The organism is Phycisphaeraceae bacterium, from assembly GCA_019636795.1.
Classification (GTDB): Bacteria; Planctomycetota; Phycisphaerae; order Phycisphaerales; family UBA1924; genus JAHBWW01.
In genome coordinates this window covers 288,358-344,082 of sequence record JAHBWW010000005.1, presented here as the reverse complement: position 1 = coordinate 344,082, position 55,725 = coordinate 288,358, and the positions used below count along the sequence as shown (strand labels likewise).

The window sequence follows — 55,725 nt, the reverse complement described above, 5'->3', positions numbered from 1 at the left end:
TCACACCATCGTATCAGGCGATCCACCTGCAACACTCAGCCTGTTGACGCTCATGCACTCCGTGTCAGGTTCTGATACGCTATCGGTTACATCGTTCGGTGCTGCCAGGAACTGCTCATGCTCACTCGATGCTTTGCCCTTGCCGTGCTCGTCTTGCTCGCTGCCGCCCCTGCACCCAGCCAGTATTCATGGGAATGGCACCCCGTACCCGCAGTGTGGGATGGTCCGCGGGCGTCGTACGACGGGTTCGCGTGGTATCGCACCGTCATCGAAGTTCCCGCCAACCTGCGCGGGCCATGGAAACTCCACCTCGGACGCATCGACGACACCGACGAGGCCTTCATCAATGGCGTCCTCATCGGTGCCTCAGGCTCAATGCCCCCGGATTCCCGCACCGCCTGGCAGGCCGACCGAATCTACCCCATCGACGAGGCACTCATCACCCCCGGACAAACACATCTCCTGGCAGTTCGCGTCCATGATTCAGGCGGCGCCGGAGGCATCTACAGCGGCTACCTCGAGCTTCACGGCTCCAACGGCTCAGTTCCACTCAACTCTCTCTGGCAGATCCACTTCGGCGACACCCCCGCCGCTGCAACCTGGCCACCCGGCGATCGCAACGCATTCATCGCCATGCACCGCGACGCCCAGCCTCAACCATGGACCGACCACCCGCTCGAATCTGGCCCACGAACGCTCTGGTACGAATCGCCCGCGCCAACTTGGTCGTACGCTCTTCCCATAGGCAACGGCCGCCTCGGTGCCATGGTCTTCGGCGGCATCGAAGAAGAACGCATCCAACTCAACCTCGATTCCCTCTGGGCCGGGCCACCCTATCCCGTCGTTCCCGAAGACGCCGGACTTCACATCGCCGAAGCCCGCACGCTGTTCTTCGCAGGCAGGCCCGCTGAAGGCGAAAAAATCATTGCCGAGCGAGTCCTCCCAGCACGCATCGCTCCACGCTCGCACCAGACGCTCGGTGATCTGACCATTCGCACGCCCTCCATCGGTTATCCACAGCGGTATCGAAGACAACTCGACCTCACCACCGCGATCGCCTCGACCGGCGTGCGCACCGATCGGGGGCTGATCGTCCGCCGTGTGTTTGCCAGCGCGCCCGACAACGTCATCGTCATCGAGATCACCGCCGAACAGCCAACTCGCTTCGAATTCGAACTCTCACGCCCCGCCAACGCTGTCGTCGAACCCATCGAACGCGGCATGCGCATGCACGGCCAGGCACAGCACAACGGATCGCACCTCGGCACACGCTTCGAAGCACGCACGCACATCGTCACCGACGGCCACACTTCCCACGATGGCGCGACCCTTGTCGCACGCGATGCAACGCACGTCTCGATCCTCCTCGCAGCCGAAACCGATTACAACTTTGACAACCCATCGTCCCCCCTCACGCACGACCTTGCAGCGTCACTCAGCGCTGCCCTTGCTGCCGCGGCATCCCGCTCCACCGCTGAACGCGTCGCCCGGCACGTCAGCGAACACCGCTCATGGTTCGACCGCGTGCACCTCGAACTTGGTTCTTCGCAATGGTCCGGCCCAACCGATCAGCGTCTTGCACGCGTCCAATCCGGCGCCAGCGACCCCGATCTTGTCGAACTCTACTTCGACTACGCGCGATACCTGCTCATCGCCTCTTCACGCCCGGGCTCGCTCCCCGCCAATCTCCAGGGCCTCTGGAACGAACACCTCGAAGCACCATGGAACGCCGACTATCACACCAACATCAATCTCCAGATGAACTACTGGATCGCTGATGTTGCCAACCTCAGCGAACTCAATGGCCCCCTCTTCGACTTCTGCGACCGTCTCATTCCTGCTGGACGCACGTTCGCACGCAGACTCGGGTGCAGCGGTGCCGCATTCGGACACGAAACCGATCCGTGGTTCTGGGCAGCATTTTCCGGACAACCTGTGTGGGGCATGTGGGTCACCGCAGGCGGATGGATGGCATCGCACTACATGGAGCACCACCGCTTCACACAGAACCACGAGTTCCTCATCGAACGCGCAATTCCTTACATGCGCGAAGTATCCCTCTTCTACCTCGACTGGCTTGTCGAAGATCCGGCAACCGGGCTCCTCGTCTCCGGCCCGACGACCTCCCCTGAAAACTCGTACCGCTTCGAAGGCTCTGTCCTCAGCCTGTCAATGGGCCCCACAATGGATCAGCAGATCATTCGAGAACTCTTCGAGAACACCCTCGAAGCCCACATGCTGGTCGGAGTCGAAGACGCCCTCACCACGCGCATCGCCGAGGCCTTGGACAAACTCGCGCCGACAACCATCGCGTCCGACGGACGCATCATGGAATGGCAACATCCATTCGAGGAAGCCGAACCGGGTCATCGGCATATGTCACATCTCTATGGCCTGCATCCCTCGAACCAGATCACGCCGCGCCACACCCCCCACCTCGCAGCCGCAGCCCGTCGCTCGCTCGAAGCTCGCCTTCAACACGGCGGCGGACACACCGGCTGGAGCCGAGCATGGATGATCAACTTCTGGGCCCGACTCAGCGACGGGGAGAAATCCTACGAAAACATCCAACTCCTGCTCGCCAAAAGCACCATGCCCAACCTGCTCGACGACCACCCACCGTTCCAGATCGATGGCAACTTCGGCGGAGGTGCAGGCATTGCGGAGATGCTGCTCCAGAGTCACGAGGGCATGATCGTCCTCCTGCCTGCACTACCCAAAGCCTGGCCCGATGGTTCCGCGCGCGGGCTCGTCGCGCGCGGCGGATTCGAGGTGTCGATGGAGTGGTCGCATGGGCGGGTGAGGCAAGCGGTGATTCACGCGCGTGCCGGCGGGACGCTGCGGTTGCTTGGTGTGGGCGATGGCGAAGTGTTCCACGTGGAACATGTGGACGCGGCGTTGCGCAAGGACGCTGCTGTGCGCGCGCGGGGGGAGGCTGTCGGGACCGTGCGCGCGCATGAGGTGTTTGAGCGCGACATGCACGCGGGCGAGATGTTCCTGATTCGATTTCGATAGGATTGGTGCTCTACCTGGAGATGAATGATGAAATGGTGTGTGATTGCGGTGGCTTGTTTGACCTGGAGTTGCTGTCGCGGGGATGTTGTGCTGCCGAGTGTGGTGAGCGATGGGATGGTGCTTCAGCGTGAGAGTGAGGTGCGGCTGTGGGGCTGGGCGACGCGCGGGGAGGATGTGAGTGTGCAGGGCTCGTGGATGGCTTCGCCGGTGCGGGCCAAGCCCGATGGTCGCGGACGATGGCAGGTCTCGGTTGCGACAGGCGAAGCCGGCGGGCCTTACACGGTGACTGTTGCGGGTGAGACGACTGTGACGGTGCGTGATGTGTATATCGGCGAGGTGTGGGTGTGCAGCGGGCAATCGAACATGGAGTGGACGCTGGCGATGACTGGGGATGCGGAGTCGATTGCGAGCGCGAACGATGACAGGCTGCGCGTGTTCACGGTTGGCAAGCAGATGTCGCTGCACTCGCGCTTCGACGCGACGGGAGCGTGGCGGGCTGCGACGCCTGGGCACGCGCCGGGGATGAGCGCCGCGGCGTATCACTTCGGGACGAAATTGCGAGCCGAACTCGGCGTGCCGATCGGGTTGATAGTGACGGCGTGGGGTGGCACGCGGATCGAAGCGTGGATGCCGGCTTCGAGTCTTGGGGCGTTTGTTGAGTATGAGTCAGAGTTATCCATTCTTGGCGTTGCGAGCGGCGATCCGAGCGGGCGTGTGGAGATGACGGCTGCGATAGAGCGGCGCTGGTGGGAATCGCTCGATGATGCCGGCGTGCGAGGCTGGACGGGGGCCGATTTTGACGCCAGCGCGTGGGGGACGATGGAGTTGCCGGCGTCGATGGGGCCTGATGGTCTTGATACGTTTGACGGCGTGGTGTATTTTCGGCGCGAGGTCGAGGTGCCTGCGTCGATGGCTGGAGACGCGCTTGAGTTGCATCTTGGGCCGATTGATGATTATGACGATGTGTGGCTCAATGGTGTGCATGTGGGCGCGACGCATGCGGAGAACCAATGGAGCGTGCCTCGGGTGTATGCGGTGCCGGTGGGTGTGGTGGACGCGGGGCGCAATGTGGTGGCGGTGCGCGTGCTTGATACCGCGGGTACGGGGGGGATCAATGGGAAGCCGGAGCAGATGATGCTTGTCGGGGGCGGCGAGCGCGTCTGGCTCGCGGGCGAGTGGCGGGTGCGGCGTGGAAAGGCTGTGAGCGAGATTCGGCTTGGCAGTCGCGGGGCGCTCGAGGTCAATGCGAATACAGCGACGGTGCTGTACAGCGGTATGATCGAGCCGATCGCGGACATGAGCGTGCGCGGCATGCTGTGGTATCAGGGCGAGTCGAACCGGCATAATGCGCACCGGTATGCGGATCTGATGGAAGCGATGATCGGCGCGTGGCGTGCGCGATTCGGGGGCGGCGAGTTGCCGTTCTATTACGTGCAGATTGCGCCGTTCAACTATGGCGGCGACACGGGGCAGACGGGCATGCTGCGCGAGGCGCAGCGGCTGGCGATGCGCGTGCCGAACACGGGGATGGTGGTGACGACGGATATCGGCGATGTGCGCGATATTCACCCGAAGAACAAGAAGGCTGTGGGCGAGCGGCTGGCGCGGTGGGCGCTGGCCAGGACATACGGGCATGATGTGGTGTACAGCGGGCCTCTGGTGGCGGGCGCGGTGCGCGAGGGCTCGAAGGTTCGAGTGACGTTTGACCATGCTGCGGGACTGATCGCGCGTGGCGGCGCGGTGCGGCACGTGCAGGTTGCGGGCGCTGATGGTGTGTTTCATGCGGCGGAGGCGACGATCGAGGGCGAGACGCTGGTGGTGTGGAGCGAGCGGGCGGGCGAGCCGCGGCGGGTGCGGCTGGGGTGGGGCGCGACGGATGAACTGAACCTGTTCAATGAGGCGGGGTTGCCGGCGTCGCCGTTTGAGGTTGAAGTACAATGAAGCAAACGCAGGTCACGAGAGTCAATGAGGTGATGCGATGCTGACGTGCAAGAACATATCTCTCGGAGTGACATTGGGCTTACTGATGATCCTTGGAGGTTGCGGCAGTCGGTATGAGGTTCGCGATCTCTCGGATGTGAGCCCGGGGGTGCTGCGTGCTGCAGCATTGGACGCGCTCCACGTTGAGTGGAGTGCCTTTGCGGTCAACTCGATTTGCGGCGAGTATCTGGTCCTCGGTGCCCACCCAGTGGGCAATCCAGATCAATGCGAGTTCGTGGTGTATGACCTCAAGGATGATGCGGTGATCTCGCGGACGCCAGTGGACTGTCCGGCAGAGTTCATGGACTGTCTGTCCCGAAGCATCTGTGTGGCTCGAATCGAGTCGGACGGCTCACCGACGGTCAGGGTTGTCAAGGCGGAGCACGGCCGCTTTTGGTTCCAGGCTGGACCCGCGGCCCAATTCAGGCGGTTGGCCTCTACCAAGCGATCTCAACCAGATTGGAGCATCGCGTGTGTTTCTGATTTAGAACGACGGCTTCCTTCCACCTTCAAATATCTCGAAAACAAGGCACTCCCCATTGGTCCATTGGAAAGCGACCAGGTTGTAATCAGCGACATTCCCGTGGCCTTAGGCTTTGATGCAGATCGACAATACCGGTTCATGGTGCCTTGGATTCGAATTGACGATCCACATCAGGATTCTGGTTTTTCACGACTTTCGATTTCTGGATGGCAAGTCGTAGGAGAGCCAGTTGTAGATTTAGAGCTGACTCGTGCGGATGCCCATCGTGTGTCACATGCTTATCCAAGCCAACGAATCGCCCGTTACGTTCGACCAATGTATGGAAAATTCGCGACGCTCAGTTTCAAAAAATACACAAAGGTGGAAATTTTAGACATACAGCGCGGGAAAGCGGTTTACTTTTATGAGCTTCGAGGGCGGCAAGGCTTTAACCTATCGAAGGTGCATAGATCTTTCTTTCTGGGACACTCGCCTCAGGGCAATCTTGCGTTCTACGCGCTAAAATCGCTCTCTGACGAGTCCCAAGTGAAGATGGATTCCGATGCGGGTTGGTCATTCGGACTCATGGCGGTACGACTTTCTCCACCTTGGACGATGTCTGTTGTGGTACTCCCAGCGATGGCGCAACGAATTTTCTGGACGCCGGATGGACAAATGTACATCGTGTTGACCCAGCCCTTTTTCAATAACGGAACGCGCACCGGAGGGCTGGCGACTCCGCCGATTTATCCATTAGATGCCTGGTTTATGGAGTGAGCGAGGCTCCGCTGCGCATGTACAGGTTGCGGGCGTTGATGGCGTGTTTCACGCGGCGGAGGCGACGATCGAGGGCGAGACGCTGGTGGTGTGGAGCGAGCGGGCGAGCGAGCCGCGGCGGGTGCGGCTGGGGTGGGGCGCGACGGATGAACTGAACCTGTTCAATGAGGCGGAGTTGCCGGCGTCGCCGTTTGAGGTTGAGGTGGAGTGAGGCGTGCGCGTGTGATGAGGGTGATGGTGAATCGCGACCCGGAGGTGTGCACCTGACGGTGCAAACCTCCGGCGTCCTAAAGGCAGGACATGAGAATGTGCGGTGTCCTGAAGGTAGCAGATTCGTGCGTGCGGTGTCCTGATGGCAGGAGATGCGTGCGTGCGGCTCGAAATCAAAGTCAGATGTTAGAAGTCGAAGATCTTGTCGAGGACGCGGGTGAGGAAGCCTTTCTTGGATGATTCTCGCAATTCGCCGGTGTTCTGGAGGTTCATGCTGAGGCTGGCGATCTGGCTTGAGAGGATGGTGTTGCGGTTGGTGATGTCTTCCTGCCGGGCGACGCCTGAGAGGACGAGGGTCTGGACTTCGGAGTCCTTGGTGATGGTTTTCGTGGCCTGAAGGACGAGGGTGCCGTTGGGTTTGATCTCGATGATTTCGGCGGTGATCTTGGCGCTGAAGCGGTCGGAGCGGGCGTATTCGCCGTCGCCTTCGAACTTGCGTTTGAAATCGGTGCCGAGGAGTTTGGTGTTGGCGGTGTCTCCCTGACGGAGGCGCATTTCGAGCAGCTCCCAGGGGTCGAGGATAGCGTTGAGGGTGAGGTTGGCGCTGGATTTCTTCTCGGTGTCGAGGGATTGGCTGCTTTTCTGCTGGCTTGTTTCATCGACGATGATGGTGATCAGGTCGTGCTTCATGAAGGTGCGAGGCTCGGGTGGCGTGACGAAGAGCATGCTGGCCTGGGCCATTTCGGTGGTGGCGGCTTCGCGCGCGGCGAGGGCGGGGCCTTCGTCGAGAGCCTTGACGAAGAGGCTTTGTGCGGCGGCGGGCGAGGTAAGCAGTGCGACGGTCATGATGGTGTTGCGTGTGAGCATGGTTCAATGGTCCTCGACGGGGTCGATGTGTTCGTGCAGAGTGCGGCCGGTGATGAGCACAGCGCGGCCTTTGCCGTTCATGCGAGCATAAAAGGTCTTTCCGCCGGAGATGGGGCGGAGGAGGACGCGCTCGCCGTCGCGGGCGGTGCCGAGCGAGCGGGCGGCCTGGCGGACGACGATGGATCCTGTGATGCAGCGAACCATGACCTCGTCGCCGATGCGGACGACGATGGGCGGCTCGACATCGCGGCGGTCGATGGGCTGGCCGGGGCGAAGATTGGTGCGGGTTTCGTGCTCGACGATCGCGGCGGGGTCGGCGGGGTCGGCTGATGGCGGGAGGAAGCGTTCTTCGGTTGTGAACTGTGCGGGGCCGATGATGGTGCGGCGAGCGATGGGCTCGGTGGCGATGGCGACGGTGCGGCGGATCTCGACGCCGACGCGGATCGAGGCCTGGTGGAGGATGCGGTCGCGGTCGTAGAGCGTGATGGCGATGGGCATGGTGCTGCCGGTGCCCATGGGGATGACTTCGACGATGCGGCCGGTGGTGGGCGTGAGCAGCGTGGCGCTGTCGCGATCGGCAAATTCGAGTCGCAGGTCGTCGGGCGAGACGCCGAAGTGCTCGGCGAGGCGGGCTTCGATATGGCTTCGGAGAGTCGGGCCGATGCTGGCAGCCTCGCCGAGCGCGAGGTGTTCATCGGCGGGTGCGTTGTGGCTGCCCGACGACGCGGCGATGGCTGGTTCGATGATCCGGACGCGGCAGAGCGAGCCTCGGATGAGCAGTTGTGCCTTCGGGACGGGCACGAGGCGGGCCAGATCATCGGCGTTGATGTCGAGCCAGTGGTTGCGGGCGTGGTCGGCGGCGGCGTCGGGGTCGTGGATGACGATCGCGGCCAGTTCGGCGGCGCGCGGGCTGGCGATGACGGCGATGTCGCCGAGCGTGAGGGGCGCGCCGTGGGCGATGCGGGCCGTCGAGCGGAGCGTAATCTCGGTGTGGCTGGCGCCGGCGGGCGCGACGGCGAGCGCGAAGAGCAGAGCGGCGAAGATGGCGAGGGTCGGTCGCGTCATGCTGCGTTACCGGCGAAGCTGGGCGATGGTCTGGAGGGCCTGATCGGCGGCGCGGATCGACTGGCTGTTCATTTCGTAGGCCCGCTGGGTGCGGATGAGTTCGATCAGTTCGCGCGCCGGATCGACGTTGGAGGCTTCGAGCATGCCCTGGCGGACGCGGCCCGTGCTGTTTTCGCCGGGGACGCCGACGACGGGGTTGCCGCTGGCAGCCGATTCGACCCAGAGATTCTCGCCGACCTGTCGGAGGCCTGCGGGATTGATGAATGAGGCCAGTTCGATCTGTCCGGCGACCTGTGGCTCGGTTTCGCCCGCGACGATGTACCAGACCTGGCCGTCGGTGGAGACGTCGACCTTGACGGCTTCCTGCGGGATGTTGATGTTGGGTTCGAGGCGTCGGCCCTGATCGTTGGCGAGCACGATGTCGCCGTCGGAGTTGAGGACGAAGTTGCCGGCGCGCGTGTAGGCGGTGCCGCCACCGAGTTCGGGCTCGACCTGGACCTGGAAGAAGCCTCGGCCCTCGATCATGAGATCGAGTTCCTGCCCGGTGCTGATGGGCGCCCCTTGGCTGAACTCCTGCTGGGTGCCGGAGACTTTGACGCCCAGGCCCACGTAGAGGCCGGTGGGACGCTCGTCGCCGTTGGGGTTTTCGACGCCGGGCTGGGCGCGTTCGATGTAGAGCAGATCCTGAAAGTTGGCGCGGCTGGCCTTGTAGCCTTCGGTGTTGACGTTGGCCAGGTTGTTGGCGATGACGTCGAGTTTGGTGTTCAGGGCGTTGAGGCCGCTGGCGGCGGATTGAAGGGCGATGATGGCCATGCGAATGTTTCTCCGGGTGCTGGCTCAGCCCATGCGGGCGAAGGTGTTGATGGCGCGTTCGACCATGCGGTCCTGATACGAGATGGTGCCGATGTTGGCGCCGACTGCGCTGCTGGCGCTCTGGACGGCGAGCAGGGCGCGAACCTGATCGACGGCCGAGCCTTCGACCGCGCGCTGGGTGATGCGGCCGGTGGCGGGGCGCAGGTTGCCTGCGGCGGCGGCGTCGAGGGCGAAGAGGGTGTCGCCGATGGGCCGCAGGGCGCGGCGGTCGGGAAGATCGACGAAGCGCAACTGGGCGACGATATTGCCGTCCTGACGGATGAAGCCGCGGTTGTCGATCTCGACGGGCGTGTTTTCGATCAGGCGAATGGGGCGTCCGGCGGTATCGATGATGGGGTTGCCGCTTGAGGCGAGCACGAGGCGGCCGCGATCGTCGAGCGTCATGCGGCCGTCGCGCGTCAGGGCGATCGAGTCGGCGTTGGCGTCGCTGCTGGTGCGCGCGACGAGAAAGCCTTCGCCCTCGATGGCCAGATCGAGTTCGTTGCCGGTGGTGTCGATGGTGCCCTGACGGAAACTGACGCGGCTGGGCGCGAGCAGGAGCCCGCCGCCGAGTCGTTCGAGAAGTGCGTTGGAGGGTAGGAAGTGCAGGCCGTCTTCGCGTCGTGCGTGGTCACGCTGCATGGTGGCGGCTTCGACGGGTTTGTAGCCGACGGTATCGATGTTGGCCAGGTTGTTGGCCATGGCGTCGAGGCGGGCCAGGCTGGTCAGGACGCCGGAACTGGCGATGTCGATGCCGTAGTACATGGTGGACTCCTCCGCGCGGTGTGGGCCTCCGTGCCCGCAGCGGATGCATCTCAAACGGCGTGCCAGACGGCTGCGGGGGTTGGCGGGGCTGCACGCGCAAGGCTTGCGCGAGTTGCGGCAGGCTCTGCCGATGCTGGGCTGGGCGATGAGGCCCCGCCGGGTTGCGATTACAATTTGTCCGGCTGGACAGAGCACATGCGTTATACTGCCGGAGGCCGATGCGTCGCTTGTGTGCCGGGAGAAGTTATGGAGACGGGAAAGCCTGCTGCCGGTCTGAAATCAGGGTACATCGTCGCCATTGTGGTGCTGTTGGTTGTCTTGCTGATTCCCTGGGGGCTTGGTGCTGTGGTTGCACAGTGGACGGGCGTCTCGGCGAACGATGGCGGCAAGCTGGTCTCTGCAAATATTGCCGCTGTTGTCGGCCCTCTCGCAGCGGTGTATGTCATCACGACAATGCGGCGTGCCGGACCGACGCTTCTGGTGCTTGGTCGGAACTCGCGGTGATGATAATGTTTGTGCCCGCGGGAGTTCTGCTCCCCATATCTATATGGTCACGCACGGTGAGCATCGTCGCTCTGCCCCCGCCGATCATGGTTTTTCTCATCTTTGGCCTGATGTGCCTGGGAGTGATGATGGTGGCCTTGGGGTACTCTCAAACTCGATTCACCGAGTCCGGCGTGGTGCATAACTTGGCGTTCATCCGGTGGGAGCATATTCAGTCGTGGGAGTGGAAGAACGATTGGATCCTGTTGCTGACCCTGTGGCGAAACAGGTGGTTTGCCAACACCTGGAAGATTCGCGTGCCGACCGGGAAGCGTCAAGCGGTTGAGAACATGCTGCGAGCACGGGCCGCGGCGGGTTCGTAGCGCGGCGTGGCCAGGCGCGGGCCGCCCGGCTTCGCGGCGCGGTGGGGAGTCGAAGGAAGCGAAGCAGAAAGAGTTCCGTGCGCGAGCGCACCTGCGAAGAAGAGAACCGGGTGCCACGACTCGCGACCGATTGAGGTCGCGCAGTCGTGCGGAATGTTGAGGGCGTGCCGGAATGTCGAGGGCCCTGCGTCGCGCGGGAACCTGTGTGCCAAACGGGCATCGCTGCGCGGGGAGAAGAGGGAGGAAGAGGAGAAGACGGAGGGCCGCGAGCGATGGCACCCGTGTCCATGGGAGTTGGGTATCAGGACGCGGGAGTTGAAACAGTGACAGAACGTGTGAGTTTCACAGCGCGATCGGGTCGATGCCGACCGGTCCTGATCGCTCACCCTCATACCAGCGAGCGCTCGACCATGCCCAGTCGGTCTGATGATCGACCAGGCCGCGTCGCACGGGATTTTCGTGGATGTAGCGGAGTTTTTCGCGCACATCGTCGCTGCTGCGCATCACGCGATCATGCCCCCCGCCGGGCTGCCAGAACTGCACACGTCCGCTCGCGGCCGTGATCGAAGGCAGCACGGTATCGGCGCGAGCACGCAACAGCGCGAGCGCGGTGCGTGCCGAATCACGCTTAATCTGCCACAGCCCACGGACGAGGCTCGCTTGCAACGGCGGAGGCATGAGCAGCAGATGGACATGCTCGGGCATTACCACCCACCCGACAAGCAGACACGCGCCGCTGCGTCGGGCGCGTTCCAATGTCGTCGCAAACACATCACGCACAGCAGGATCAGCAAAGAGAGCGAGCCGATGCCGCGTCGAAAACGTGCATAGTCGCATTCGATTTGGCAGTTCGATGCGACGGAATCGCTTGAATGAAGCGGGCTCTGACTCGTACATGGCGCAGTTCCGAGATCGCACCAGTTTAGCCTCGGGCGGTGCGTCGCGCGGGAACCTGTGTGCGATCCGGCATCGCTGCGCGGGGAGAAGGAGGGAGGAAGAGAAGAAAAAGTAGGGCCGCGAGCGATGGCACCCGCGTGTGTGCTGGTTGCCGCCGCGCTGGCTCGCGCTTCAGCCGATACGGTAGGGTGTCGGGGCGAGGGATGCATCGACGCGCGTGCGCCAGTCGTCGTAGCCGCTGCGGCCCATGAGGCCGAAGGTCGCCTTCTTGCCGGTTTCGACCGCGGGCTGGTTGTAGGCATCGACGCCGAGCATCAGGCCCGCGTAGGCTGTGGCGATCTGCCAGAGACTGATCAGTTCGCCGATGTGATGGGCGTCGATGACGGGCATGTGGATCGTGAAGTTGGGGCGCTGGCTCTCGACCAGCGCGTACTCGGTCGCGCGTTTCTCGGCGTTGAGCAGCGTGGTCATCGAGGCGCCTTCGAGATAGGAAAGAGCCTCGACGTTGAGGCCCTCGGGGATCGTGATGTCGCTCGCAAACTCCCCGACTTCGATGAACCCGATGACCTTGTCGTTGGGGCCTTCGCGGTAAAGCTGAATCTGGCTGTGCTGATCGGTCGCGCCCAGAGCGCGAATGGGCGTGAAGCCCGCGTAGACGCGCTCGCCGCTGGCGTCGAACTCCTTGCCGAGGCTCTCGGCCCAGAGCTGGCAGTACCAGTCGGCGATCGACACCAGGCCGGTCGCGTACGGCATCATGACGTGGTTGGTCTTGCCCTTGCGGCTGGCCAGTTCGACCAGCAGCGTGGCGAGCATGGCGGCGGGATTGCGCGAGAGATCGGGCAGGGTGCAGCGCTGGTCCATCGCGGCGGCACCCGCGAGCAAGGCGCGGATGTCGATGCCGCACATCGCGGCGCTGAACAGGCCGACCGGCGAGAGGACGCTGAAGCGCCCGCCCACGCCGTCGGGCACGGGAAGGGTCGCGTAGCCCTCGTCATCGCAGATGCGGCGCATGGTGCCGCGCTCTGGGTCAGTAATGGCGACGATGTGATCGCGGGCGCGCGGGCCGAGCGCGGTCGTGAGCGCGTCGCGGACGCACATGAACTGCGCGGCGGTCTCGGCGGTTTCGCCGGACTTGCTGATGACGTTATAGAGCGTCGATTCGGGCGGGCACAGCCGCAAGACGGCGGCAAAGACCGTCGGATCGACGTTGTCGATGACGAAGAGGCGCGGGCCGGGGCGGGCATCGGGGGCAAGCAGGTTCCAGAAGGGTTGATTCAGCGCGTTCTGGAGCGCGATGTTGCCCAGCGCCGAGCCGCCGATGCCCAGGACAACAAGATTGTCAAAGCGGCCGGTGCGCTCGCGGACCAGCGCATCGACGGCGGCGATGTGCTCGGTGCGCATCGGGTCGAAGGGAAGGTTCCGCCAGCGTTCCCAGCCCGTGCCGCGCGAGGCGGCGAGGCGGGCGGTCAGGCTCGCGGCGGCGGCGGCCAGGTCGGAGTTTGGTTCGAGGCGGGCCGGATCGAGGCCGTGATTGCCGACGCGGTCGAATAGACAGTTGGCGTAGTCGAGGGTGAGCATGGACTGAGGATAGGGCTGCATGTCAGCGCGGATCGAACCGTGGCTACGATCGGCTGGCGCGCGATCGCGCGAAGAGGCCGCTATGTCGCATGCCTCGATGCATCGGCCGGAGTCTGATGTCGAGATCGCGGTGAGGCAGCCTGTCAAGGAGCGAGAGCGATGAAAGCAAAAGCGTTTGGAGCGCAGTCGGCAGCGTCGGAACTGGCCGGGATGACGATCGATCGGCGCGAGCCGCTGGCGCGCGATGTCGAGATCGACATTCTGTACTGCGGCGTGTGTCATTCGGATCTGCACTTTGCCCGCAATGAGTGGGGCATGACGGTGTATCCGGTGGTGCCGGGCCACGAGATCCTCGGGCGCGTGACGCGCGTGGGGACTGAGGTGAGCAAGTTTCGCGTGGGCGACCTTGCGGCGGTCGGATGTCTGGTGGATTCGTGCCGAACGTGTTCGAGTTGCCAGCGCGGGCTCGAGCAGTTCTGCCTCGGCGGGCCGGTGTTTTCATACAACGGCCCCGACAAGCACTCGGGCGGGATGACGTATGGCGGATACTCGGAGAGAATCGTCGCCGATGAAGCGTTCACGCTCAAGGTGCCGGCGGGGCTGGACCCGGCGCGGGCGGCGCCGCTGCTGTGCGCGGGGATCACGACCTATTCGCCGCTGCGCCAGTGGGGAGCGGGCAAAGGCAAGAAGGTCGGCATCGTCGGACTGGGCGGGCTTGGGCATATGGGCATCAAGTTTGCTCATGCGTTTGGCGCGCACACGGTGCTGTTTACGACTTCGGAAGGGAAAGTGGCCGATGGCAGGAAACTCGGGGCCGACGAAGTCGTGATCTCGAAGGATGCCGATGCGATGGGCCGGCATGCGGGCAGTTTTGACATGATTCTCGATACGGTTTCGGCCGATCATGACGTCAATGCGTACCTGGCGCTACTGAAACTGGATGCGACGCTGGTGATGGTCGGCGCGCCGCCAAACCCGCAGGCGGTGAGTGTGTTCAGCCTGCTGATGCCGCGTCGGCAACTGGCGGGTTCGCTCATCGGCGGCATCGGCCAGACGCAGGAGATGCTGGATTTCTGCGGGCGAGAGGGCATCGTCTGCGACATCGAGATGATTCGGATGGATCAGATCAACGTTGCGTATGAACGCATGCTGCGGAGCGATGTGAAGTATCGGTTTGTGATCGATATGGCGTCGCTCAAGGGCTGAGAGCGAGCACTGGGAGTCTTTGAGTTTGCGATGACCTGACGCTTGTCCAAGGTTTGCTGGTCAACAGCATCGAGGCCTTGGGTGGCCAGTTATAAAGAAATAGGCGCAACAGGACTCGAACCTGTGACCTCTGCCATGTGACGGCAGCGCTCTAGCCAACTGAGCTATGCGCCCTGATCCTGGGGTGAGCGTAGCGCGCTGAACGGGTGTGTGTCCAGCGGAACAGGCGGAGATTGAGGAGCGAAGTGCCTGGGCGGGTGCGAGGCAAGAAAAACCGTCGGGCAAGACCCGGCGGCGTGTGAAGAACTCGTGAGGCAGATGGGTGAAGATGAGGCTGAGATGCTTCAGTTTCCGCCGCCGTCGCCTTGGCGATTGCCGCCCTGGCGATCACCGCGTGGACGGTCGCCGCCGCGGCCGCCGGCGTTTTGGTTCTGACCTCGATTCATGAACTCGATGTTGGGTCGGCCGCCTTCTCCGCCGCCGCCGGGGCCCATCATTCCGCCGCCGAAGAGCATGCCCATGGCACCGGGGCCTGGCATCATGCCTGCGGGTGCGGATTGGAGCCGCTGCATCATGTCAACGTATTCTGCGGATTGCCCGGTCTGGACGCGCTGCTGGAACTCGGCGAGATCGATCTCGTCGATGAAGCCGTCGTTATTGATGTCGGCTTTGCGGTCCTGATTGTAGAAAGCGTCGAGGAACGAAGGCATATCGGCGGCTGTGACGAACCCGTCGCCATTGGCGTCAAACTGGCTGACGAAGCGGAAGTCGGACATGACGTCGCGCATGTTTTCACGGAGTTTGGCCATTGCATCGGGCGTGAATCGGCCGTTCTCGTCGGTTTCGTAGCGTGCCATCATGTCGGCTCGCATCTGCTCACCCCACTCACGGTGTGCCTGCCTCGCTGCGCGAGATTCGGCCTCACTCAGGACACCATCGCCATCGGCATCGAATGCGGCGAGCAGTGCTGCCTGACGATCGGCTTCGAGCGCCCGCATGCGCTCGCGACCTTCTTCACGCTCGGCTTCGGCCAGTGCGCGTTCTTCATCACTCAGGACGCCGTCGCCGTCCTTGTCGTAGCGGTCGAGCAGCCAGCGATCACGCATGGCTTCACGTTCGGCGCGCATGGCTTCGCGCATCTCGCGGCGTTCATCTTCGTCGAGTTCGCCGTCGCCGTTCTTATCGAAACGTTCGAGCATCTGGGCGCGCATCTGCTCGGGGTCGAAGTTGGCCTGGCCGCCCCATTGTCCGCCCTCGCGCTGGAAGCCTCGGGCGTCGATGCCGCGGTCGCCGCGACGGGCTTCGGGCTGGTCGGGCGTTTCGTTGATGGTCATGGCCGGGGGCAATGAGTCATCGACAATGAGCAGAGGCTTGCGTGCGGACGACTCGATCGGCTGGGCCAGCTCGGCCTCGGGAGCGGTTGCACCCATGCGAGCCATCATGACGGCACCACCAGCAAGTAGAGAAAGCCCAGCAACGGTTCCGACGACGATTTTTGCACTCACGGGTGAATCTCCAATGGTCCGAGGTCTCCGGGTTGCCCACGAGGCTGCGGGCCTGAGCGGCACAACGAGGAATCAAAGGCGGGATTGCACGTGCCCCGGTTGCTGTTCGTTTGTTTCGGCGAAATCGATGCGGGCCGATGAAGTTCTCATACGAACAGAATACGAAATGGCGAGGGGGAGACTTGAACTCCCGACCTGAGGGTTATGAATCCTCCGCTCTAGCCAGCTGAGCTACCTCGCCTTGAGGTGGCGTGATGGTACGCCGGGAAGGCGTTTGGGGTCGAGTTGCAGCCTCGATTCAGTCAAGGGAATCAAGGCGCGGGTTCAGTCGAGGAACGCATTTCTTCGGCCTGGCTGACGCGGCGTTCTTCGCCTGATGGCCCCAGGGGCGGTCGGGCTGAGGAATACTGGTTGCGTGCGGACGCGGGGTCATCTTTGCGGACCTCGTCATCCACATCTTTGAGCCCCTTCTTGAACTCGACGAGCCCCTTGCCGAGGCTTCGCCCGACTTCCGGGAGGCGTCGGCCGAAGAGCAGGAGAAGCACAACGCCGATGATGAGATACTCCATCGGGCCGATGGACTGAAAGAGGCCGAAGGTCAATCCGTGGATCATGATGCTCACTCCGCGAGGTCTGGCTACGCGGTATTCAAGCGGACCCAGCGGGCGGTGTCAATGCGCGGGCGGGTTTGTCGGTGAGTCGGAGGGGGACGTCAGGTGTTCACGGAAGGCCCGCTCGGCGGCCTCGACTACGTTGGAAAGCAGGACTGTGACGGTCATTGGACCGACGCCGCCGGGGACGGGGCTGATGAAGCCTGCGACTGGAGCGACGCGGTCGAAATCGACATCGCCGACAGTTTTTCGGCGACCATCGGGCGTGATGATGCGATTGACGCCGACATCGACGACAATGGCCCCTGGGCGGACCATATCGTGGGTAATGAGGGCAGGAACACCGGCTGCGGCGACAAGCACATCGGCCGAACGGGTGATATCGGCAAGCCCCTGGGTCCATTTGTTGCAACTGATGACGGTGGCCTCGCGGCGCATGAGCAGGACGGCGATTGGTTTGCCGACATGGTTTGAAGCGCCCACGACCACGGCGCGGCGGCCTTGAAGGTCGATGCCTGTAGATTCGATGAGTCGAAGTGCTGAGAGGGCTGTGCAGGGTGCCCAGAGGGATCGGCCGTACACGACGTTGCCGATGTTCGCGGGGTTGACGCCTTCAACGTCCTTCTCGGGTGCGATGGCCTGCTGAATGTCGTAGGGGTCGATGCCTTCGGGGACGGGGAGGTGCATCATGATGGCGTGCACCTGAGAATCAATGCTCAAGGCCGAGATTTTACGCTTGATGTCGTGCAGGGTCGAGGCTTGAGGAAGCAGATGGAGTTCGTAATCGATACCAAGCTGCTGGCATGTGCGGGCTTGGTTGTCGGCATAAATGCGAGCGCCGTTGTCGCCGGATTCGACGAGCACAGCGTCGAGGCGTACGGACTTGCCGCGTTCGAGCAGTTTCTGGACTCGCGCAGCGAGGTCGCGGTGTGCCTGCTCGGCGAGAGTCTTTCCGTCAATGATGGTCGCGGGCATGCGGTCGATGATATCCCTCCCCGGGAGGGTGGTGGCGCAGTACGATGATGCCGAGGTGCGGCGATGCGAGATGCGACAGAGCGAATCGAGGTGCTGCGTGAGCGGCTCAATCAGGCAAACCGGGCGTACTACGTTGACGCCAGGCCGATCATGTCGGATCGCGAGTATGACGAACTGCTTGAAGAACTGGCGAAGTTGGAATCGGCGCACCCGGAACTGGCCGATGATGACAGCCCAACACAACGCGTAGGCGGCGAACCAATCGCAGGATTCGTGCAGCGGGCGCACACCCTGCCGATGCGATCGATCGACAACTCGTATGACTCTGGCGAAATCGCGGCGTGGACGGCGAGGGTTGAGCGGCTGCTGGACGGGTCGCTGTTTTCGAAGCCTGTGTATGTGTGCGATGCGAAGATCGATGGCGTGGCCATTTCGCTGCGCTATGAGCAGGGATCGCTGGTGTATGCGCTGACGCGCGGCGATGGCGTTCAGGGTGATGATGTGACCCACGCGGCGCGAACAATCCGGGCGATTCCGCTCCGACTCGAGGGCGCTGGCATTGATGTGCCCGACGTACTGGAAATTCGTGGCGAGGTGTATTTGCCGATCAAGGAGTTTGAGCGGATCAACGCCGAACGTGAGGCCAAGGATCTTGAACCATTTGCCAACCCTCGCAACGCGTGCGCCGGAACGATCAAGCAACTCGACCCGGTGGCGATCGCGGGGAGGCGACTCGGATTCCGGGCTCATGGGCGAGGGATGATATCGGATGATGACTTTGCTCGGTCGCACTCGGAACTGCTGGCAAAGTTTGCTGTGCTGGGTGTGCCGACCAACTCGATTTGGGCGCAATGCGGCACGGCTGAGGAGATCGCAAGTGCCATAGAGCGCTTTAATCCGCACCGGCACGAGATGGAGTTCGAGACCGATGGGATGGTGGTGCGTGTGGATGCGTTCGCGCAGCAGGAGCAGCTTGGAACGACCAGCAAGAGCCCCCGGTGGGTGATTGCGTACAAGTATCCAGCCGAGCGTAAGACGACCGTGCTGGTGCGTGTCGAGCATCAGGTGGGAAAGAGCGGGAAGATCACGCCTCGGGCGGTGATGGAGCCGGTGCCACTGGCGGGAACAGTGGTGCGGCACGCGACGCTGCACAACTATGGGATCGTGCGGCAGAAAGATCTTCATATCGGCGACACGATCGAGGTTGAAAAGGCTGGCGAAATTATTCCGTATGTGGTGTCGGTGATTGGAGAGAAGAGGCCCAAAGGTGCGCAAAAGGTGTCTGCGCCATCGAGTTGCCCGGCGTGCGGCGGACCGATCGAGATCGAGCCGATTGAAGCAGATGAAGAACAAGGCGGGAACCCACTGCTCGAAACATCGCGGCGCTGCCTGAACCCGGAATGCCCGGCACAAGTGCGCGAACGACTGATCTGGTTTGCAGCGCGCGGGCAAATGGACATCGAAGGACTGGGCGAGCAGACGATCGATCAGATTCGCGCTGGTGGCGTGCCGCTGGATCACTTTGCCGACATTTTCCGACTCAAGGAGCATGAAACGAAACTTCTCGAACTGGAACGGATGGGAGAGAAGAAGCTGGAGAATCTGCTCGCGGGAATCGAAGATGCCAAGGGGCGTGGCATGGCGCGTGTGCTCGCAGGCATGGGGATTCGGCATGTGGGTACTACGACGGCAAAGGCGCTGGCGCGTGCGTTCGCGAGCGTGGATGACCTGCTTGCGGCTCCAATATGGAAGTTGATGCCCATGGCTGTCAACCGCATGAGCAAGGTTCGACGCGCAGCACTGACCGGAAGCGAGGCCGAACTTGAAGAGGTGTACGAGACTGGGCTTGGCGAGGATACCGCACAGGCGGTGCATGCTTTCCTGCACTCGAAGGTTGGTCAGCAGACCTTTGCCGATCTGAAGAGGGTCGGTGTCGTGCTCGAGTCGCTGGACCATGGACCGAGTGCTCAGCGCGGAAGCATGACCGGTGTCTTCGCGGGCAAGACGATCGTGCTCACTGGAACGCTAGAACATTTTGAACGCGCAACGCTGAAGGATCTGCTCGAAACACTCGGGGCCAAGGTAAGCGGTTCGGTTTCGAAAAAGACGGATCTTGTGATCGCGGGTGAGGCTGCGGGCTCGAAGCTGGCGACGGCCCGGGCATTGGGAGTTGCGGTGTGGGATGAGTCGCAGTTGCTCGATGCGCTGCGCCAAGAATCGCCGACGAAGGAATTGCCCGATGCAGAACGTTGAATACAAGTGCGAGTTGCGCGACACGGCGCTGGCAACGGCGATCCTGCGCAGGCTGGGGGCGGCACACATAGCACGCATCGAGCAGCGCGATACATACTTTCGCGTAGCGGACTGCCGCCTGAAGAGGCGCGAAGCCAAGGTGAACGGCCGCCCCGAGCCAGTTGAGTACATTCGATACGAGAGGGCGGATATCGCGCAATCGCGGATCAGTCGATATGCGATTCTGTCCGAGACCGACGCTCTGGCCCGATATGGAACGTCAGTTCTTCCCGTGATGGCTGTGGTCGAAAAGATCAGGGAATTGTGGATGTTCGACTCGGTGCGCGTACACCTGGACGAAGTGGTTGGCCTCGGTTCGTTCCTGGAGTTCGAAGCGATTGTCACGCCTCGGCAGAACGTGGCGCGTTGTCATGCGCGAGTTGCAGAGCTGAAGCAGGCACTCTTGCCAGCGATCGGAGAAGGAATCAGTCGAAGTTACTCGGATATGGTCGGAGGCGAAGGCGCTGGCGGGGAATCGGCTGTAGATCGGGCGACATCCTGAGTACGCTTGGCGCGGTCTTTGGCGTAATCATCGCGGATGGTGCGCTTCCAGAGGGTGGAGCCTGAGGTATACGCAACACGAGCCACGAGGTGCGAAGCAACCGGCGCGGTGAGAAAGAAGAAGAAGACAACCATGACGGCTTCGATGGCGGTAAACGTACGTCCGAAGTGGATTGCGGCAGCGGCAGCGGTACAGGCGACGCCGAGTGTTCCGGCCTTGGTCGCCGACTGCATGCGGGTGAAGACATCGGGCATGCGGAGGAGTCCGACGGATGCCAACACGGAAAATAAGGCTCCGAGCATGACCAGACAGACCACGATGATCTCGCGCGCGGTCATCGCTGTCCCTTTCGATCGAGATAGACGGCGAACGCAGCCGTGCCGAGAAAAAGGACCAAAGCGGCAATGAGCGCGACGCTGATGGCGGCCGGCTGCTGCGCGACCATGGCGTAAACGCAAATGATGGCGACAACGAGAAACCCGATGAGATCGAGCGCGACAACGCGATCGGGAAGCGAGGGCCCAATGATGAGCCTCCATGTTGCGGCCATGATGGCAATGCCCATGATCGCGCCAAAGAGCAGAAAGATCCAGTGTTGAGGATCGCCGGCAGCGGGAATCATCGCAGAGCCTCCATGATGCGCCGCTCAAAGCCGGACTTGACTTCGTTGATCGCTCGCTTCTCGTCCTCGACATGCATGAAGTGGATGTACATGATGCGGTGATCCGGCGAGAGGTCGAGTGTCAGTGTGCCAGGCGTGAGCGTCACGAGAATGGCTAGAAGGGTGATCTCGATATCGCTGAGTTCTTCAAGCGGAACCGCCAGCACCGCAGGATGCAGGCGGTCGAGTCGCGATACGGTGTAGTACGCCACGCGAATGTTGGCAATCACAAGTTCCATGGCAAGAAAAGCGAGCAAGGCGGTGATGCCCCAGAATCGACGGGCGTACGCGCGCCCACTTCGCGAGCACATCGCAAGCCCCGCCAACCCAGCGACAAACCCAACCAGAAGGTTCGCCAGTGAGAAGGGCCCGATGAGCACCGCCCAGACGATGGCAAGCAGAATGTTCGCTGCGAGCATCATGGCGCGGCCTCCGAGAGCGAGCGGGCGCCATCGAGCACAGCATTGATGTACGCATCTGGAGACAGGAGCTGTTCGGCAGCCTGCACTGCGAGAGCCGAGAAGGGCTCTGCGAAGATGCCGATGACTGTCGTGCAGATACACAGGGCAATGATCGGCACGATGAGGCAGAACTGACGGGAGCGCGGGCAGGAGCTGGGGTCGAGGCGATCCACAGGGTCTGGCTCGCCCCAGAACGCGCTGATCCAGATCTTGGTCATCGAGTACAACGTGAGGATGCTGACGCAAAGCGAGACAATCACGATCATGTATGACTGAGCCTCTAGTCCGCTACGGACGAGAATGAGTTTGGCCCAGAATCCCGAGAGGACTGGAATCCCTGCGAGAGAGAGTGCAGAGATCATGAACAGTGATGCAAGGAACGGTCGCGATGCGAGCAGGCCATTGACGCGTGCGAGTTCGGTGGTGCCTCGCTGCTCATAGATTGCGCCTGCAATGAGAAAGAGATTGGTCTTGACGAGAATGTGGTGCAGAATGTAGAAGACAGATCCTGCGAGAGCGAGCACTGCAACGGCGCGCGCCGAAGCCTCGTCGGCATTGTCGACAGCAGCGAGCGCTGTGATCGCAATACCCAGACCCATCAGCATGTACCCGATCTGGCTGACAATGTGGAAGGAGAGGATGCGACGCATATCACTCTGGACGACCGCGCCAAGAACACCAGTGACCATCGTGAACCCCGCGATGATGAGCGTGACCTGCCCAACGACCTCCCATTCTTGATCAAAGAGCAATGTGACGGCGCGAATGAGGGCATAGACGCCGACCTTGGTCAGCAGGCCCGCAAAGAGTGCAGAGACAACGGGTGGCGGCGTGTGATACGAAGCGGGAAGCCAGAAGAAAAACGGAAACGCAGCTGCCTTGATCGCGAACGCGATAAGCAGCAATGCCGAGAGCGCGGTCGGAAGAGCCGGATCGGGATGCGCATCGAGTTTGACCGCCAGGTCGGCCATATTCAGCGTGCCGATCGTGCCATAGATAAGCCCGACCGCGATCAGGAAAAGCAGGGACGAAACAAGATTGAGTGTGACATATTTGATTGCGCCTTCGAGTTGTCCGCGTTGGCCCCCAAGTGTGAGGAGCACGAATGACGAAAGGAGCATGAGTTCAAACCAGACGTAAAGATTGAAAATATCCGCTGTCAGAAAGGCCCCGTTGACTGCCGCGATGAGGCAGAGCGAGAGCGGATACATCCCGTTGCCGGCGCGGAGGCGGTCGATTGCGCCAACCGAGAACACAACAACGCAAAGCCCGACGATCGAGCAGAGCGTCACCATGATGGCCGAAAGAATGTCGGCTGCGAACGAGATGCCAAATGGCGCGACCCATGAGCCGAAGTGCACCACTTGAATCTGGCCGGTACGGGCCACATCGAGCATGGCCACGCTCACAGCAAGAGTGATAGTGCTTGACACGATCGCGATGAACGCCTGCGGGCGCGCCTTGCTCCACAGCATGAGGCACATCGCGGCAGCGGCCATCGGAATGATGACGGGAAGTGCAATCATTGGATGAAGCGATCCGTAGAAGTCATGGCGTCGAGGTCATCGGTCCCAACCTCGTCAAAAGTACGACGGATCAGGACGATGGTAAATGACACTACACCGAAACTGATCACAATGGCTGTCAAGATGAGCGCGCTGGGAAGAGGGTCGGCAAATGGAGGATCAGGTGACTGCGCGCCGACTTCAACAAGCGCCGGTCGGCGCCAACCGGGGACGGCTGCGATGTAGATCAACAGGTTCGCAGCGTGGCTGAGAAGGACCAAACCGATGACGAGTTTCATGAAACTGCGCCGCAGAAGCATGTAAGCTCCTGTGCCAGCCAGCAGGCCGCAGCAAATGGCCATGAGGGTGTTCATCCTTGCCGCTCCTCCAACGTGAACACCATGAGAAGTGTGATGCCAACAACCACGAGGTAAACCCCGATGTCGAAGAAAAGCGGGGTTCCGATCTTCAGCGGGTCGGCGAATCCCGGCGGAATGACAGTGACCCACTGTGCTGTCAGGTAAGGCTGCCCGTTCAGGAATGCTACGGCACCACTGAGAACTGCAATCAGCAGCCCCACAGCCGCGATGGTGCGAGGATGCAGCGCGACGAGTCGACGTGCATCCTGAAGTCCGATGGCAAGCGTGTGGAGCGCGAAACCGGCTGCTGCGAGCAATCCGCCGATGAACCCGCCCCCAGGCTCGTTGTGTCCGCGCAACAGAACGACGACCGACAGGACGAGCATGATCGGCAGCAGCATTCGAGCAGCGACCTGAAAAATGGTGGAGTTCATGCCTTCTCCATAAGCGCTCGCGACGGTCGAATCGTCAGAAGCGTGAAGACCCCCACAGCGGCGATAGCCAGTACGAAAATCTCACCCAGCGTGTCCATCGCCCGAAAATCAACAAGAATGACATTGACGATATTTCGGCCATATGCGCTCGGGACAGAATGCTCGGCATGAAACGCCGAGACTGTCTGTTCAGGAGTTTGAGAAACCGCCAGCAGGGCGTATGAGAAAACAAGCATTCCGACGAGTGTTGCGACAATTGCATCCCACGAGCGTGAGATTCTGCTGGTATAGCGTCCGAGTCTTGGCAGATGGCGAATGACGAGGACGAAGATGATGACAATCAGGGTTTCGACCGCAAACTGCGTGGCGGCGACGTCAGGGGCCCCATGCAGGACGAAAAACAGCGCCAGAGCGAATCCGATTGCGCCGAGAATCGAGATGACGCCCAGTCGGGCCTGCACAAAGGTTGCTCCGAGCGCCGCGGCTGCGATGACAACGAGAAGGATCCAGTCCATGAACTCCGCAATGGTGAAGAGGTTTGGAAAAGTCGCGCCTCGCTGAGTACGAATCATTGAAATGCCGCAAACCGTAACGACTGCGAGCAGCGTAACGCGCGTGTAGGATCGCAGGCTGCCGTTCTGAAGTGTTGCCGTTGACAAGCGTGCCAGCCGCAGCACCACTCCAATGCAGCGCTCCCATATGACTTCGGGACCAATAGCATCAAGCCGCGCAAGCGGGGCAAGCATGGCGCGATACTGATTTCGAATGGCGAACAGCGTGCCGCCCGCAACGAGCGCGAGCACACTCAATCCAGCTGCAAGGTTGACTGGCCAGACCAGTTGCCAGAATCGCAATTCGATTGCCGTCTGATACATGGTGCCGCCAATGGCCGAAGCTACACCACGGCTGAAGACTTCAATCGTCGCCATCGGCAAAATCCCAAACACCAGCCCGCCGAGCGCGAGCATTGCAGGCCCCGCCCACTCACGCCACGAGACTTCGTGCGTATGTGGCGGCTCATTGCCAAAACGACGTGCGAATGGCTTGATCCCAACCTGAATCGCGGCAAAGACAGTGAGGACTGCAGCAATTACGACAGCACCGGCCAGCAACGCCGGCACGAAACTAGAGTCGATTGCCGCTTTAATCAGCAGTTCCTTGGCTGCAAACCCGAGAAACGGCAGCATACCTGCCATCGAGAGGGCGCCAAGAAATGCGCTGCATGCAGTAATGGGCATGCGCGAGCGCAGGCTGTGCAAACCCTCTGTGTCGTACGAGTTCGCCGCATGTGCGACACTGCCAGCGATCAGGAAGAGACATGCCTTGTAGAGTGCGTGCGCGATGAGGTACGCTCCAACTGCTTTCGTCGCACCGAGCCCGATCAGCATCGTGAGCGTGCCAAGCGAACTCACGGTCGAATAGGCAAGGATCTTCTTGAACTCGACAAATCGGGTTGCCATGATCGCGGCGAAGAGCATGGTCGCTCCGCCGAAGGCTACTAGTACTTCTTCCCAGAATGGCGCGCCCGCAAGAGTTGGAGAGAGGCGAGCCATGAGATAGACCCCAGCCTTGACCATCGTCGAGGAATGGAGCAGTGCACTGACGGGCGATGGGGCCTCCATCGCGTTCGGAAGCCAGAAATGGAAGGGGAAAATTGCGCTCTTGGTGAAACACCCAATGAGGATCAGCACCGTCGCGGGCACGATCAATGGCGAAGCGAGCACCTTCGCCCCGTCGAGAGTGCTGATACGAAAGTGCGGCAGATTCAGCTCGCCACCTGCGATCGCCAACAGAACCACACCCGCGAGCAACGAAAGCCCACCGACACTGGTCACGAGGAGTGACTGCCAGGCACAGGCACGCGCACGCTCGCGCTTGAAGTCAAAGCCAATCAGCAGAAATGAGGTGATGCTCGTCAGTTCCCAGAAGATGAACAGTGTGACCAGATCATCAGCAAGGACCAGCCCGAGCATTGCCGCCATGAACGAGATCAACGTGGCATAGAAGCGTGCGATACCCGCTGAGTCTGAAAGATAACTTGAGGTGTAGAGGACCACGATCGCGCCGATGAAGCAGATCAAAAGCGCAAACACCAGCGACAATCCGTCGAGCCGCATTGCGAGTTCAACGCCGAGGGATGGAACCCACTCAAACGCCTGAATAAGTGCCTGGCCATTCAGAACACCCGTAGCCTTCGAAGCAAACCAGGCGCCGATTCCACCAATCGCAATGGCGATTCCGAGCCCGAACTCAGCAGCAAAACGCTTCGGGCACAGCGCACCGACTGCAGCAAGCGCGACAAGAGCAAGGACCGCCAGAATCATCGGATCACTCGCCCCGCCGTCAGTGCGTGAGAATCAGCCCTGTCCACAGAAAGAATGGTCATGCATGCCAGAATTTGCATGAACCAGCGTAGACACCAATGACGTGTTCGTCACCCAACGGAAGTACGAAATCGACCGCGCCGAGCCCCACGTCAAAATCGCCACCCTGGTGCAAATTGCCGAGCCAAAATCACGGATTCTTCGCAGAATCTTCAGGCGTAGCGGGCGGCAGGGGCTGCACCCATCGCGGAGTCGAGCCGAGCGACGGGGCCTGGAGTGCCAGCAACGCCATGGCCGTGCCGTATGCAGCCGATCGCTCAAAAACCCGGTCATTCCACGAGCCATCATCTGCACGCGTCTTCATCAATAGGTCCGTGACTCGGCGTCGATACTCGGCTCGCTCGCGTTGCGGCAGGAGTTCAATCGCCTGTGCCGCAGCAAGGTGTGCGTAGTAGAAGTAGTACGGCGCGACGCCATACGGTGGCTCGTGCGTGCCAGACTTGGCGCGGCGGGCTTCGAGATGATCCCAGTGCACGATAAACGCATCGAGCGCACCGCGAATGTTTGCCTGCGACGATCGGCCAGCGAGAAAGAGCGTTGACTCGGCAATCAGCATGCGCCCAGTCGCACCAGGAACCCCTCCAGCCCGGCGCTCGGTCGCATCACCGGAATACACGAGTTCTCCCGAAGCAGCACGCCCGCGTTCTAGACTCGCCAGCGCCCGTTCAACCACGCCTGAGTCAACGTCGTAGTTCAAACTCGCTGCGAGAAACAACGCCTGCAGCGTGGGTCCGGTCATGAATGGTGATGCGGGACTCACCGCATTTCTCCCCTGTCCGCGCGCATAGTTCCACCCGCCAGCCTGAGGGATTTCGGTGCTCTGGATCGCACTCAGGTAGAAGTGTGTTGCAGCCTTGGCAACATCGCGACGGTCGTCGGGAATCAGGCTTCGCTTCTCGAGTTCGAGCAGCAGCAGGAGCGCATACGTATAGCCCCAACCGCGAACATCGTACCCGCCGTCATATTCGGGATTCATGAGGGCGTGAGATGTCGAAGCTGCGATGAAATCGATGCCGCGCCCCACCGCTTGCAGCCGCGCGTCGTCATCTGCGAACCCCGGCGAGAGCGCAAGCGCAAGACACGCGATGGCCGTCCCACCAACCTTGTATCCGACAGGAATCTGACGCCCAACGCGATAGACACCTTCGTATGGCCATTGGCCGCTGGTTTCATTTTCTTCAAGGCCAACGATGACATCCAGACCCATGCGCACAACCTCGTCATGCGTAATCGCTGTCTGAGCGATTGAACCCTGTGCATCCTCCTGCGCTCTCGCATTTGACCCCCAAACACCAAGTGCGAGCCCCGCGACCAAAACGACAGTCCAGGATTTAGTCATCAATAGTACCTTCCTTCAGCGAAATTACCACGCGGACTCTGGTACCCATCGGCGGAACAGAATACGGATCGGCGATCCAGACTGAGCCGACTGTCGAGTCGGGGCTGAGTGTGGTGCTCCATGCGATCGTCTCCGAGCCGAAGCAGACAAAACTGATGATCGCTCCTTCGGCGTCAGCAGCATATCGCGTTGCGGACCTCGGCGCAAGAGTGTTCATCTCCCATGAACCCGCGAAAGTCCATGATCCGACTGTATTGGCAAGCGGCACATCGTCCAACGCCCTGAGCACCCACTGCGCAGGATCGACCGCCACCACCACGCCCGCACCATCCTCGTACTCGATCCGCAACGCGATGTCGGCACCTGTCGCTGGATATGGCACAAGTTGTTCAGATTCAAAACTCCATCCACCAGGCGAACCAGGCTCCAGACCGATCATGAGCATCGCCGCGTGAACATGCGATGGCAGGACCTCGGCCAATACGAGAGATTCGTGCTCCTTCGAGTCTGGAGCACAGACCACCGCTTCAACAATCACCGGACTCCAGAGCGAGCCATCTTCCGGATCACGGGCCTGGATCGGCACAACGCCCTCAAACACAACAACACCAGCGGCCCTATCCACAAATACCCCCGGAAGAATCTCAACCATTCCGATCTTGAGAGTCGCTTCGGAAATTCTGTTCTTCGCACACGCAGGCAACACCGTCGCCACCAGCGCGATCAAGGGCAGATACAAGAGTTGCTCGCTCTGACGCATTATGCCAAACCGGGGATGTCGAGTTCGACAAAGATGTGCGGCACGCTCGCAAGCCGCGCCTCGACTTCGCACGCCAGAAGTTCGGAATCACGCTTGGCAAATTCCTCCGCCTCCATCGCAGGCCGCAACATCGGACCCTCGGCATACATCGAACCCATGGACAGCGATGCAATGGTGGCCGCGGCGTCTGCATCGATTGCAACGTCGTCGATCCACAGATATCCACCCTTAATGGCGACACTTCGGCACGCCCCGACGTAATTCGGGACTCGGGGCCTCCTAGGCTGCCACAACCCGACACCAGCCGCGAGCGACGCTTGCACCAGTGACGCAAATCGCTGCGCAATCACGCGAGGCGAATCGTCCTTGCGATATCCCTCAACAATCGACGGCAGTGTCGCAGCCACACGGTGCAGAATATCTACCGCCCGATCTTCTCCGTTCCCGCCTACTCGAATCACGGCAGGAATCGTCAGATTGAGTTCCCAGAAGGCCTTGGCCAATCCATACGCGCTCCAGAACTGTTCCTGACTCGCAACCCCGGAGCCCGAACCAAAATACCCGCACAACCCGGGCTGACTCAGGATCACCCGAGCTGCGCGATACACCTTGCTCGCCGAAGGGTTGCCCGAAGTGTCAGTAAAATTTGCGATCGTGAATCCCTCAGCCACAATCGCATCCATGCTCATCATCGATCCGCCGCCGCCAGCCCCATGAAACCCTACGAGGCCCTTGCTCGACGGTGCCGACACCGTGTTGAGCTGCGCAAAGTAGAACGTGCCCCGATGGTCGCTTTCCTCGATTTTGTAAGCGATGCGCTCAAGCTCCGTAGGCGGGTGATCAAGTTCGCGTGCAATGTCGATGCCGAGATCTGGATGGCGAAAGACCGCATAGTCATCGATCGTCAGGCGACAATCAGCCGCCATGACCTTCCCATCAGTTGTGATGACCAGCGGGTTGATTTCCACCGAGCGGGCTTCGTGTGATCGTGCAACTTCGAACACCCGACGCAGAGATTCTGCAATCGCAGTCTGAGACTGCACATCGAGCGACGAACCGGCAAGAAACGCATCGATCTCATCCACTCGCGGCCCGCCGGTGACATCACACCCGATCCGATGAACCTGCGACGCACGCTCCTCAATCCCCGAACCCCCGATCTCCGAAACGAGCAGAACAGGCTCGCGCGCTCGATCATCAAGCGAGAACGACACGAAGAGTTCATTGCGAATGTCAATCCGCTCTTCAACGAGCACACACTCGACAGGAAAACTGCCGACCATCATGCCGAGCATCGCTGCAGCGTGCTGTTCCGCCTCACCGGGAGTCGCAGCAAACTTCACCCCGCCGATGGCCTTGCGCCCTGTTGTCCATGCCTGGATCTTGAGCACAACCGGCCCCCCGAGCGAGGCAGCGATCGTGCGCGCCTGCTCAGGCGTTGACGCCACGCCACCACGCGGGATCAGAAAATCGTGATCAGCGAGAAGTTTCTTGCCTTGGTATTCGTGCAATCGCGCCATGCCATGCATCCCTCGGCCCGGCCAATAAGGCACAAAGGCCAGTGAGGGCGATCATAGCGCAAGCCTCAGGAGCTCAAGGCCGCGAGCGATTGATGTTGATCGTCGCCCGTCGCCCGTCCGCATGCTCGATCACAATGCCTTGCGTCGTGATCTCTACAAGTTTCCAGCCTGTCCCGCCGAGGCGATCCCCAACCTTGCGGGGCTGGCCTTCTATGACCGCGATGGGTTGCCGCCCAGCAACCACGGCTGAAACGACAAGAGCCGGAATCGGCTCTACCGTGGGCTCGGCCTGCTCTGGACTCTGATCCGCCGGCAGATCCGCCATGCCACTGAAGTCGGGGCTCTGCCGCAGAAACGGATCTGGAGCCGACGCAAGATCAATCTCAGCTACACGCACGCTCACAGCCCGTTGCGTCGCTGTCACTGGCCTCGATTCGATGCGTGTAACACTCGGCACAGGCTCGATCATTGGTGTCGATGCCGACGCCGTCGCCGGACCCGACGACTGGGTCCACACCTGAAACCCGACCAGTGCCAGCCCCGGCCCGACCAGCGCGATGGCGCATTGAAGCGTCTCCAGGCGATTGGTAATCATCATGGCAACTCCTTCATTGCAGCGAAGAGGCCTGAGACTCCGACATGCTCCGTTACAAGATGTGCATGCACAACGCTGCCGTCACTCATCGTCGATGCCGGGTTCATCCGCACTGAAGTGACCCGAGTCAGACCCATGCTCGTCTGTGTCAGTTCAATAAAGGCCAGAATCCTGTCATACGCCCCTCGCAACTCGACGACGTAACCACTATGCAGCAATCGAGCCTGACCATCATCCGTGCGTACTCCTGTGCGGCTCGGCTCGATGCGGTCAATGCTCACGCCCGCGATCAATGCCAGTTCGTCGAACATCTTGTACACCGCTGTCGAATCGCCCGATATTGCCCACAATGATTCGTACTCCTGAGCGATGGCCTTGAACTCGTTCATCAGAAGAACCGGGTCGACCTCGGCCCGCGCAATCTCCTCGAGCCCCTGGGCAACAAGCACCTGCTGGCTTTCGAGTTCTTTTGCCTTTCGGCCAAGCTCCTGCATCATGGGCGCAACCATGACCGACCACAGCGCAACGCATCCAAACGCACCCGCGACCGTGAGCATGATCGGTCGCCTCACCAGTTGCACAATCATTGCAAAACCTCCGCGTGCAGACGCGTGAAATCAACAGATTCAAGAACGATGCGCAACCTGAACTGGTGCGACTCGTGACCATCGACTTCCATCAGGCGGCGAGAAACGACCTCGACATTCCTGACCAGCGCCGAAGCAGTCAGCACGCGGATGAACTCATTCAGATCCGCTCCCTCATTGCCCGCATCGGCAACCCCCGATACGACGATGACAGGGGTGCGGTCCTCGATCATCCCGCGCAACTCAATCAGCCCGACACGCGCCTCACCTGCAAGCGCTACTTCAGTGAGACAAGCCTGCCAGTCAGGCTGATTTCCCCTGTACTGATCGATGATGCCGCGAGCCTTCACGATGTCCAGTTTCGTTGTCGCTGCCTCGGACGACATGACCGCAAACAGCTCGCACCGGTCAAGATCGGCTTCACCAGCAACGAGAGCAGTGTCGATTGCACTCATCTGCATTCCCGTCCATGCTATCTGCCCGCCCAGCAACGCCACGCCAAGTCCGGCCCCAATGAGCGAACACTTGCGAACTCGCGTCACGGTCTGTTCATGAAGGGTCATGAGTGAAGTGAGTCGAAGACTCGTCGCAGCCTTGCTCGAAAGCCACGCACTGGCCAGTGCATCAGCCGACGAACCCTCAATCGTCTCGACTTCAACATTGAGCGCATCGGCAATGATCGCTGAAAGACCAGGAATCTCGCACCCTGCACCCGCCATTTTGAGCACAACTCCACTCGTGCTCACGTGTCTTCCACTGAGTCTGAATGATTGCCGAAGTTCCACATACAGCCTCTGAAGCACCGGTTGAAGCAGTGGCAGCACGCTCCGCATGTCCAACTCGCCATAGTTGGCCGACTCATTTGCCGAGTGTGGCAAGCCATGTTGCATGAGCAGTTCGTACGCGCGGTCAGGCGTGATGCCAGCGGCCCGGCCAGCCTCGGATGACTGCGATCCTTTGACCAGTGATTCGACGATGTGCTGTACGCCAACCTCAAACGTCCGCAGCACCTGCATCCTGCCTTCACGCACCGAAACCACCACCGTACGATGGCGGTCGATAGCGAATAGCCGTGCATCTTCACCTCGCGACAGATGTCTTGCCGCATCGTCGGCGAGTTTCGAAAGCAACGCGCCGCTGGCTGGTACGATTCCGATCACTCGCAACGACACACGCTCTGCCCACTCGGTGAGCCGCTGCACGACCGACTCTTCGCTCGCGACAACGATCAATTGCGAACGGCGCACACCAGCCGAGTCACTGACTTCGCCCAGCGCACGCACTGCAATGCACGGCGAATCCGCAGCGACCTGGACGCGATCCGAGATTGCCAGCCTCGCTGCATGAACCGCCTCCGACCCGCGCGCCGGTACTTCCATCATTTCCGCTGTCGATTGCGGACTCTCGAACAGAATCACCGCCCGATCGCCCGGTTCCGCACGCACGCGCGCCATCGCTCGCTCAAGCGGCTCATGCAACGTGCGCAGCCCCTGCTCCCAATGCCCAGCCCAATCGACGGGTGACAGATGCTCCGACGATGTGCGCACAATCGCGCCCCCACGCACCACGCTGACGGTCAATCGACCGGGCTCCAGACTGATTAGTATTTTCGCTTTTGCGAATGCTCCTGGCATGGGTACAAACCCCTCCTGTCCATGATCTCAATCGTCCATTTACCCAACGCACTTTGCATTGCGAGTGAATACCGTTACTCAACAATCAATGCGACTCTCCGCCGGGCACGCCCCGACACGCCTTCGATCACCACGAGTTCCCCATCACCCACCTCTGGCGACTCCACAAACAACACCGTCTGGCTTCCAAACGAAACCTGCGACCCCGAGTCAGGCACATGACCGGCAACGTCGAGTCGCATCCACATCATCGCGCCAGAGTCCGCAGCCGCAGCCGCTCTCAGCGCTTCAAGCCTCAGCGACTGAATATCCGACTCACGCGAGCCCGATCGCACTGCCCCGATCATGGCCAGATGCACAATTGCGAGCATGACGATGACTGCCGCAAGTGCCATCCCTCGTCGCGATTTCCTGCTCCGGGCTTGTGCGCTCATGTGCCATACCTCGCACGAGCAAACGCGACCGAACGCACCTCCAGCCCCCCCGCTTTGAGCCTGACTTCAAATCGTTGAGCCTCCATCGGGTCTGCACCTGCATCAGTCCCATCGCTCCGAATGCTGCGCAGTTCGAACTCTTGCACACCGCGACAGATCGGTGCCGTGGCACCATCTTCAAAGCGCACGAGCAGAGTGTCACCACTGAGTTCAATCCCACGGCCGTCAGCAAATCGAACTGAATCCGAAGTCATACTCGCAATGTCAAGCGTCGCGACCGTTGGGCCAAGCGGAGCCTCGCGCAGTAAGCGCACAATGCGATCCATCGCGTAGCACGTTTCATCAACCACGCGAGACGCAGTCGCAGCCGCCGCGTACGAATCTGTCGAAGCGTTGATCACCGGCAGCGTGATCGCAGCGATCACCGAGAGAACCACCGTCGTGGCGACTGCTTCGACCAAGGTGAATGCCGATCGCACGCGGGTCATGGGTTGGGCTCCGCGAGCATCATGCTCAGAGGAATTGTCAGTTCACTCCCTCGCGCGGTTGGAACCTTTATCCGCACTGTCACCAACCGAAATAGATTCTCCGACGGGTTGGGCGAGACGGTGCTGTCCTGTCCGACAAGGCCGGAGATATCAACCGTTGCAGAAATCCTGCGACTCTCGTAAGGCGTCGTAACCCACTCGAGTCGCGACAAGAGTCCGGTGATTGGATCAGTGATATAGGTAGGCTCTGCGATCGCTTCGAGCCCATGCACACTGACATCGGCGAGGATTTGCTCCATGATCGCGCCTGAATACGACGTAGCCAGGCCGATCATCACGCGGTCCGCGCGCTCGCTCGATGCCGCTTCGAGCATCCTGACCGAAGGCGGAACCGCAAGTGCCACCATCACCGTGATGATCGCTGCCTCGATGAGGCTGAAACCGCGTCGCTGGAGTCGTGCATTTTGTTTCATTGCACAAGCCCCGTCATTCGATCGACCACGATCGATCCGCCATCCTTGATCTGAATCGAAAAGTCAAACGTCGCCGGCCCAAGATACGAGCCATTCGCCGCACGCCGCTCAAGCGAACCTTCGCTGGCAAACCAGACCGTACCCGATGTCGTAGAACCATCGGGAAGCACCACTTCAGCAATCGCAACGCCCGGAAAAAGATGCGACAGCACACACACAGGCTCCGGCGAACCCATTGCGTCAATCATCGGCAGCACACTCCCGCCCGGCGGCAGGCGCATCGGCTGCATCGAACCCGCATCAAGATCGATCTTCACTCCAACCGGATCACCCGAAGCCATCGCGTGCGATCGCGCAGACCGAAGCGTCAGCCCAATTTCCGCTAGCGCCCCTGCACGCCGCGTCTTGTCCATCTGCTCCAGTGCTGGCAGCACACTGGCTGCAAGGATCGCCAGCAGAACAGTGACCACTGTCACTTCGACAAGCGTAAAGCCTCGAATGTTGACGGGTGCAGGCTTCATCACAGTTCATTCGCGCCGGCCGATGCGCCGCCGCTTCCTGTTGTTGTGGTCTTGTCTTCGCAATTCGCGTAGAAGATCGCGACTGGTGGCGTGGCCGAGTTGTCAACGTAGTAATTCCAACCCGCGTTGAGCGGATTGATCACAGTGCGTGCCAGCGCGTGATTGCGCCTGACCGGCTGAATCCCGCCGACGCCGGTAAACGGATTGGCTCCTACCGGAGTGTGCAGAACTTCGCCATCCGCCAGGAGCTGCTCCAACGTCGGGAACGGGTCGCTGCCTTCGATGACCGCGCGAGTGCGATAGGCTGCGATCGAAGCGCGAACCCCGCCCAGCGTCGCCTCGAGCGAAGCGGTCTTCGCGTCCGATGTGGCCGACGCGAACTTCGGGATAACCACAGCAGCCAGAACTCCGATGATGATCACGACAATCATCACTTCAAGAAGTGAAAACGCACGCTTGAACATTGGCATGGCGATACTCATTGACTTGCTCCAATCAACTGCCACATTGGTAAAAACACCGCGAGGGCAACCGTCAGCACGATCACCGCCAGAAGGACCGTCATGATCGGTTCGATGACGGTGCTGATCCCCGCCGTCAGATGCGTGCCCTCACGCTCGAAGTGCTTCGAGATGATGTTCGACGACCGTCCGACTTCCTTCGATTCCTTGCTTGCCGCCAGCAGCCGCTGTGCAAAGGGTGGCAAGACAATTGACGATGTCACAACATCAGTCAGCGACCCTCCGCCGCGCAGCCTTGCGGTCAATGACCGACTCTCGAGCATCAGGCGGTGCGACCCCGACGCTTTGGCACTCACTTCAATCGCCTCGATCAGATCAATCCCCGCTCCGCATGCGATCGAGAGCACCCGGCAGAAGCGCGCGGTCGCGACCGCAGTCAGCAATCGCCCGAGATAAGGCACTTTCGAAAGAGCAGTCTCTATCCATAAGCGACCGCTCGACGACGCCCAACACTGCGCAATGCCGATGATCCCAGTGACTACAGCGCCAAGGTACACCCACCACCACGAACGCACTGACTCGCCCAGTCCCTGCACGATGCGGGTCGCAAGCGGCAGCGACACACCCGAAGACGCATACGTCGCAGCAAAACGAGGCACCACAAACCCAAGGATCACGAAGAGGGCTGCAGAGACCACAAGCAGCACAATCGCGGGATACGTCGCCGCTCGGCGCAATTGCTGGCGCGTCGCAACCTCGGCATCGAGCATCTCGGCCAGGTGCGCCGTCACCTCGCTCAGCATGCCGGAACTCTCCGCAGCCTGCATCGTCGCCACATACACCTCGCCGAGAACAAGCGCATGCTTCTCGATCGCCTCGCTGATCTTCGCGCCCGATTCGATGCGAAAGGCAATATCCGACATCAAAGCAGCCAGCGCCGGATTGCGCTCGTTCTGCGCCATCATCGTGAATCCCTGCGCCAGTGGCATGCGAGCATCGACAAGCACGCTCAGCTCGCGCGTCATCGCCGCAACTTCCGACCGCGAGATGCCGCGCCTGAACGCCGCGTCCCACTTCCACGCCGCCGCCGACGTGACCTTCAAAGGCGTCAGGCCCGATGCTGCAACTTTGCGGCATGCCTCCTGATCATCAATCGCGCTGAGCACACCGCGCACGCGCTTGCCAGCTGCATCCGCCGCGAGATAGTTGTACCTCAGCCCGCTCATGCTGCGATCCCCGGCCTGATGACAACCTCGATCGTCGCCATCAGCTTCTCGACCTCATCGATCGTTGTCTGCCCCATCATCGCTTTGGCAAGTCCATCCTGAAGCAGTGTCTTCATCCCGCTACGAATCGCTTCCTGCTGCAGGTCGACCTGCGTCGCGCCTTCCTCGACCATCCTGCGCAGATCGCTCGTCATCGAGAACAACTCATGAACGCCGAGCCGACCTCTGTACCCGGTGTTCATGCACCGCGTGCAGCCGATACCTCGGCGAAATGACGCTGACGGGTCTGTCACACCGAGCATGCGCAACCGATCTTCCGATGGCCTGTCCACCTCCGAGCAGTCCTGGCACACGCAGCGCACAAGCCGTTGCGCCAGCACACCCTGAATCGAACTGTTGATCGCGTAGACCGGAATCGCAAAGTCACGCATGCGCGCAACCGCCCCCACCGCATCATTCGTGTGCAGCGTCGAAAGCACCAGATGCCCCGTCATGGCGGCCTGCACCGCGATACGTGCAGTTTCCTCGTCACGAATCTCGCCCACAAGAATCACGTCAGGATCCTGCCGCAACATCGACCGCAGGGCGCTTGCAAACGTCAGACCGATCTCGGCATTGACCTGCACCTGACGCAACAGCGGCACGCGAATCTCGACCGGATCCTCGATCGTCATGATGTTGCGATCGGGCGAGTTGATCGCTGACAGTGCTGTGTACAACGTCGTGGTCTTGCCAGAACCTGTCGGGCCAGTAACCAGCACCATGCCGTGCGGACGATGGATGATCGCACTGAAGCGTGCACACACCTCCGGTGCCATGCCGAGTTCTTCGATGCGTGTGATCGACGCCGTAGGACGCAGCAATCGGCACACAACATTTTCGCCGTAGATCGTCGGAATGAGACTCAGACGAACATCAACAACATCCCCACCCTGCGCGAATCGGAACTTCCCGTCCTGAGGCCTGCGCGACTGTGTGAGATCAAGTTTTCCCATCACCTTGAGTCGCTGCACGATGCCCTGGTGCGCCGAAAGCGAGATGGTCTCACGCGTCCGCAGCACACCATCAACACGTACCCGAACGTGCAGCTCCCGCTCGTCAGGATTGAGATGCAGGTCGCTTGCTCCCGCCTCGATCGCCGCAGATATTAATTGATTGACTGCGACAACGTTTGGCTCGTCAGCCGTCGATGCCATGCCCGAAGGCGACTGCCGATCCTGTTCATTTGATTCATCCGAACTGCGCGAGAGTGAATACGCCCGCGTAATGAGCTTGCTCAACTCGGTCGAGTCACAGATCGCCGGGTCCACATCGCACCGCAGTTGCTGGCGAATCTGGTCGATCGCGCTTAAGTCCATCGGGTCATTGAGTGCAACCGTCGCCACCCCATCGAGCACGAACAATGGATACGCCTGCAGTTGCTCAGCCATCCGCCTTGGCAGCAGTTCCGCATTCCGAATGTTGACGTCCAGATGAGACAACTCGATATACGGATACTCGCACACCTTGGCCTTCGCAAGAGCCATTTGACGATGGTCGATCAGACGCAGGTCTAGCAGCGCCTCGGCCAGCGTCATGCTCTCGGCCCGGGCATGCTCACGCGCCCGCTCGTACGCTTCGGGCGCAATCTCGCCGTCGTCGATCAATGACTGAATGATAAACTCGGTGCTATCGAGCACGATGCATCCCCTTCTCAGTTTGAATCCTGATCGTCCATTCGGGCTGCAATGCGATGGATGATCGCCCGCTGCTCGTCTGTCACATCGACGAAACTCGTCCCGATGAGATACGCCGGGCGACGATCAGTCATGATCACGCGCTGCACACGCGCCTTGATATCGAGAATCGGCGACCCTTCGTCGTCCGCCAGCTCGCGCACGCGAACACGCAGCACTGCCATCCGAGGCACATACACATGCGTCATCAATCCAATCCCGCCCGGGCTGAAGTCCGTCAGTGTCGCACGAACCCATCCATCGCGCTCACAGATGTTCGAGCTGAAACGAACCATCGCCTGGTGCTCTGGGGCGATCGAAATGCTCGCTGGCAGGACGAGGTCCCGCCGGGCGTGCCGCCGCACAATCAATCCGCTCTCTTCGTGCATGTCGCCTCCGGGGTTCGGACAGAGAGTTCTCGAACCTCGGGAGCATCGGCGATAATCGCACCTGACTGAAGGACAACCCCCTTCATTTCACGCGTTACAACCCCACCAAACTGCACAATCCCCCGCATTTGACCCTTCACCCGCAACTTGCCCCGCTCCGATGCCTTCCTATACTGATGCATCGGCTCAGTTCGGGGAGCCGTTCTGGGGCGCGAGGCACGCCCCGGTGTGTTCACAATCAACCGTTCGGTCACCACTCACAGGACCGAACACAAACCAAGCGCCCTATGGCGTCGCGTTCGGTCCTCCCACAAGGACCGCCCCGATCTCGCGTCGCCGGTGTCGCTGACAGGATTCGTCATCATGGCAGACTCACTCGTTCAGGATCTCATCGAAGCAGGCATTCATTTCGGCCAGCGCGCCAGCGGCTGGAACCCGAAGATGCAGCCGTACATTTTCGGCAAGCGCAACGGGATCCACATCATCGACATCAAGGAAACCGTCAAAGGTCTCCTCCTGGCCAAGCGATTCATCACCCGCACCGTCGCCGATGGCAAGGACGTCTGTTTCATCGGCACCAAGCGCCAGGCCAAGACTGTCATCGAGCAGCACGCAGCCGACGTCAAGATGCACTACGTCACCGAGCGCTGGCTCGGCGGCACCCTCACCAACTTCCGCACCATCCGCTCACGCCTCAAGAGGCTCGAAGAACTTGAAGCCATCGAGGCCAACGACAACTTCCAGTCCTACTCCAAGAAAATGGAAAGCCAGCTCCGTCGCGAAATGCGCAAGATCAAGCGCAACCTCGACGGCATCCGCAACATGCACAAACTGCCAGGCGCCCTCGTCGTCATCGACGTTGTCCGCGAGCAGACCGCTGTCCGCGAAGCCCGCAAACTCGGCATCCCCACGATCTGCCTCATCGACACCGACGGCGACCCCGAACTGGCAGACATCCCGATCCCCGGCAACGACGACTCCATGCGCTCCATCGACGTGATCATGCGCGAACTGTGCAAAGCCGTCACCGAAGGCAAGCAATCACGGGCCGTGACCGAATCGGCATCGCCCGCCGAACCCTCTGCCCCCGGCGAACCCGGACAGCAGCGCCGCTCGTCCAGAGCACGCTTCCGGGCCGACGATAGTGGCACAGGTGCTGGCGAAGGCGATACCGATCGCCAGGCCGCATCTGCCACTGCCGATTCCTGATTCCTTTGCAGCGTTCACTGTCTCTGAATCCGAAATCCCTCCGGCCGATCATTTCCACGGCCCGAGCATATCAACCCACCTGACCAGACCCGTTGGGAGACTCCATGATGTCCGAAACGATCAGCCCCAAAGACGTGATGAATCTTCGTAACCGCACAGGCCTGCCGATGATGGACTGCAAGAAAGCCCTCGCCGAAGCCGGTGGCAACGTCGACACCGCCGAAGAACTGCTGCGCAAGCAACTCAAGGGAAAGATGGAAAAGCGAGTCGATCGCGCAGCTGGCGAAGGACGAATCGGCATCGCAATCTCCGAAGCAAGCGGTTCGGCCGCGATCGTCGAACTCCGCGCCGAGACCGACTTCACCGCCAAGAACGAAATGTTCGTCAACGCCACCAACAAGATCGCCGAACTCGTACTCGCAGCCCACGGCGCAGGTGAAGTTGCATTGCCCGCTCAGGCCACCGCGATCATCGACGACCTGCGCATCTCCACCGGCGAGAACATCTCCATCGCTCGCGCCCACAAAATCATCGGCGAATCTGGCACCACCGCTTACGGCCGATACGTTCACCACGACGGCAAGATCGGCGCGCTCATTCAGGCCGAAGGTTCCATCAACGATGAAACCCTCCGCCAGATCTGCATGCACGTCGTCGCAGCCGTCCCCAGGCCCGTCGGCGTCAACGCGTCGGACATCCCCGCCAACATCGTCGAAAAGGAACGCGCATTCCGCATCGAACAAGCAATGGAAAGCGGAAAGCCCAAGGAAATCGCTGAAAAAATGGTCGAGGGCGGCATGCGCAAGTTCTACGCCGAGATCGCCCTCATGGAACAGCCCTTCGTCATGGACCCCGCCAAGACCATCACCGAAGTAGTCGGCCCCAAGGCAACCATCCTCGCGTTCTACCGCTGGGAAGTCGGCGAACAGGCCTGATCAACCACTGACCACCTCTGGATATCCACCTGGGCGAGAGCACGAACACTCTCGCCCGGTTTCTTTTTGTATACTGCAAGCTGCCACTCGGTCCAAACCCGGAGAACCCATGCCAAAGCCCATCGAGCGCTACACCATCCGCCGTCAGTTCTTCAAGTTCCTCGGCGCCGCCTTTCATGTCTATGACGAGCAGGGCACGCTCGCAGGCTATTGCAAGCAGAAGGCCTTCAAACTCCGCGAAGACATTCGCCTGTTTACCGATGAGTCGCAGTCAACGCCACTCCTGACGCTCAAAGCCCGAAATATCATCGATTTCTCCGCGACCTACGACGTCCTGCTCCCCTCGGGCCAGCCACTCGGCTCGCTCCGCCGTAAAGGAATGATGAGTACCTTCGTCCGCGATGAGTGGACCATCTTCAACACTCAAACCCAACCAATCGCGACCATCCGCGAAGAAGGAGGGTTCCTCACCGTACTTCGACGTATCATCGAGATTGCCGCAACACTCTTCCCGCAACAGTTCACAGTGACCACCAACGATGGTCAAGCCATCGCAACTTTTCGCCAGCATTTCAACCCGTTCATCTATCGGCTCGGCGTCGCCATACACCAACCCGACGAGCAACTCGACGACCTGATGCTCCTCGGCGCCGCCTGCCTCCTCGCCGCGGTCGAAGGCCGCCAGAACTAGCCGCGGCGTATTCCGCGATCCTCCGCATACTCACACCGGCAAGGCAGCACCGATACCTCGATCCCCGTCATGCTCTGCGTGCCACAGAAGTCGGCTCTTCGACTTCGGTGCCGAGCGCACCCATCGTCGAGTACTCGTTCGCTTGAACTCTTTGAAAACACCCTACATCTGACGCTGAAATACCGCCAGCATTTGAATGCATAGCCTTCATCGAGATTCATGGAACGGAGGACCACCATCATGGAATCGATCAACCGTCGCGCAGCCCTCGGAACCATCGCAGGCCTCGGCGGCGCCGCCTCACTTGGCGCCCTCGCTCCAACCGCGTTCGCGGCTTCTCTCCTCACCGCCGACGACCTCGGCTGGGATGAAGAGAAACTCGAATACACCCTTCCCCCACTGCCCTACGCCCCCGAAGCCCTCGAACCCGCGATCGACCGCGAAACCATGACCATCCACCACAGCAGGCACCATGCCTCCTACGTCGCAGGCCTCAACCGCGCACTCAAAGTCCTCACCGACCTGCGCCACGGCAACGCCGACAGCGCCCTCATCAGTCACTGGTCAAAACAACTCAGTTTCCACGGCTCAGGGCATGTCAATCACACCCTCTTCTGGCTCGCTATGGCACCCCCGGCCAAAGGCGGAGGCGGAATGCCCAACGGAAAACTCGCTTCTCAGATCGAACGCGACTTCGGGTCCTACGAACAATTCGCAGCCCATTTCAAGGCTGCGGCCACAGCCGTCGAGGCTTCAGGCTGGGCATGGTTGGCCTGGGAACCCATCGCTCGCCAACTCCTTGTGCTCCAGATGGAAAATCAGCAGAAACTCCTCATGACAGGTGTTATCCCCATACTCGGGATCGACGTCTGGGAGCACGCCTACTACCTCAAGTACCAGAATCGCAGGGCAGACTACGTCGACGCCTTCATGACCGTGATCAACTGGGGCTGGGCTGCGAAACGGTTCGAAGCAATGCGACCCTGACAAATAACGTATATTAATGCCGGGTTCCAGACCAGATCCCCCTATTTCTGGGTATCGGTCGCTGCTTTGGCGTGCCTGAATGCCCCGGAACGATCCCATTCAGCCACAAACTCGCCCGACTCAGCCAAAAACTTTGCCCATTTCCTTGCCACTCTCAAATCTTGTGGCATCTTATGGGTGTCTTGTCTCTCTCTCCTCCTATGACTCGGCTGCGGGCGGAAACACGTAGCCGGGTTTTCTTTTTTTTGCACTTCGCCTGATCGCCCAAGCACTCAGCACATCTCACGGCTTGGGTGCCCGCGCTCTCTACCCGGCTGCAACCCCCTGCTCGGCTGAAGTCGCTTTCACTCCCGCCTATCCTCCCCGCAATGACACAAACCAAACGACTCACGCTGCGCGAACTGACCCCCTCGGTTCGCATCGAAGGCCCGTTCTCGATCTCCAACGCACAACTCGGGCGCACACGCAACGACAAGCCCTACCTCCGCTGCCTCATCGGCGATAAATCCGGGCAGGTGCCCGGCCGAATGTGGTCCATCGAGGAAGCCGCCTTCGAGTCCCTTCCCCGCGAGGGCTTCGTCTGGATCGAAGGCGAAACCCAGGCCTACCAGGGCGAACTGCAACTCATCATTCACGCCATCAACTCCATCGAACCCACCCCCGAACAACTTCGCGATCTCATGCCATGCTCGTTGCGACCGGCTGGCGAGATGTTTGACGAACTTGTCGCGCTCCTCGGCAAGGTCCAGCACCCGGCCATGCAAGCCCTCGTGGCGGTCTATCTCGAAGATGAGTTTCTCATGGATCAGTTTCGTACTGCCCCGGCTGCCAAGAGCCTGCATCACGCCTACCTCGGCGGCCTGCTTGAGCACACACTGGCGCTGATCAACCTCGCCTACGCCGTGTGCCCGCTGTATCCACGGATCAATCAGGATCTTGTCGTCGTCGGGCTGTTCCTGCACGATCTTGGCAAGACACGCGAACTCGCATTCGACAGCACATTCACCTACACCGATCGCGGCGAACTCGTCGGGCACATCGTCGAAGGTGCGATCATGCTGCACGACAAAGTGCAGACACTCATGCGCGAAAAGGGCGTGCGACTCCCCAATTCCGTCATGACCGTGCTTCAGCACATCATCCTCTCGCATCACGGCGTGCCCGAGTTCGGCGCTGCCAAGATACCCTCCACGCCCGAAGCGATCCTCGTCTCGCTGCTCGACAACGTCGATGCCAAGACCACCATCGCCCTCGATGCTGCGCGCCCGGTCATCGCGGCAACCGCAGACCTCGGCGGCAACTTCACCGAAAAGCAATGGGCACTCGACACCAAACTCTTCAAGCCGGACCCGTTGAGCAAGTAACACTCAGCCCGAGGCCGCGCGTTCTGCACCCGACTGATCTTCAGCTATCGACAGGCACCACGTCGGACCCGATACGGTCTGACCGCCGATGCGCGCCGTACGAATCGCTCCACGCGATCGCCCCGGGCGAAGATGCACTTCATCCCAAGGCACACTCGCTGCCCCTACCCCAAAGATGCGCACCAACTTGGCCGGCATCAGATGCAGGTGTCGCTCATCAACCACGACATGTACGCACAGCCCCATATTGGCCAACCCGAATGAGAAACTCTGAAAGTTGCGCCTCACCGCATCGGGCATCGGCTCCACGAATGGATAGCGAACCGCCAGTGCACCCAGTGAGTTCCGAAACGCCGCGCGAACGATGATCGGCAGCAGGATCAGATCGAAGACGACGACCGCCCCAATAATGATCCAGACAGTGTTTGGCATGGTTTCGAAGTACCCTCGTTCCAGGTCGATTCGCACCCGATCATCTGCCACGCGAACCCGGGCAGCCACTCGGCGTAAACTATAAGATATGTCCGACGGACAGGCCATTTCGGTAAACTTTGCCCGGGATGTCCCCCTCTTCCCGCTCGATGCCATTGTCCTCCTGCCTCAGCAGGTTCTGCCCTTGCACATTTTTGAGCCGCGATACCTCCAAATGGTCGCCAGATGCCTCGACGGCGCAGGCCAAATCGCATTGGCCGTCATCGATGATGCCCTTCCGCCACCGACCGATGGGCCTCCGCCGCTCAAGAATGCAGTCTGCATCGGCCAAATCGTCCAGCACGAAACCCTGCCCGATGGTCGTTACAACATCCTTCTCCAAGGTATCTGCCGCGCACGCATCGTTCGCGAATCTCCCCCACCCGAAGGCCAACTCTTCCGCGCCGCACGCCTCGAACCGATCGGTGAACCAAACCCCGACGCTGCCCATCTCGACCACCTCCGCGAGTGGATCCAGACCGAACTTTCCGAAGGCTCATTGCGCCACCTCGCTCTGGCCGAGCACGTCGCCGAATACGTCCGCGACGACCATGTACCCAACGCTGCTGTCTTCGAGCTCATCTCCTTTGCTCTTCTGAGCGATCCGCACACACGCTATCGCCTGCTGGCCGAGGGCGACCTCGATCAGCGAGTGCTGATTCTGGAGCGGGAACTCAAACAACTCTCCACACTGATCTCGCGGATAGAGCACCAGAAACCAAACGAATGGCCAAAGGGTTGCAGCTGGAACTAACAAAACCAGATCGTTCCGCACGTTTTTCAGTATGGTTGTGAAGATGTTCGGAACACTACGACCATTTCGCAGGTTCTTGTCAGGAGACAGGCGAGCACGACGGAAGTCTGCTGGAGACGCTTCCGAATGATCGTTGATAGGAGGTACACCATGAAGTTTCGCATTCGTCAGACAAGTGCAGTTCTCGGCCTCGGCGGCCTCCTGCTGCTCGGCACCGGTTGCAACAACGCAGCCCAAGGCGGCCTGATCGGTGCCGGCGCGGGCGCACTGGGTGGCATGGCGATCGGTTCCCTCTCGGGCAACATGGGCAAGGGTGCAGTCATCGGAGCGGTGGCCGGCGGGCTCGGTGGAGCCGTCATCGGCGACCAAAACCGCAGACGCGACCAACGCGATCATTACTCCGACTATTGATCTCCCGTGCTCGCCCGACTACTCATGATCGGATGTCTGACCGCGTCGTGTGCAGCGCTCCACGCCTGCACCACGACCCGGCGAGATGCTGCGCGCGACGCAGTCGATCAACACAAGGCGCCGATCTCAATCTCGGACTTGGCCTGGCTCGCAGGCGTCTGGGACCCCGCAGACGAAACCACCAACGCCATCGAAGTCTGGGCCAGCCCTGATCGCGGCTCGATGCGAGGCTTCAGCATCACACCCAATGCCGATTCGTTTCGTTTCTATGAACTGCTTTCCATCGAATCCATCAACGGCACGCTGACCTACCTCGCCAGCCCACGCGGGCGTGTGCCCGCCACTCACTTCCCGTTAACCGAGCACTCGAGTTCGCATGCCGTCTTCGAGAACCTCCAGCACGATTTCCCGCAGCGCATCATCTACCACCGCGAAGGTGACTTGCTTCACGCACGCATCGAAGGCATCGTCAACAACCAGGCACGAACCGCCGAGTGGATTTGGAAAAAACGCTAGCCCGCTCGCAGTCAATCATACAACTTCGCAAACTCGCGCCAGAACGTCGGATATGTCTTCGCGACGCACTGCGGATTCCTGATCGACACGTTCGGTCTTCGCAGCCCCACCAACGCAAGCGACATCGCCATTCGATGATCGTCGTACGTTTCGAACTCTATCGGCTCAGCGCCCGTGTCGGTCCACGACGCGATCGGTTCGATCGGAGGCGTCAATGTCATCACGTCCGAATCGCTGTTGACATCGCACGCGATCGTCACCCCAAGCCGCCCGAGCTCGCGCTGCAAGGCGTCGATGCGATCGCATTCCTTGACACGCAGCGTTCGCACCCCTCGCAAAATCGACGTCCCGCCCGCAAACGCGCAGCACACCGCAAGCGACATCGTCGCATCGGGCATGTTCGACATGTCGGCAAGCGTCGGCCCGAGCGACTGCACGCCACGCACCTCGACCCATGGCGGCTGCTCATCGCTGCGCCGAATCACTGCTCCCATGTTCGCAAGCTGATCGACGAACGCTGCATCCCCCTGCGAACTGCTCGGGCTCAGTCCCACCACTCGCACACACCCGCCCGGGATCAACGCCCCCGCTGCCCACCAGTACGTCGCACCGCTCGCGTCCGGCTCGACTTCTTCGTCAAACGCCTTGAGCCCCGGCAGCACGCGAATGATCCGCATCTGCTCACTCAGACGTACATCAACTCCAAGCTCTTCGAGCATCTGCACCGTCATGCGCACATAAGATGCACTCGTCGGCTCGGGCCCAAGATTGAACGTCAGGCCATGCGGCAGACACGAAGCCGTCATCAGCAGACCCGAAATAAATTGGCTCGACTGCGTCCGCCCGAACTCGATCATGTTCACGCTCGGCACGCCATCCTTCGGCGGCACAATCCTGATCGGCGGGCACCCCGTCGCGCCAAGCTCCTGCACCTCCGCACCAAGAGTGCGCAGCGCCGCGATCAACTCCCCCATCGGCCTCGCACGCATCCGTTCATTGCCATCAATCGTGATCGGCCCCGTCGAGAGCAGTGCCGACGCCGCCAGAAACCGCGTCGCAGTACCCGCATTGTTCAGAAAGATCTCGACTCCCTCAGCCGGCACCTTCCAACGCCCGTCGACGCCAGTAATCCGAACAGCCGTCGCATCCGTCCGATCAACTCGCGCCCCAAGACACGCAACCGCATCAAGCATGCGTTCCGCATCGTCGGCTTCCACCAGCGCGTGCCGCACCACGCTCACACCCTTGGCCAGTGCCGCCAGCAGGATCAGTCGATTCGTCAGACTCTTCGACCCCGGCGGCCGAATGCTGACCACCGATTGCGCCCGTGCCACACCTCGCACGATCGGCGGAATAGGCAGCGGATCGGGAAGGTCCGCCAAAGGCCCGTTCATCGCGCCGAGAACAGCATCTCGATCTACTCCCCCCACGTCCCCCCACCCTCGGCCCAAGCCATCACTTCGATTCCTTGCGGAACACCGCCACCACATCCTCAACGGGAATCACGAAGAGCCGGTTATCGCCCTCGAAATCCACCGGAATCCCGTGCTTTGGATTGAACAGCACCCGGTCGTACTGCTTGATCGGATAGTCATCGTCATTGGCAACCTGCGCCGATATCGCAACCACGCGCCCAGTCAACGTCGGAATCTCGATCTTGTCAGGAAGGTGAATCCCAGTCTTCGTCTGCTTCTTGTCTTCATCCTTGCGAAGCAGAATTCGGGCGCCAATCGGCTCCACGGTTTCAAGTTCAGGACTTTTCGCGCCACTCTGTGCCATGCCCAAGGATAGGCCTCACGCGACAACCCCTCAGGCGTGATATCCTCTGTCTATGCACGACCTTGCACGCTTTATCCGCGACGTGCCCAACTTCCCCAAGCCAGGCATCGTCTTTAAGGACTTCACGCCCCTGCTCGCCGACCCCGCCGCGCTCGCACTCGCCGTCGAACTCATGGCCAACCCATACCGCGGCAAAGGCATCGACCTCGTCATCGGTGCCGAAAGCCGCGGCTTCATCTTCGGCATCGCAATCGCCCAGGCACTCTCGGCCGGTTTCGTCCCCATCCGAAAGCCCGGTAAACTCCCACGCTCCGTCCACGGAGTCGACTACGCCCTCGAATACGGCTCAGACCGACTCGAAATTCATTCAGATGCTCTCGGCGTCGGCCAACGCATCCTCCTCGTCGACGACCTCATGGCGACCGGAGGCACCATGCGTGCTTCCTGCGAACTCGTCAAGATGTCCGGTGCCGACATCGCCGGCATCACCGTCCTCATCGAACTCAACTACCTCGATGGCCGCAGCAAACTCCGAAACTATGGCGAGCTCCACTCCGTCATTCAGTACGACGGCGTGGAATGACACTCAACGTTTGCGCCGAAAACCCGTCAGTCCTGCCAGCAGCAACACACTGACAGCCCCCGGCCCCGGAATCACGTTTGTCGTCGCGCCCACAAAAACAAGCGATGTTCCCGGATTGTTCGGCGCAACGATGCTGAACCCATCATTCACATGAGGGTAAAAGGACAGACCGCCAAGCGGGTGCGGGTCTCCCGGCGTATACGTAACTCCACCCAGAATGTCCCCCACAGTCACATCAAACTGAAAGAGCATGATCGGATTCGACTGGTCCGCCCATGGTGGCGCACCAAACAAGTTCGCCAACTGCCCGCCGGAAACGCCAATCACATCGGGTCCATCTACTGTTCCATAAGTACGAAACCCAACCCAGTTGGGAAATACCGTGCCGTGGTTCGTCACAACCCGTTCCCTCCCATCCGTCGCGAATCCACCGATTCCAAACCCCGCGATGGCGCTTTGGCCTTGAATGAACGGCAGACCCTCAATCTTCGCCCAAAACTCGACCGTGTACGTGCCGCCCTGCTCCACCGTCGCCGGCGCTTCGGTCCAGATCGTGAAGACCTGACCATGCACAACCGAGCACACCATCGACGATACAGCCGCCAATGTAATCCTACCGCTGCACATTGTCATCGCCTCCTTCGCCAAAACCCAACCCCAACCCCGACCGCCGCCACACTCATCGGCCCGGGAACCACAATCGTTGTCGCCGAGAGCATGATAACATTCGAACCATCGGGCTCCGCTGCCACCACATCGAACAAGATCCACGATGGATAAAAATTCATTGCAATATCACCAGGTCGAGGCACTGCGCCGATCGTCACACTTCCTGCGCCACCAGCCGTGACGTCAATCGAGAACAGCAACAGCGGATTCTCAAGAGTTGGCGTGAACTTGCACAACAACGGACACGACCACTGCATGCCACTGACATTGACAAGGTTGGTCCCATCGACGGTGCCTTCACTTCTGAAAAACCTCGCCCACTCCGCCAGCGTTGCCTGCGACAGGCTCGCAATGTTGCCCGTACCAGCCACATCAATCCTAAAACCCGCCACAGCACTGTCGCCGCTCACCCACTGCGGGCTCTCGACCTGTCCCCAGAACTCAACCGTATAGACCTCGCCGCTCAGCACTTGTGCCGGCGCACTGGCCCAGATCGTGAACACATGAGCCGAAGCCGCACTCGACACCAGCAACACACCGGCTGCACACATCATCCCTTGACTCAACCGCATACAACACCCCCAATTCATCAGATTGTTCAAGAGCGACGCCGACCCAATCCGTAGCCAACTGCGACAAGCCCGAGGATCGCTGATCCCGGCGCAGGAACCACCGAAGTCCAGCCCGACAGATGCAAGGCGGTATTGGTGTCATTCGGCGCAACGATCGATGCTCCATCCCACATATTCGGATAGAAGAAAAGCCCACCATTGATGTTCGGGTTGGCAGCGGTAAATGAGATTTCATCAAGCGGCCCCGACGCCGTCGTGAAATCGAATGTGAACAGCGGAATCGGATTGCGCACATCCGGAGGATACGGCGGAAAGACAATGCCAAAAGGCAACTGCCCACCCGAAGTTCCAAGCACATTGTAACCGGCCACAACTCCAAGCGTGCCGAACTGCTCAGCCCAGAATTCAATGCTGACATTCGAAACCGACACGATGGAATCTGCACCCGCAAGATTCAGCACGTCAATCCCGAATCCCGCCATCATCGAAACGCCTTCGACATACGCCGGGCTCACAATCCTTCCCCACACCTCTAGCGTGTATGTGGTGTTCGGCGCTAGCACATGATCTGGCCCTTCGATCCAAATGTAAGCATTGTGAATCGCCTGCCCCGCCGCTGCACTGACAGCAAAGACCATTCCCGCGCACGCCGCCATTGTCTGACTACGCCTGCCCTTCATCGCTTTCTCCTCGCCATCAATGCCAGCCCGAGCACGCTGCCCACCAAAACCCCAGGCCCCGGCACAATTAGAACCGTCGCGCTCAACAGGACCAGGCTCGTCCCCGCATCGTTCGGCCCGATGATCGACAATCCATCATCCCAACTCGGATAAAACGACAGCCCCCCATTGATATTCGGATTGCCAGGCGTGAACACCATCTCGCCCCACTCTCCAGCCGTAGCCAGAATTGTAAACAGCAGAATCGGATTACCTCGATCCCCTTCGCAGTCACCAATCCAGCAGTCGCCCCAGTGACCATCATGCAGCTGCCCGCCGCTCGTCCCGACAACATTGAAGCCTTGCACAAAACCATTGATCCCGAATCCCGCAGCCCACTCCGAGATCTGCCCCATTTCAACATTCGAAATCTCGCCAGTTCCCAGCACATCAATGCCGAAACCCGCGATCATGCTTGTGCCCTGCACCCACTGCGGACTTTGCACCTGGCCCCAGATCTCGACCGTTATACTCTCGCCTGGCAGCGCCGTGGCTGGAGCCTGCGCATAGATCGTGAACACGTGCGGATCGGCAAGCGCACCCGTCGCAACCGCGCCGCACACTGCCATCGTCAAGATCTTCTGATTCATGTTGTTCCTCGTTCACTTAGAAACGAAAAATCATGCTCGCCTGCGACGCGACAAAAGTATCGCTGCCCCTGCCCCAACAAGCACCGTTGCCGGTGTCGGAATAATGATCGTGGTCGCGCTGATCGTGTGCAGACTCGTCCCCGCATCGTTGGGACCCACAATCGACGCGCCGTCAGTGTCAACTGGATAGAACGACATTCCCCCGTTGATGTTCGGGTTCGCAGGCGTAAACGTCATCGAGCCTTCAAGCCCCGCTCTCGCTTCGATGGTGAACAGCAGCACCGGATTACCATACTCCCAGCACGGCGGAAACCAGCAATCTCCAAACAAAAGCCACAGTTGCCCGCCGCTTGTCCCGAGCACATTCGTACCGCTCACCGTGCCGTTCGTGCCGAATCGTTCAGCCCACCATGCGAACTCTCCCATTGCAACATTCGAAATCGCGCCGGTTCCCAGCACATCAATGCCAAAGCCCGCGACCATGCTTGTGCCCTGCACCCACAGCGGACTATGCACCTGGCCCCAAATTTCGACCGTGATCGTCTCACCTGGCAGCGCCGTCGCTGGGGCCTGCGCATAAATCGTGAACACGTGCGGATCAGCAACTGCGCCAGACGAAATCACAGCCCCGGCAAACGCAATTAATGCTCTCTGTGCGTTCATACATCTTCCCCCTCGATCGTCGCAACTTTGAACCGCTGCCGTCGCGCAAGAGCCAACCCCAACACCACGACCATCAACCCCGGAGCAGGAATAATCAATGTCGTCGCACTGATCAGATGTAGACTCGTTCCCGCATCGTTCGGCGCGACGATCGTTGCGCCATTCGAAGCATACGGATAGAACGACAGCCCGCCAAAATAATTTGGATGCGCCGGCGTGAACTCCATCGTCCCGGCATCACCCGCTTCAGCTGTAAACCAGAACAGCATGATCGGGTTCGCAAATTCCTCCGATGGCTCGACCGGATTGATGATTGGCGGAAAAATCTGGCCGCCGCTTGTTCCGAGGATGTTCATTCCAACCACGTTGCCATTCGTACCGAAATCCAGCGCCCAATGCGCAATCGTCGTGCCGCTGACGCTCGTCACAGCTCCGGTGCCAAGTACATCGATACCGAAGCCAGCAACCGCGCTGACATTGTGCACCCACAGCGGGCTTTGCACCTGGCCCCAGATCTCGACCGTGAATGTCTCGCCAGGCAGAGCCGTAGCCGGAGCCTGCGCATAGATCGTGAACACGTGCGGCTCGGCAACCGCGAACGAAGTCGCCCATGCCAGCATCCACACAGCGAAATTCCGACGCATTGGCTCACTTGCTTTCATGGCGCACCCTCCGGGCTCAGCGGCCACGAACGGGCACCGCACCCCTATACAAAGTGCCCCAAGTTCACAGTTTGGCAAGGAACTTTCCCGGATTACCGGGGTTGGGCAGACAAAAAGACAGCCCCGACCGCGGACGATCGGGGCTGCGTGATTGAACTAACTCAGAGTAGGACCAGAGAGATTAGCGACGACGACGGGCCGCCATGGCGCCGAGGCCGAGGAGGGCCAGCGAAGCCGGGGCGGGGATAATCCTTGTTTTCGCGCCAATCAACGTCAGGGTTGTCCCCGGCATGTTGCTGTTGATCGAGGGTCCCATCGTCGCATCCGGGTAATAACTCAGTGCTCCTTCTGGATGTGGCTGCCCGGGGGTATAGATGGCCTGGCCTTCGAACATCGCTCTGACTTGGAAGGAAAACAACAGAATAGGATTACTCATATCGACATCGGGGTTGAGGAAGCCAAAAAGATTTGCAAGCTGACCTCCGATCACTCCAACCAGGCTTCGACCAGATGCCGTCCCGGGGTTAGCAAGGGAATCGAGAGATTCAAACTCTGCAAGTGAAGCAAGCATGAACCCCCCATTCCCCGATGCGAGAGCTGATATCCCGAACCCTGACATAGCACTGAAACCATCGATAAATGATCCGCCGACTACCTGGCCGTAGAGCTTGACCGTGTACACATTACCTCGGACGACGGTTCGAGGTGCATCGACAGAGATCGTAAAATCCTGGCCAGAGCAGCATGCGGCCGCAACTCCCATCGCAAACACAAATGAGGGCAGTTTCATATAAATTTGCTCCTATGTGCGGTCTAGCAGTGCACTGGACATGCCAGATTCATTTGCTCAAGAAAGACAGCCCCGATCGGGAAACGACCGGGGCTGCGTGGTTGATCTAACTCAGAGTAGGACCAGAGAGATTAGCGACGACGACGGGCCGCCATGGCGCCGAGGCCGAGGAGGGCCAGCGAAGCCGGGGCGGGGACGACGAACGTCGAAGCGCCGATGAAGTTCAGCGAGGTGCTGGGATCATTGGGAGCAACGATCGAAGCACCGTCCTGGCTGTCCGGGTAGAAGGACAGGCCGCCGTTGACGTTCGGGTTGCCAGCGGTGTAGGTGATGAAGCCACCAGCGCCCGCGGTCACATCAATGGTGAACAACATGATCGGGTTGTTCTGATTGATGTTGGGGTTCAGGAAGCCGAAGAGGTTGGCCAACTGGCCACCGATGATGCCAGTCACGTTGCCGCCACCAGCGACGCCAGTGTTCGAACCGAACAGGAGGCTGGCGTTGATGCTGGCGGTGCTGACGCCGGCGATGTTGCCGGTGCCGAGCGCATCAAGACCGAAACCAGCGATTGCGCTGGTACCCACGCCGGTACCATTGATGAAGCGGGCGTCGCTGAACTCGGCCCAGAACTCGACGGTGTAGGTGTCACCGGGGTTCACCACTGCCGGAGCAACGGCGTACACGGTGAAACCACCAGCCATGGAAGCACCGGCAAGGCCGGCAACAGCTGCGATCGCAAACAGATTCTTCATGTCAGACTCTCCTCTCAAGAGATTTGGTGTCCATTCAACTTGAATGGCCTGTGTTCCTCCCCACGTCTCGGATGGGGTGCACCAACAAGATATCCGATTCCTAGGAACGGTTCAACCCCTGAATTCGAGTTTTGCCAACAACTTTTGAAAATAATTGCGCTTTGTGACGACCCACTCTCAAAATTTCCCCTCGACCGGGTAGGTAAGTCACCATTCTTGGTTATTATACCCTATATCTGTGCGAGAGCATTTTTACACCCCAAGTCCGCTATAACAAAAAGAAGAGGCCCCGATCAGGTGATCGGGGCCTCCGAAAGTCGATTCAGATCAACCGACCGCGGTGATTAGCGGCGACGGCGACCAGCGACCATGCCGCCGAGGCCGAGGAGGGCCAGCGAAGCGGGAGCCGGGATGATACGAGTCGAAGCGCTCAGCAGGGTGAGGGTCGTGCCCGAGTCATTCGGGGCGATGATCGACGCGCCGTCAGTGCTGACGGGGTAGAAGGACAGGCCGCCGTTGACGTTGGGGTTTGCAGCCGAGTAGGTGATCGTGCCGAAGAACCCGTTGGCAACGGTCACATCGAAGGAGAACAGGAGGATCGGGTTGCTCATGTTGATGTTGGGGTTCAGGAACCCGAACAGGTTGGCGAGCTGGCCACCCGAGGTACCGACGATGTTGGCGCCCTGGATGGTGCCAGCAGTGCCGAAGCCCGAAGCCCAGCTAGCGATGACCTGATTAGCAACGCCGCCGACGCCGGCTGCACCAGCCGAGGCGACCGCGTCGATGCCGAAGCCGGACATCGCACTGGTGCCCTGCACCCACGGAGCGCCACTGACCGAGCCCCAGAACTCAACGGTGTAGGTAGCGCCCGGAGCGACCTCATTCGGGGCGACAACGGAAATCTCGAAATCCTGAGCGGAAGCAGCAGCTGCAAGACCCGCAACGACGATAAGAGCGATTGCATTCTTCATGAAAAATCTCCTCACATCTCTACTCTGGTGGTGAACAATCAACCACGATACTTGTGAAACGAACGATTCGTTCCTGACCCACACTGGAAGGTACACGCGCCCGCAAAAGCGGCAACCTGTTTCACAAGACGATTTTGACTTTTTGCACTTTCCACCCCACCAGACACAAACTGATGCGTACATAGTCCGTACAAATAGTGCCAACCGCCGGCCATCGCCGCCTGGGCAATGTTCCGAGAAGTCCTGACTGAGGTTATGACCCGGCTTTGTCGCTCTCGATCATTTCCCGTTCCAGAACCTGGATCACAAATTCGGGAGTGTGATCACCCTGTGGTTCATAGCGAGACTCGCGCCTCACTTGCCACTCGGGCCCCAGATCCGGAAAGGTGGCGTCCCCAGCAGGTTCGAGATCGACCACTGTTCTATAGATACGTTGAGCCAGAGGCAGAGCCATGTGATAGATCTCTCCCCCGCCGATGACGAAAGGCTCGGGATCGTCCGCACAAAGAGCAAGTGCGCGCTCTAGGCTGTGCACAATTCGGACTTCGGGCGGGGCCTCGAATTCGCTCTGCGATGTCAACACGATATTGAGCCGCCCCGATAGGGGCTTTGTCGGGAGGCTCTCCCAGGTCTTGCGTCCCATAATGACAGCATGACCCATGGTGGTCCGGCGGAAGTGCTGAAAGTCAGCGCGAAGACGCCACGGGATCGAGCCCATGTTCCCGATAACCCGGTTCCGACCCATGGCAACGATCATGGAAAGAGGCACAGGCGAGGATAGGGCCCTGGCGTCAGTCGTGGGGTTTGCGGTCGGACAGAAGGCATGTTTCGATGCGGGCCAGGATGTCACGGATTTCGCGGAGGTAGGCCTGGTCGCTCCCGGTTTCATTGGACGCTGAGGGCGTCGGGGTCGGCAGGGGTGCCGTTCGGCCGACTGACTCGACCGCATCTTTTTGTGACAAGACAGCATCCCGGAATTCCATCGTGTCGATGATGCCGACCATGCTGACCAGATACCCGGTGGCTGCGCCGCCCGAACCTGCGGTCTCGACCCTGAAGCCCTGGAGATTCATGGCCCGCATGATCGGACCTTGAAACATGGCCAGGTCCGTGATCTTGTCGAGCGGGATGGTCTTTTCCACGCGATTGAGCCACCCCTTACGAAGAATGAGCGACCGCTCGGTGAGCTCGCAACTGATGCGATCGAGGTAGCGTCTGAGAATCGGGCGAAGAACGATCAACAGAATCGGCAGGACCACCACCCC

General features: G+C 60.5%; 62 protein-coding genes and 2 tRNA genes (1 of these 64 only partly in view). 18 read left to right on the top strand and 46 right to left on the bottom strand.

What is annotated here, in order from left to right:
• Positions 1–117: 117 nt before the first annotated feature.
• Genes KF757_12450 through KF757_12435 form a run of 4 tightly spaced genes read left to right on the top strand, consistent with a single transcriptional unit; the run spans position 118 to position 6,446 of the window.
• On the top strand, positions 118–3,015 hold the full coding sequence (locus KF757_12450; protein MBX3323789.1) for a glycoside hydrolase family 95 protein: 2,898 nt from the start codon (positions 118–120) through the stop codon (positions 3,013–3,015).
• A 24-nt stretch (positions 3,016–3,039) separates the two neighbouring features.
• Positions 3,040–4,956: a beta galactosidase jelly roll domain-containing protein gene (locus KF757_12445; protein MBX3323788.1), complete on the top strand. Its 1,917-nt coding sequence runs from the start codon at positions 3,040–3,042 to the stop codon at positions 4,954–4,956.
• A gap of 37 nt (positions 4,957–4,993) precedes the next feature.
• Entirely contained in the window at positions 4,994–6,235 is a 1,242-nt protein-coding gene (locus KF757_12440; GenBank protein MBX3323787.1) for a hypothetical protein, read from the top strand.
• Positions 6,216–6,446 carry a hypothetical protein gene (locus KF757_12435; GenBank protein ID MBX3323786.1) on the top strand — a complete coding sequence of 77 codons (231 nt, stop codon included), beginning with the start codon at positions 6,216–6,218 and terminating at the stop codon, positions 6,444–6,446. The genes KF757_12440 and KF757_12435 overlap by 20 nt, the downstream gene beginning before the upstream one ends.
• A 185-nt stretch (positions 6,447–6,631) precedes the next feature.
• Here KF757_12435 and KF757_12430 read toward each other — a convergent pair whose 3' ends face one another.
• From KF757_12430 to KF757_12415, 4 genes are read right to left on the bottom strand one after another with little or no spacing between them, the layout of a single operon-like run.
• Entirely contained in the window at positions 6,632–7,312 is a 681-nt protein-coding gene (locus KF757_12430; protein ID MBX3323785.1) for a flagellar basal body L-ring protein FlgH, read from the bottom strand.
• Positions 7,313–7,315: 3 nt separating this feature from the next.
• Positions 7,316–8,377, bottom strand: coding sequence for a flagellar basal body P-ring formation protein FlgA (gene flgA / locus KF757_12425; protein MBX3323784.1), 1,062 nt, complete (start codon positions 8,375–8,377; stop codon positions 7,316–7,318).
• A gap of 6 nt (positions 8,378–8,383) precedes the next feature.
• Complete coding sequence (gene flgG, locus KF757_12420; GenBank protein MBX3323783.1) at positions 8,384–9,190, bottom strand: flagellar basal-body rod protein FlgG; 807 nt, start codon at positions 9,188–9,190, stop codon at positions 8,384–8,386.
• Positions 9,191–9,214: 24 nt separating this feature from the next.
• The gene (locus tag KF757_12415) at positions 9,215–9,994 is read right to left on the bottom strand and encodes a flagellar hook-basal body complex protein (GenBank protein ID MBX3323782.1); all 780 of its coding nucleotides are present in this window, start codon (positions 9,992–9,994) and stop codon (positions 9,215–9,217) included.
• A 195-nt stretch (positions 9,995–10,189) separates the two neighbouring features.
• Between KF757_12415 and KF757_12410 the strand changes: the two genes are divergently transcribed.
• The gene (locus tag KF757_12410) at positions 10,190–10,498 is read left to right on the top strand and encodes a hypothetical protein (protein MBX3323781.1); all 309 of its coding nucleotides are present in this window, start codon (positions 10,190–10,192) and stop codon (positions 10,496–10,498) included.
• A gap of 56 nt (positions 10,499–10,554) precedes the next feature.
• A complete protein-coding gene (locus tag KF757_12405; protein ID MBX3323780.1) occupies positions 10,555–10,860 on the top strand; it encodes a hypothetical protein in 306 nt (101 codons plus the stop codon).
• 342 nt (positions 10,861–11,202) lie between these two features.
• Here KF757_12405 and KF757_12400 read toward each other — a convergent pair whose 3' ends face one another.
• Both KF757_12400 and KF757_12395 read right to left on the bottom strand, forming a co-directional pair.
• Entirely contained in the window at positions 11,203–11,757 is a 555-nt protein-coding gene (locus KF757_12400) for a transposase (GenBank protein ID MBX3323779.1), read from the bottom strand.
• Between the two features lie 171 nt (positions 11,758–11,928).
• The gene (locus tag KF757_12395) at positions 11,929–13,335 is read right to left on the bottom strand and encodes a glucose-6-phosphate isomerase (protein MBX3323778.1); all 1,407 of its coding nucleotides are present in this window, start codon (positions 13,333–13,335) and stop codon (positions 11,929–11,931) included.
• Between the two features lie 159 nt (positions 13,336–13,494).
• Here KF757_12395 and KF757_12390 point away from each other — a divergent pair, with 159 nt between their 5' ends.
• A complete protein-coding gene (locus KF757_12390; protein ID MBX3323777.1) occupies positions 13,495–14,541 on the top strand; it encodes an NAD(P)-dependent alcohol dehydrogenase in 1,047 nt (348 codons plus the stop codon).
• Positions 14,542–14,641: 100 nt separating this feature from the next.
• Here KF757_12390 and KF757_12385 read toward each other — a convergent pair.
• From KF757_12385 to KF757_12365, 5 genes are all read right to left on the bottom strand, one after another.
• Positions 14,642–14,715, bottom strand: a tRNA-Val gene (locus tag KF757_12385).
• Positions 14,716–14,885: 170 nt separating this feature from the next.
• On the bottom strand, positions 14,886–16,046 hold the full coding sequence (locus tag KF757_12380) for a hypothetical protein (GenBank protein MBX3323776.1): 1,161 nt from the start codon (positions 16,044–16,046) through the stop codon (positions 14,886–14,888).
• Between the two features lie 167 nt (positions 16,047–16,213).
• A tRNA-Met gene (locus KF757_12375) sits at positions 16,214–16,287 on the bottom strand.
• 70 nt (positions 16,288–16,357) lie between these two features.
• Positions 16,358–16,660 (bottom strand): twin-arginine translocase TatA/TatE family subunit, encoded by a 303-nt coding sequence (locus tag KF757_12370; GenBank protein ID MBX3323775.1) that lies wholly within the window; start codon positions 16,658–16,660, stop codon positions 16,358–16,360.
• Positions 16,661–16,717: 57 nt separating this feature from the next.
• Positions 16,718–17,632, bottom strand: coding sequence for a bifunctional 5,10-methylenetetrahydrofolate dehydrogenase/5,10-methenyltetrahydrofolate cyclohydrolase (locus KF757_12365; GenBank protein MBX3323774.1), 915 nt, complete (start codon positions 17,630–17,632; stop codon positions 16,718–16,720).
• 63 nt (positions 17,633–17,695) lie between these two features.
• On the opposite strand from KF757_12365, the gene ligA reads away from it, so the two are divergent.
• The gene (gene ligA / locus KF757_12360) at positions 17,696–19,885 is read left to right on the top strand and encodes an NAD-dependent DNA ligase LigA (GenBank protein ID MBX3323773.1); all 2,190 of its coding nucleotides are present in this window, start codon (positions 17,696–17,698) and stop codon (positions 19,883–19,885) included.
• Complete coding sequence (locus KF757_12355) at positions 19,872–20,426, top strand: class IV adenylate cyclase (GenBank protein ID MBX3323772.1); 555 nt, start codon at positions 19,872–19,874, stop codon at positions 20,424–20,426. The genes ligA and KF757_12355 overlap by 14 nt, the downstream gene beginning before the upstream one ends.
• Here KF757_12355 and mnhG read toward each other — a convergent pair.
• The 21 genes from mnhG to KF757_12250 form a co-directional block, all read right to left on the bottom strand.
• Positions 20,360–20,764, bottom strand: a complete 405-nt coding sequence (gene mnhG / locus KF757_12350) for a monovalent cation/H(+) antiporter subunit G (protein MBX3323771.1) — start codon at positions 20,762–20,764, stop codon at positions 20,360–20,362. The two genes, KF757_12355 and mnhG, sit on opposite strands and share 67 nt — an antisense overlap.
• Positions 20,761–21,048 (bottom strand): hypothetical protein, encoded by a 288-nt coding sequence (locus tag KF757_12345; protein MBX3323770.1) that lies wholly within the window; start codon positions 21,046–21,048, stop codon positions 20,761–20,763. Before KF757_12345 ends, mnhG begins: the two co-directional genes overlap by 4 nt.
• Positions 21,045–21,509, bottom strand: coding sequence for a Na+/H+ antiporter subunit E (locus KF757_12340; protein ID MBX3323769.1), 465 nt, complete (start codon positions 21,507–21,509; stop codon positions 21,045–21,047). The genes KF757_12345 and KF757_12340 overlap by 4 nt, the downstream gene beginning before the upstream one ends.
• Entirely contained in the window at positions 21,506–23,074 is a 1,569-nt protein-coding gene (locus tag KF757_12335; GenBank protein MBX3323768.1) for a Na+/H+ antiporter subunit D, read from the bottom strand. Before KF757_12335 ends, KF757_12340 begins: the two co-directional genes overlap by 4 nt.
• A complete protein-coding gene (locus KF757_12330) occupies positions 23,071–23,427 on the bottom strand; it encodes an NADH-quinone oxidoreductase subunit K (GenBank protein ID MBX3323767.1) in 357 nt (118 codons plus the stop codon). Before KF757_12330 ends, KF757_12335 begins: the two co-directional genes overlap by 4 nt.
• Positions 23,424–23,846: a Na+/H+ antiporter subunit B gene (locus KF757_12325; GenBank protein ID MBX3323766.1), complete on the bottom strand. Its 423-nt coding sequence runs from the start codon at positions 23,844–23,846 to the stop codon at positions 23,424–23,426. The genes KF757_12330 and KF757_12325 overlap by 4 nt, the downstream gene beginning before the upstream one ends.
• Complete coding sequence (locus KF757_12320) at positions 23,843–26,170, bottom strand: DUF4040 domain-containing protein (GenBank protein ID MBX3323765.1); 2,328 nt, start codon at positions 26,168–26,170, stop codon at positions 23,843–23,845. Before KF757_12320 ends, KF757_12325 begins: the two co-directional genes overlap by 4 nt.
• A gap of 190 nt (positions 26,171–26,360) precedes the next feature.
• Positions 26,361–27,569, bottom strand: a complete 1,209-nt coding sequence (locus KF757_12315) for a terpene cyclase/mutase family protein (protein MBX3323764.1) — start codon at positions 27,567–27,569, stop codon at positions 26,361–26,363.
• Positions 27,562–28,329 carry a hypothetical protein gene (locus KF757_12310; protein ID MBX3323763.1) on the bottom strand — a complete coding sequence of 256 codons (768 nt, stop codon included), beginning with the start codon at positions 28,327–28,329 and terminating at the stop codon, positions 27,562–27,564. The genes KF757_12315 and KF757_12310 overlap by 8 nt, the downstream gene beginning before the upstream one ends.
• Positions 28,329–29,849 carry an acetate--CoA ligase family protein gene (locus KF757_12305; GenBank protein MBX3323762.1) on the bottom strand — a complete coding sequence of 507 codons (1,521 nt, stop codon included), beginning with the start codon at positions 29,847–29,849 and terminating at the stop codon, positions 28,329–28,331. Before KF757_12305 ends, KF757_12310 begins: the two co-directional genes overlap by 1 nt.
• Positions 29,850–29,922: 73 nt before the next feature.
• The gene (locus KF757_12300) at positions 29,923–30,447 is read right to left on the bottom strand and encodes a hypothetical protein (GenBank protein MBX3323761.1); all 525 of its coding nucleotides are present in this window, start codon (positions 30,445–30,447) and stop codon (positions 29,923–29,925) included.
• Complete coding sequence (locus tag KF757_12295; GenBank protein MBX3323760.1) at positions 30,444–31,031, bottom strand: hypothetical protein; 588 nt, start codon at positions 31,029–31,031, stop codon at positions 30,444–30,446. Before KF757_12295 ends, KF757_12300 begins: the two co-directional genes overlap by 4 nt.
• Entirely contained in the window at positions 31,028–32,665 is a 1,638-nt protein-coding gene (locus KF757_12290) for a hypothetical protein (GenBank protein MBX3323759.1), read from the bottom strand. The genes KF757_12295 and KF757_12290 overlap by 4 nt, the downstream gene beginning before the upstream one ends.
• A gap of 74 nt (positions 32,666–32,739) precedes the next feature.
• Positions 32,740–33,060 (bottom strand): hypothetical protein, encoded by a 321-nt coding sequence (locus KF757_12285; GenBank protein MBX3323758.1) that lies wholly within the window; start codon positions 33,058–33,060, stop codon positions 32,740–32,742.
• A gap of 35 nt (positions 33,061–33,095) precedes the next feature.
• A complete protein-coding gene (locus tag KF757_12280) occupies positions 33,096–33,587 on the bottom strand; it encodes a hypothetical protein (protein MBX3323757.1) in 492 nt (163 codons plus the stop codon).
• Positions 33,584–34,060 (bottom strand): hypothetical protein, encoded by a 477-nt coding sequence (locus KF757_12275; protein MBX3323756.1) that lies wholly within the window; start codon positions 34,058–34,060, stop codon positions 33,584–33,586. Before KF757_12275 ends, KF757_12280 begins: the two co-directional genes overlap by 4 nt.
• Positions 34,057–34,581, bottom strand: coding sequence for a prepilin-type N-terminal cleavage/methylation domain-containing protein (locus KF757_12270; GenBank protein ID MBX3323755.1), 525 nt, complete (start codon positions 34,579–34,581; stop codon positions 34,057–34,059). The genes KF757_12275 and KF757_12270 overlap by 4 nt, the downstream gene beginning before the upstream one ends.
• Positions 34,581–35,063: a prepilin-type N-terminal cleavage/methylation domain-containing protein gene (locus tag KF757_12265; GenBank protein ID MBX3323754.1), complete on the bottom strand. Its 483-nt coding sequence runs from the start codon at positions 35,061–35,063 to the stop codon at positions 34,581–34,583. The genes KF757_12270 and KF757_12265 overlap by 1 nt, the downstream gene beginning before the upstream one ends.
• On the bottom strand, positions 35,060–36,268 hold the full coding sequence (locus tag KF757_12260; protein ID MBX3323753.1) for a type II secretion system F family protein: 1,209 nt from the start codon (positions 36,266–36,268) through the stop codon (positions 35,060–35,062). The genes KF757_12265 and KF757_12260 overlap by 4 nt, the downstream gene beginning before the upstream one ends.
• Positions 36,265–37,947, bottom strand: coding sequence for a type II/IV secretion system protein (locus KF757_12255; protein MBX3323752.1), 1,683 nt, complete (start codon positions 37,945–37,947; stop codon positions 36,265–36,267). Before KF757_12255 ends, KF757_12260 begins: the two co-directional genes overlap by 4 nt.
• Positions 37,948–37,961: 14 nt before the next feature.
• On the bottom strand, positions 37,962–38,372 hold the full coding sequence (locus KF757_12250; GenBank protein ID MBX3323751.1) for a PilZ domain-containing protein: 411 nt from the start codon (positions 38,370–38,372) through the stop codon (positions 37,962–37,964).
• A gap of 363 nt (positions 38,373–38,735) precedes the next feature.
• Between KF757_12250 and rpsB the strand changes: the two genes are divergently transcribed.
• The 5 genes from rpsB (at position 38,736) to KF757_12225 (ending at position 43,558) form a co-directional block, all read left to right on the top strand.
• On the top strand, positions 38,736–39,581 hold the full coding sequence (rpsB, locus tag KF757_12245) for a 30S ribosomal protein S2 (protein ID MBX3323750.1): 846 nt from the start codon (positions 38,736–38,738) through the stop codon (positions 39,579–39,581).
• Between the two features lie 104 nt (positions 39,582–39,685).
• Positions 39,686–40,516, top strand: coding sequence for a translation elongation factor Ts (gene tsf / locus KF757_12240; protein MBX3323749.1), 831 nt, complete (start codon positions 39,686–39,688; stop codon positions 40,514–40,516).
• Between the two features lie 109 nt (positions 40,517–40,625).
• A complete protein-coding gene (locus KF757_12235) occupies positions 40,626–41,207 on the top strand; it encodes a hypothetical protein (protein MBX3323748.1) in 582 nt (193 codons plus the stop codon).
• Between the two features lie 219 nt (positions 41,208–41,426).
• Positions 41,427–42,194, top strand: a complete 768-nt coding sequence (locus KF757_12230) for a superoxide dismutase (protein MBX3323747.1) — start codon at positions 41,427–41,429, stop codon at positions 42,192–42,194.
• A gap of 368 nt (positions 42,195–42,562) precedes the next feature.
• A complete protein-coding gene (locus KF757_12225) occupies positions 42,563–43,558 on the top strand; it encodes an HD domain-containing protein (GenBank protein MBX3323746.1) in 996 nt (331 codons plus the stop codon).
• 3 nt (positions 43,559–43,561) lie between these two features.
• On the opposite strand, the gene KF757_12220 is transcribed toward KF757_12225, so the two are convergent.
• On the bottom strand, positions 43,562–43,990 hold the full coding sequence (locus KF757_12220; protein MBX3323745.1) for a hypothetical protein: 429 nt from the start codon (positions 43,988–43,990) through the stop codon (positions 43,562–43,564).
• 88 nt (positions 43,991–44,078) lie between these two features.
• On the opposite strand from KF757_12220, the gene KF757_12215 reads away from it, so the two are divergent.
• The 3 genes from KF757_12215 to KF757_12205 all read left to right on the top strand — a co-directional run bounded on the left by KF757_12215 (position 44,079) and on the right by KF757_12205 (position 45,710).
• Complete coding sequence (locus KF757_12215) at positions 44,079–44,783, top strand: LON peptidase substrate-binding domain-containing protein (GenBank protein MBX3323744.1); 705 nt, start codon at positions 44,079–44,081, stop codon at positions 44,781–44,783.
• A gap of 150 nt (positions 44,784–44,933) precedes the next feature.
• Positions 44,934–45,194: a hypothetical protein gene (locus KF757_12210; GenBank protein ID MBX3323743.1), complete on the top strand. Its 261-nt coding sequence runs from the start codon at positions 44,934–44,936 to the stop codon at positions 45,192–45,194.
• 6 nt (positions 45,195–45,200) lie between these two features.
• Positions 45,201–45,710 carry a hypothetical protein gene (locus KF757_12205; GenBank protein ID MBX3323742.1) on the top strand — a complete coding sequence of 170 codons (510 nt, stop codon included), beginning with the start codon at positions 45,201–45,203 and terminating at the stop codon, positions 45,708–45,710.
• An 11-nt stretch (positions 45,711–45,721) separates the two neighbouring features.
• On the opposite strand, the gene aroA is transcribed toward KF757_12205, so the two are convergent.
• Together aroA and KF757_12195 are read right to left on the bottom strand one after the other, a co-directional pair.
• On the bottom strand, positions 45,722–47,140 hold the full coding sequence (aroA, locus tag KF757_12200; protein MBX3323741.1) for a 3-phosphoshikimate 1-carboxyvinyltransferase: 1,419 nt from the start codon (positions 47,138–47,140) through the stop codon (positions 45,722–45,724).
• A 25-nt stretch (positions 47,141–47,165) separates the two neighbouring features.
• Positions 47,166–47,489 carry a co-chaperone GroES gene (locus tag KF757_12195; protein MBX3323740.1) on the bottom strand — a complete coding sequence of 108 codons (324 nt, stop codon included), beginning with the start codon at positions 47,487–47,489 and terminating at the stop codon, positions 47,166–47,168.
• 52 nt (positions 47,490–47,541) lie between these two features.
• Here KF757_12195 and KF757_12190 point away from each other — a divergent pair, with 52 nt between their 5' ends.
• Positions 47,542–48,072, top strand: a complete 531-nt coding sequence (locus KF757_12190) for an adenine phosphoribosyltransferase (protein MBX3323739.1) — start codon at positions 47,542–47,544, stop codon at positions 48,070–48,072.
• A 3-nt stretch (positions 48,073–48,075) separates the two neighbouring features.
• On the opposite strand, the gene KF757_12185 is transcribed toward KF757_12190, so the two are convergent.
• The 11 genes from KF757_12185 to KF757_12135 all read right to left on the bottom strand — a co-directional run.
• Complete coding sequence (locus KF757_12185) at positions 48,076–48,699, bottom strand: hypothetical protein (protein MBX3323738.1); 624 nt, start codon at positions 48,697–48,699, stop codon at positions 48,076–48,078.
• A gap of 2 nt (positions 48,700–48,701) precedes the next feature.
• Entirely contained in the window at positions 48,702–49,313 is a 612-nt protein-coding gene (locus tag KF757_12180) for a hypothetical protein (GenBank protein ID MBX3323737.1), read from the bottom strand.
• Between the two features lie 26 nt (positions 49,314–49,339).
• Complete coding sequence (locus KF757_12175; protein ID MBX3323736.1) at positions 49,340–49,993, bottom strand: hypothetical protein; 654 nt, start codon at positions 49,991–49,993, stop codon at positions 49,340–49,342.
• Positions 49,990–50,622, bottom strand: coding sequence for a hypothetical protein (locus KF757_12170; GenBank protein ID MBX3323735.1), 633 nt, complete (start codon positions 50,620–50,622; stop codon positions 49,990–49,992). Before KF757_12170 ends, KF757_12175 begins: the two co-directional genes overlap by 4 nt.
• A gap of 30 nt (positions 50,623–50,652) precedes the next feature.
• Positions 50,653–51,285, bottom strand: a complete 633-nt coding sequence (locus tag KF757_12165; GenBank protein ID MBX3323734.1) for a hypothetical protein — start codon at positions 51,283–51,285, stop codon at positions 50,653–50,655.
• The gene (locus KF757_12160) at positions 51,282–51,947 is read right to left on the bottom strand and encodes a hypothetical protein (protein MBX3323733.1); all 666 of its coding nucleotides are present in this window, start codon (positions 51,945–51,947) and stop codon (positions 51,282–51,284) included. Before KF757_12160 ends, KF757_12165 begins: the two co-directional genes overlap by 4 nt.
• Positions 51,948–52,128: 181 nt before the next feature.
• Positions 52,129–52,518 (bottom strand): PEP-CTERM sorting domain-containing protein, encoded by a 390-nt coding sequence (locus KF757_12155; GenBank protein ID MBX3323732.1) that lies wholly within the window; start codon positions 52,516–52,518, stop codon positions 52,129–52,131.
• 350 nt (positions 52,519–52,868) lie between these two features.
• Entirely contained in the window at positions 52,869–53,489 is a 621-nt protein-coding gene (locus tag KF757_12150; protein ID MBX3323731.1) for a PEP-CTERM sorting domain-containing protein, read from the bottom strand.
• A gap of 344 nt (positions 53,490–53,833) precedes the next feature.
• Positions 53,834–54,460, bottom strand: a complete 627-nt coding sequence (locus KF757_12145; protein MBX3323730.1) for a PEP-CTERM sorting domain-containing protein — start codon at positions 54,458–54,460, stop codon at positions 53,834–53,836.
• Between the two features lie 253 nt (positions 54,461–54,713).
• Positions 54,714–55,205 (bottom strand): dihydrofolate reductase, encoded by a 492-nt coding sequence (locus KF757_12140; GenBank protein MBX3323729.1) that lies wholly within the window; start codon positions 55,203–55,205, stop codon positions 54,714–54,716.
• Positions 55,206–55,251: 46 nt separating this feature from the next.
• On the bottom strand, positions 55,252–55,725 hold the 3' portion of the coding sequence (locus KF757_12135; GenBank protein ID MBX3323728.1) for a PH domain-containing protein. 99 nt of this gene lie beyond the right edge of the window; the window shows 474 of its 573 coding nt (coding positions 100–573); the start codon falls outside the window, past its right edge; it ends in the stop codon at positions 55,252–55,254.

What these genes read in the sequence shown, in the direction of transcription:
- KF757_12340 (MBX3323769.1), bottom strand. Translation starts at nt 21,509, where the DNA reads ATGATGCTCGCAGCGAACATTCTGCTTGCCATCGTCTGGGCGGTGCTC.
- KF757_12310 (MBX3323763.1), bottom strand. Translation starts at nt 28,329, where the DNA reads ATGCGTCAGAGCGAGCAACTCTTGTATCTGCCCTTGATCGCGCTGGTG.
- KF757_12305 (MBX3323762.1), bottom strand. Translation starts at nt 29,849, where the DNA reads ATGGCGCGATTGCACGAATACCAAGGCAAGAAACTTCTCGCTGATCAC.
- KF757_12280 (MBX3323757.1), bottom strand. Translation starts at nt 33,587, where the DNA reads ATGACCCGCGTGCGATCGGCATTCACCTTGGTCGAAGCAGTCGCCACG.
- flgA (MBX3323784.1), bottom strand. Translation starts at nt 8,377, where the DNA reads ATGACGCGACCGACCCTCGCCATCTTCGCCGCTCTGCTCTTCGCGCTC.
- KF757_12290 (MBX3323759.1), bottom strand. Translation starts at nt 32,665, where the DNA reads ATGCCAGGAGCATTCGCAAAAGCGAAAATACTAATCAGTCTGGAGCCC.
- KF757_12410 (MBX3323781.1), top strand. Translation starts at nt 10,190, where the DNA reads ATGCGTTATACTGCCGGAGGCCGATGCGTCGCTTGTGTGCCGGGAGAA.
- KF757_12320 (MBX3323765.1), bottom strand. Translation starts at nt 26,170, where the DNA reads ATGATTCTGGCGGTCCTTGCTCTTGTCGCGCTTGCTGCAGTCGGTGCG.
- KF757_12250 (MBX3323751.1), bottom strand. Translation starts at nt 38,372, where the DNA reads ATGCACGAAGAGAGCGGATTGATTGTGCGGCGGCACGCCCGGCGGGAC.
- KF757_12345 (MBX3323770.1), bottom strand. Translation starts at nt 21,048, where the DNA reads ATGATTCCCGCTGCCGGCGATCCTCAACACTGGATCTTTCTGCTCTTT.
- KF757_12210 (MBX3323743.1), top strand. Translation starts at nt 44,934, where the DNA reads ATGAAGTTTCGCATTCGTCAGACAAGTGCAGTTCTCGGCCTCGGCGGC.
- KF757_12435 (MBX3323786.1), top strand. Translation starts at nt 6,216, where the DNA reads ATGCCTGGTTTATGGAGTGAGCGAGGCTCCGCTGCGCATGTACAGGTT.
- KF757_12235 (MBX3323748.1), top strand. Translation starts at nt 40,626, where the DNA reads ATGCCAAAGCCCATCGAGCGCTACACCATCCGCCGTCAGTTCTTCAAG.
- KF757_12400 (MBX3323779.1), bottom strand. Translation starts at nt 11,757, where the DNA reads ATGTACGAGTCAGAGCCCGCTTCATTCAAGCGATTCCGTCGCATCGAA.
- KF757_12270 (MBX3323755.1), bottom strand. Translation starts at nt 34,581, where the DNA reads ATGAAGCCTGCACCCGTCAACATTCGAGGCTTTACGCTTGTCGAAGTG.
- KF757_12155 (MBX3323732.1), bottom strand. Translation starts at nt 52,518, where the DNA reads ATGCTTGCTTCACTTGCAGAGTTTGAATCTCTCGATTCCCTTGCTAAC.
- KF757_12335 (MBX3323768.1), bottom strand. Translation starts at nt 23,074, where the DNA reads ATGATTGCACTTCCCGTCATCATTCCGATGGCCGCTGCCGCGATGTGC.
- KF757_12145 (MBX3323730.1), bottom strand. Translation starts at nt 54,460, where the DNA reads ATGAAGAATGCAATCGCTCTTATCGTCGTTGCGGGTCTTGCAGCTGCT.
- KF757_12450 (MBX3323789.1), top strand. Translation starts at nt 118, where the DNA reads ATGCTCACTCGATGCTTTGCCCTTGCCGTGCTCGTCTTGCTCGCTGCC.
- KF757_12215 (MBX3323744.1), top strand. Translation starts at nt 44,079, where the DNA reads ATGTCCGACGGACAGGCCATTTCGGTAAACTTTGCCCGGGATGTCCCC.
- KF757_12370 (MBX3323775.1), bottom strand. Translation starts at nt 16,660, where the DNA reads ATGATCCACGGATTGACCTTCGGCCTCTTTCAGTCCATCGGCCCGATG.
- mnhG (MBX3323771.1), bottom strand. Translation starts at nt 20,764, where the DNA reads ATGACCGCGCGCGAGATCATCGTGGTCTGTCTGGTCATGCTCGGAGCC.
- KF757_12230 (MBX3323747.1), top strand. Translation starts at nt 41,427, where the DNA reads ATGGAACGGAGGACCACCATCATGGAATCGATCAACCGTCGCGCAGCC.
- KF757_12295 (MBX3323760.1), bottom strand. Translation starts at nt 31,031, where the DNA reads ATGATTGTGCAACTGGTGAGGCGACCGATCATGCTCACGGTCGCGGGT.
- KF757_12160 (MBX3323733.1), bottom strand. Translation starts at nt 51,947, where the DNA reads ATGAAAGCAAGTGAGCCAATGCGTCGGAATTTCGCTGTGTGGATGCTG.
- KF757_12260 (MBX3323753.1), bottom strand. Translation starts at nt 36,268, where the DNA reads ATGAGCGGGCTGAGGTACAACTATCTCGCGGCGGATGCAGCTGGCAAG.
- ligA (MBX3323773.1), top strand. Translation starts at nt 17,696, where the DNA reads ATGCGAGATGCGACAGAGCGAATCGAGGTGCTGCGTGAGCGGCTCAAT.
- KF757_12365 (MBX3323774.1), bottom strand. Translation starts at nt 17,632, where the DNA reads ATGCCCGCGACCATCATTGACGGAAAGACTCTCGCCGAGCAGGCACAC.
- KF757_12225 (MBX3323746.1), top strand. Translation starts at nt 42,563, where the DNA reads ATGACACAAACCAAACGACTCACGCTGCGCGAACTGACCCCCTCGGTT.
- KF757_12175 (MBX3323736.1), bottom strand. Translation starts at nt 49,993, where the DNA reads ATGAAGGGCAGGCGTAGTCAGACAATGGCGGCGTGCGCGGGAATGGTC.
- KF757_12190 (MBX3323739.1), top strand. Translation starts at nt 47,542, where the DNA reads ATGCACGACCTTGCACGCTTTATCCGCGACGTGCCCAACTTCCCCAAG.
- KF757_12430 (MBX3323785.1), bottom strand. Translation starts at nt 7,312, where the DNA reads ATGCTCACACGCAACACCATCATGACCGTCGCACTGCTTACCTCGCCC.
- KF757_12165 (MBX3323734.1), bottom strand. Translation starts at nt 51,285, where the DNA reads ATGAACGCACAGAGAGCATTAATTGCGTTTGCCGGGGCTGTGATTTCG.
- KF757_12195 (MBX3323740.1), bottom strand. Translation starts at nt 47,489, where the DNA reads ATGGCACAGAGTGGCGCGAAAAGTCCTGAACTTGAAACCGTGGAGCCG.
- KF757_12315 (MBX3323764.1), bottom strand. Translation starts at nt 27,569, where the DNA reads ATGACTAAATCCTGGACTGTCGTTTTGGTCGCGGGGCTCGCACTTGGT.
- KF757_12185 (MBX3323738.1), bottom strand. Translation starts at nt 48,699, where the DNA reads ATGTGCAGCGGTAGGATTACATTGGCGGCTGTATCGTCGATGGTGTGC.
- KF757_12265 (MBX3323754.1), bottom strand. Translation starts at nt 35,063, where the DNA reads ATGAGTATCGCCATGCCAATGTTCAAGCGTGCGTTTTCACTTCTTGAA.
- KF757_12390 (MBX3323777.1), top strand. Translation starts at nt 13,495, where the DNA reads ATGAAAGCAAAAGCGTTTGGAGCGCAGTCGGCAGCGTCGGAACTGGCC.
- KF757_12300 (MBX3323761.1), bottom strand. Translation starts at nt 30,447, where the DNA reads ATGATGATTACCAATCGCCTGGAGACGCTTCAATGCGCCATCGCGCTG.
- KF757_12445 (MBX3323788.1), top strand. Translation starts at nt 3,040, where the DNA reads ATGATGAAATGGTGTGTGATTGCGGTGGCTTGTTTGACCTGGAGTTGC.
- KF757_12170 (MBX3323735.1), bottom strand. Translation starts at nt 50,622, where the DNA reads ATGAATCAGAAGATCTTGACGATGGCAGTGTGCGGCGCGGTTGCGACG.
- KF757_12395 (MBX3323778.1), bottom strand. Translation starts at nt 13,335, where the DNA reads ATGCTCACCCTCGACTACGCCAACTGTCTATTCGACCGCGTCGGCAAT.
- KF757_12140 (MBX3323729.1), bottom strand. Translation starts at nt 55,205, where the DNA reads ATGGGTCGGAACCGGGTTATCGGGAACATGGGCTCGATCCCGTGGCGT.
- KF757_12275 (MBX3323756.1), bottom strand. Translation starts at nt 34,060, where the DNA reads ATGAAACAAAATGCACGACTCCAGCGACGCGGTTTCAGCCTCATCGAG.
- flgG (MBX3323783.1), bottom strand. Translation starts at nt 9,190, where the DNA reads ATGGCCATCATCGCCCTTCAATCCGCCGCCAGCGGCCTCAACGCCCTG.
- tsf (MBX3323749.1), top strand. Translation starts at nt 39,686, where the DNA reads ATGATGTCCGAAACGATCAGCCCCAAAGACGTGATGAATCTTCGTAAC.
- KF757_12220 (MBX3323745.1), bottom strand. Translation starts at nt 43,990, where the DNA reads ATGCCAAACACTGTCTGGATCATTATTGGGGCGGTCGTCGTCTTCGAT.
- KF757_12285 (MBX3323758.1), bottom strand. Translation starts at nt 33,060, where the DNA reads ATGGCACTTGCGGCAGTCATCGTCATGCTCGCAATTGTGCATCTGGCC.
- KF757_12440 (MBX3323787.1), top strand. Translation starts at nt 4,994, where the DNA reads ATGCTGACGTGCAAGAACATATCTCTCGGAGTGACATTGGGCTTACTG.
- KF757_12150 (MBX3323731.1), bottom strand. Translation starts at nt 53,489, where the DNA reads ATGAAGAATCTGTTTGCGATCGCAGCTGTTGCCGGCCTTGCCGGTGCT.
- KF757_12415 (MBX3323782.1), bottom strand. Translation starts at nt 9,994, where the DNA reads ATGTACTACGGCATCGACATCGCCAGTTCCGGCGTCCTGACCAGCCTG.
- KF757_12325 (MBX3323766.1), bottom strand. Translation starts at nt 23,846, where the DNA reads ATGAACTCCACCATTTTTCAGGTCGCTGCTCGAATGCTGCTGCCGATC.
- KF757_12180 (MBX3323737.1), bottom strand. Translation starts at nt 49,313, where the DNA reads ATGCGGTTGAGTCAAGGGATGATGTGTGCAGCCGGTGTGTTGCTGGTG.
- rpsB (MBX3323750.1), top strand. Translation starts at nt 38,736, where the DNA reads ATGGCAGACTCACTCGTTCAGGATCTCATCGAAGCAGGCATTCATTTC.
- KF757_12355 (MBX3323772.1), top strand. Translation starts at nt 19,872, where the DNA reads ATGCAGAACGTTGAATACAAGTGCGAGTTGCGCGACACGGCGCTGGCA.
- KF757_12330 (MBX3323767.1), bottom strand. Translation starts at nt 23,427, where the DNA reads ATGAACACCCTCATGGCCATTTGCTGCGGCCTGCTGGCTGGCACAGGA.